The 57,671-nt window shown below is 62.9% G+C and carries 45 protein-coding genes and 2 pseudogenes (2 of these 47 cut by a window edge); 16 read left to right on the forward strand and 31 right to left on the reverse strand.

Translation table 11 applies throughout. The features are described from left to right. From F6X42_RS02575 to F6X42_RS02650, 16 genes are all read right to left on the reverse strand, one after another. A protein-coding gene (locus tag F6X42_RS02575) for an acetamidase/formamidase family protein (protein ID WP_187632710.1) crosses the window boundary here: on the reverse strand, nt 1–1,220 show its 5' portion. Its footprint begins 1,162 nt before the window's first position; only the first 1,220 of its 2,382 coding nucleotides appear in the window; the start codon lies at nt 1,218–1,220; its stop codon lies beyond the left edge, outside the window. 271 nt (nt 1,221–1,491) lie between these two features. Further along, nucleotides 1,492–2,742 (reverse strand): acetamidase/formamidase family protein, encoded by a 1,251-nt coding sequence (locus F6X42_RS02580; protein ID WP_184022577.1) that lies wholly within the window; start codon nt 2,740–2,742, stop codon nt 1,492–1,494. Between the two features lie 64 nt (nt 2,743–2,806). Continuing rightward, entirely contained in the window at nt 2,807–4,417 is a 1,611-nt protein-coding gene (locus tag F6X42_RS02585) for an amino acid ABC transporter permease/ATP-binding protein (protein WP_187632711.1), read from the reverse strand. Continuing rightward, nucleotides 4,417–5,343, reverse strand: coding sequence for an ABC transporter substrate-binding protein (locus tag F6X42_RS02590; RefSeq protein WP_187632712.1), 927 nt, complete (start codon nt 5,341–5,343; stop codon nt 4,417–4,419). Before F6X42_RS02590 ends, F6X42_RS02585 begins: the two co-directional genes overlap by 1 nt. Before the next feature lie 240 nt (nt 5,344–5,583). Continuing rightward, nucleotides 5,584–5,820 carry a hypothetical protein gene (locus tag F6X42_RS02595; protein WP_187632713.1) on the reverse strand — a complete coding sequence of 79 codons (237 nt, stop codon included), beginning with the start codon at nt 5,818–5,820 and terminating at the stop codon, nt 5,584–5,586. Between the two features lie 24 nt (nt 5,821–5,844). After that, nucleotides 5,845–7,341 (reverse strand): efflux transporter outer membrane subunit, encoded by a 1,497-nt coding sequence (locus F6X42_RS02600; protein WP_187632714.1) that lies wholly within the window; start codon nt 7,339–7,341, stop codon nt 5,845–5,847. Between the two features lie 17 nt (nt 7,342–7,358). Continuing rightward, nucleotides 7,359–10,454 (reverse strand): efflux RND transporter permease subunit, encoded by a 3,096-nt coding sequence (locus F6X42_RS02605; protein WP_187632715.1) that lies wholly within the window; start codon nt 10,452–10,454, stop codon nt 7,359–7,361. A gap of 16 nt (nt 10,455–10,470) precedes the next feature. After that, nucleotides 10,471–11,754 carry an efflux RND transporter periplasmic adaptor subunit gene (locus tag F6X42_RS02610; RefSeq protein WP_187632716.1) on the reverse strand — a complete coding sequence of 428 codons (1,284 nt, stop codon included), beginning with the start codon at nt 11,752–11,754 and terminating at the stop codon, nt 10,471–10,473. Between the two features lie 188 nt (nt 11,755–11,942). Further along, on the reverse strand, nt 11,943–13,331 hold the full coding sequence (locus tag F6X42_RS02615; protein ID WP_187632717.1) for a heavy metal sensor histidine kinase: 1,389 nt from the start codon (nt 13,329–13,331) through the stop codon (nt 11,943–11,945). Next, nucleotides 13,328–13,999, reverse strand: a complete 672-nt coding sequence (locus F6X42_RS02620) for a heavy metal response regulator transcription factor (RefSeq protein ID WP_187632718.1) — start codon at nt 13,997–13,999, stop codon at nt 13,328–13,330. The genes F6X42_RS02615 and F6X42_RS02620 overlap by 4 nt, the downstream gene beginning before the upstream one ends. A 65-nt stretch (nt 14,000–14,064) precedes the next feature. Beyond that, complete coding sequence (locus F6X42_RS02625; protein WP_246529922.1) at nt 14,065–15,114, reverse strand: oxidoreductase; 1,050 nt, start codon at nt 15,112–15,114, stop codon at nt 14,065–14,067. A 262-nt stretch (nt 15,115–15,376) separates the two neighbouring features. Continuing rightward, the gene (oxlT, locus tag F6X42_RS02630) at nt 15,377–16,666 is read right to left on the reverse strand and encodes an oxalate/formate MFS antiporter (RefSeq protein ID WP_187632719.1); all 1,290 of its coding nucleotides are present in this window, start codon (nt 16,664–16,666) and stop codon (nt 15,377–15,379) included. Between the two features lie 110 nt (nt 16,667–16,776). After that, nucleotides 16,777–18,345, reverse strand: coding sequence for a gamma-glutamyltransferase family protein (locus F6X42_RS02635; protein WP_281393918.1), 1,569 nt, complete (start codon nt 18,343–18,345; stop codon nt 16,777–16,779). A gap of 167 nt (nt 18,346–18,512) precedes the next feature. Next, entirely contained in the window at nt 18,513–19,259 is a 747-nt protein-coding gene (locus tag F6X42_RS02640) for a GntR family transcriptional regulator (RefSeq protein ID WP_187632721.1), read from the reverse strand. A gap of 98 nt (nt 19,260–19,357) precedes the next feature. Continuing rightward, nucleotides 19,358–20,365: a low-specificity L-threonine aldolase gene (gene ltaE / locus F6X42_RS02645; protein ID WP_187632722.1), complete on the reverse strand. Its 1,008-nt coding sequence runs from the start codon at nt 20,363–20,365 to the stop codon at nt 19,358–19,360. An 87-nt stretch (nt 20,366–20,452) separates the two neighbouring features. Continuing rightward, a complete protein-coding gene (locus F6X42_RS02650) occupies nt 20,453–22,036 on the reverse strand; it encodes a methyl-accepting chemotaxis protein (RefSeq protein ID WP_246529940.1) in 1,584 nt (527 codons plus the stop codon). On the opposite strand from F6X42_RS02650, the gene F6X42_RS43760 reads away from it, so the two are divergent. Then, a complete protein-coding gene (locus tag F6X42_RS43760; protein ID WP_246529952.1) occupies nt 21,923–22,201 on the forward strand; it encodes a hypothetical protein in 279 nt (92 codons plus the stop codon). The genes F6X42_RS02650 and F6X42_RS43760 overlap by 114 nt on opposite strands. Before the next feature lie 311 nt (nt 22,202–22,512). Here F6X42_RS43760 and F6X42_RS02655 read toward each other — a convergent pair whose 3' ends face one another. Beyond that, nucleotides 22,513–23,304: a TetR/AcrR family transcriptional regulator gene (locus tag F6X42_RS02655; RefSeq protein WP_246529923.1), complete on the reverse strand. Its 792-nt coding sequence runs from the start codon at nt 23,302–23,304 to the stop codon at nt 22,513–22,515. A 25-nt stretch (nt 23,305–23,329) separates the two neighbouring features. Next, nucleotides 23,330–23,680 (reverse strand): putative quinol monooxygenase, encoded by a 351-nt coding sequence (locus tag F6X42_RS02660; RefSeq protein ID WP_246529924.1) that lies wholly within the window; start codon nt 23,678–23,680, stop codon nt 23,330–23,332. A gap of 172 nt (nt 23,681–23,852) precedes the next feature. Between F6X42_RS02660 and F6X42_RS02665 the strand changes: the two genes are divergently transcribed. The 4 genes from F6X42_RS02665 (at nt 23,853) to F6X42_RS02680 (ending at nt 30,572) form a co-directional block, all read left to right on the forward strand. Next, nucleotides 23,853–24,173, forward strand: coding sequence for a DUF4148 domain-containing protein (locus F6X42_RS02665; RefSeq protein ID WP_187632724.1), 321 nt, complete (start codon nt 23,853–23,855; stop codon nt 24,171–24,173). A 568-nt stretch (nt 24,174–24,741) separates the two neighbouring features. Beyond that, entirely contained in the window at nt 24,742–27,933 is a 3,192-nt protein-coding gene (locus tag F6X42_RS02670; RefSeq protein WP_187632725.1) for an efflux RND transporter permease subunit, read from the forward strand. After that, complete coding sequence (locus F6X42_RS02675; RefSeq protein ID WP_187632726.1) at nt 27,923–29,110, forward strand: efflux RND transporter periplasmic adaptor subunit; 1,188 nt, start codon at nt 27,923–27,925, stop codon at nt 29,108–29,110. Before F6X42_RS02670 ends, F6X42_RS02675 begins: the two co-directional genes overlap by 11 nt. Further along, nucleotides 29,103–30,572 (forward strand): efflux transporter outer membrane subunit, encoded by a 1,470-nt coding sequence (locus tag F6X42_RS02680; protein ID WP_187632727.1) that lies wholly within the window; start codon nt 29,103–29,105, stop codon nt 30,570–30,572. Before F6X42_RS02675 ends, F6X42_RS02680 begins: the two co-directional genes overlap by 8 nt. A gap of 290 nt (nt 30,573–30,862) precedes the next feature. Here F6X42_RS02680 and F6X42_RS02685 read toward each other — a convergent pair whose 3' ends face one another. From F6X42_RS02685 to F6X42_RS02705, 6 genes and pseudogenes are all read right to left on the reverse strand, one after another. Continuing rightward, the gene (locus F6X42_RS02685; protein WP_312892410.1) at nt 30,863–31,741 is read right to left on the reverse strand and encodes an SDR family NAD(P)-dependent oxidoreductase; all 879 of its coding nucleotides are present in this window, start codon (nt 31,739–31,741) and stop codon (nt 30,863–30,865) included. A gap of 85 nt (nt 31,742–31,826) precedes the next feature. Then, nucleotides 31,827–32,138 (reverse strand): NIPSNAP family protein, encoded by a 312-nt coding sequence (locus tag F6X42_RS02690; protein WP_187632729.1) that lies wholly within the window; start codon nt 32,136–32,138, stop codon nt 31,827–31,829. A 28-nt stretch (nt 32,139–32,166) separates the two neighbouring features. Next, a pseudogene (locus F6X42_RS02695) lies at nt 32,167–32,310 on the reverse strand (SRPBCC domain-containing protein); the annotation flags it as partial. 63 nt (nt 32,311–32,373) lie between these two features. Then, nucleotides 32,374–33,255, reverse strand: coding sequence for an NAD(P)-dependent oxidoreductase (locus F6X42_RS02700; protein WP_187632730.1), 882 nt, complete (start codon nt 33,253–33,255; stop codon nt 32,374–32,376). 14 nt (nt 33,256–33,269) lie between these two features. Further along, nucleotides 33,270–33,392 (reverse strand): hypothetical protein, encoded by a 123-nt coding sequence (locus tag F6X42_RS45235; RefSeq protein ID WP_281393921.1) that lies wholly within the window; start codon nt 33,390–33,392, stop codon nt 33,270–33,272. Continuing rightward, nucleotides 33,392–33,958 (reverse strand): molybdopterin cofactor-binding domain-containing protein, encoded by a 567-nt coding sequence (locus tag F6X42_RS02705; protein ID WP_246529926.1) that lies wholly within the window; start codon nt 33,956–33,958, stop codon nt 33,392–33,394. The genes F6X42_RS45235 and F6X42_RS02705 overlap by 1 nt, the downstream gene beginning before the upstream one ends. 528 nt (nt 33,959–34,486) lie before the next feature. Here F6X42_RS02705 and F6X42_RS02710 point away from each other — a divergent pair. The 4 genes from F6X42_RS02710 (at nt 34,487) to F6X42_RS02725 (ending at nt 40,480) form a co-directional block, all read left to right on the forward strand. Beyond that, a complete protein-coding gene (locus F6X42_RS02710; protein WP_187632731.1) occupies nt 34,487–35,899 on the forward strand; it encodes a DHA2 family efflux MFS transporter permease subunit in 1,413 nt (470 codons plus the stop codon). Between the two features lie 61 nt (nt 35,900–35,960). Next, nucleotides 35,961–37,598 carry an MFS transporter gene (locus F6X42_RS02715; RefSeq protein ID WP_376776305.1) on the forward strand — a complete coding sequence of 546 codons (1,638 nt, stop codon included), beginning with the start codon at nt 35,961–35,963 and terminating at the stop codon, nt 37,596–37,598. Between the two features lie 736 nt (nt 37,599–38,334). Next, a complete protein-coding gene (locus F6X42_RS02720; RefSeq protein ID WP_187632732.1) occupies nt 38,335–39,789 on the forward strand; it encodes a catalase in 1,455 nt (484 codons plus the stop codon). Between the two features lie 76 nt (nt 39,790–39,865). Next, nucleotides 39,866–40,480, forward strand: coding sequence for an ankyrin repeat domain-containing protein (locus tag F6X42_RS02725; protein WP_222945462.1), 615 nt, complete (start codon nt 39,866–39,868; stop codon nt 40,478–40,480). A 20-nt stretch (nt 40,481–40,500) separates the two neighbouring features. On the opposite strand, the gene F6X42_RS02730 is transcribed toward F6X42_RS02725, so the two are convergent. After that, the gene (locus F6X42_RS02730) at nt 40,501–40,680 is read right to left on the reverse strand and encodes a hypothetical protein (protein WP_027196133.1); all 180 of its coding nucleotides are present in this window, start codon (nt 40,678–40,680) and stop codon (nt 40,501–40,503) included. Between the two features lie 242 nt (nt 40,681–40,922). On the opposite strand from F6X42_RS02730, the gene F6X42_RS02735 reads away from it, so the two are divergent. Beyond that, complete coding sequence (locus F6X42_RS02735; RefSeq protein WP_187632734.1) at nt 40,923–42,089, forward strand: EAL domain-containing protein; 1,167 nt, start codon at nt 40,923–40,925, stop codon at nt 42,087–42,089. 165 nt (nt 42,090–42,254) lie between these two features. Here F6X42_RS02735 and F6X42_RS02740 read toward each other — a convergent pair whose 3' ends face one another. The 4 genes from F6X42_RS02740 to F6X42_RS02755 form a co-directional block, all read right to left on the reverse strand. Further along, nucleotides 42,255–44,519 (reverse strand): xanthine dehydrogenase family protein molybdopterin-binding subunit, encoded by a 2,265-nt coding sequence (locus tag F6X42_RS02740; protein WP_187632735.1) that lies wholly within the window; start codon nt 44,517–44,519, stop codon nt 42,255–42,257. Continuing rightward, the gene (locus tag F6X42_RS02745) at nt 44,519–44,971 is read right to left on the reverse strand and encodes a (2Fe-2S)-binding protein (protein WP_026226223.1); all 453 of its coding nucleotides are present in this window, start codon (nt 44,969–44,971) and stop codon (nt 44,519–44,521) included. The genes F6X42_RS02740 and F6X42_RS02745 overlap by 1 nt, the downstream gene beginning before the upstream one ends. Nucleotides 44,972–45,042: 71 nt before the next feature. Continuing rightward, entirely contained in the window at nt 45,043–45,354 is a 312-nt protein-coding gene (locus F6X42_RS02750; protein ID WP_187632736.1) for a high-potential iron-sulfur protein, read from the reverse strand. A gap of 16 nt (nt 45,355–45,370) precedes the next feature. Then, a complete protein-coding gene (locus F6X42_RS02755) occupies nt 45,371–46,369 on the reverse strand; it encodes an aldo/keto reductase (RefSeq protein WP_184022522.1) in 999 nt (332 codons plus the stop codon). 145 nt (nt 46,370–46,514) lie between these two features. On the opposite strand from F6X42_RS02755, the gene F6X42_RS02760 reads away from it, so the two are divergent. From F6X42_RS02760 to F6X42_RS02775, 4 genes are all read left to right on the forward strand, one after another. After that, a complete protein-coding gene (locus F6X42_RS02760; RefSeq protein WP_187632737.1) occupies nt 46,515–46,970 on the forward strand; it encodes a winged helix-turn-helix transcriptional regulator in 456 nt (151 codons plus the stop codon). Nucleotides 46,971–47,247: 277 nt separating this feature from the next. Beyond that, on the forward strand, nt 47,248–50,487 hold the full coding sequence (locus F6X42_RS02765; protein ID WP_187632738.1) for an efflux RND transporter permease subunit: 3,240 nt from the start codon (nt 47,248–47,250) through the stop codon (nt 50,485–50,487). A gap of 19 nt (nt 50,488–50,506) precedes the next feature. After that, nucleotides 50,507–51,793 carry an efflux RND transporter periplasmic adaptor subunit gene (locus tag F6X42_RS02770; protein WP_187632739.1) on the forward strand — a complete coding sequence of 429 codons (1,287 nt, stop codon included), beginning with the start codon at nt 50,507–50,509 and terminating at the stop codon, nt 51,791–51,793. A 27-nt stretch (nt 51,794–51,820) separates the two neighbouring features. After that, a complete protein-coding gene (locus F6X42_RS02775; protein ID WP_187632740.1) occupies nt 51,821–53,275 on the forward strand; it encodes an efflux transporter outer membrane subunit in 1,455 nt (484 codons plus the stop codon). Nucleotides 53,276–53,291: 16 nt separating this feature from the next. Here F6X42_RS02775 and F6X42_RS02780 read toward each other — a convergent pair whose 3' ends face one another. Next, complete coding sequence (locus tag F6X42_RS02780) at nt 53,292–54,752, reverse strand: heavy metal sensor histidine kinase (protein WP_187632741.1); 1,461 nt, start codon at nt 54,750–54,752, stop codon at nt 53,292–53,294. Continuing rightward, entirely contained in the window at nt 54,752–55,429 is a 678-nt protein-coding gene (locus F6X42_RS02785) for a heavy metal response regulator transcription factor (RefSeq protein ID WP_187632742.1), read from the reverse strand. The genes F6X42_RS02780 and F6X42_RS02785 overlap by 1 nt, the downstream gene beginning before the upstream one ends. A gap of 367 nt (nt 55,430–55,796) precedes the next feature. Here F6X42_RS02785 and F6X42_RS02790 point away from each other — a divergent pair, with 367 nt between their 5' ends. Then, nucleotides 55,797–57,038 carry an ATP-grasp domain-containing protein gene (locus F6X42_RS02790; RefSeq protein WP_187632743.1) on the forward strand — a complete coding sequence of 414 codons (1,242 nt, stop codon included), beginning with the start codon at nt 55,797–55,799 and terminating at the stop codon, nt 57,036–57,038. Nucleotides 57,039–57,064: 26 nt separating this feature from the next. Further along, nucleotides 57,065–57,671 (forward strand): annotated as a pseudogene (gene serC, locus F6X42_RS02795) (3-phosphoserine/phosphohydroxythreonine transaminase) (it continues 488 nt past the right edge of the window).

Below are 57,671 nucleotides of genomic sequence, written 5' to 3' on the forward strand. Positions count from 1 at the left end.
TCGCCGCTGTCGACTTCGAGCACCGGCTTCAGGTCGTGTGAGAAATAGCCCCAATGTACCGTGTTGGCCGTTGCACGCAACAGATGGTGGCGCGGCCGGCCGGACCGGCTGCCGATTGCCTGCCTCGAGCCGGTTCGCGAGTCGACGGGGCGACTGGCCACGATCGCACCGGCAGAGTCGAGCGTTGCTTCGCGCGACGACGCTTTCGCGGGAACCAGCAGCGCATCCGTGTTGAGCGGCAATCCGCGCGAAATGCGCTGCACCACTTGCCGGGCCAGATCGAGGCTCGCTTCATGACGGAAGGCGCGCGGCGACGTCTTGTACTGCTCGCGAAACGCACGGCTGAAATGCGCGGGATCGTTGAAGCCCCAACGAAAACAGATATCCGAAATCGACGTCTTTTCGTGGAGCGGATCGACGAGTTCGGCCCTGCAGCGTTCAAGGCGGCTGAGCCGCAAATACGTGGAGAAGCTCTGGCCGGCAGTTTCGAACAGCTTTTGCAGGTAGCGCTGCGAGACGCGCTCCTCTGCGGCGAGACGCGTGAGACTGATGTTGGGGTCGCCCAGTTGCGCATCGATACTGCGGCACACGCGCGAGAAGATGGCCGCCTGTGACGATGTCAGTCCGCTAATCGGCGTTTCGCGCTGTTGCACGGACAGAATCGCCACCAGAAACTCGACCAGTGCGAGCTCAAGCGGACGCAGGTCGTTGGCGGACAACGTCTCCACGCCTTCCGCAAGCGACGCAAGAAAGCCGGAAAACACATGCCCGACACCGGCATCTCCGGCGATCCGGCCGGCGTTCATCGACGATGCAAACAGCCGCCCCCTGATCGCCGAGCGCGGTACACGCGCGACAAATGCGCGGAAATCGGTCGCGAACAGCAGCGAGGCGCCTTCGCCCGACGGCAGAAAGACGAGGTCGTTCACTGCCAGAGGCTGACGTCCGCTGTTGGCCTGCAGCGTCGCCACACCGTCAAGGTGCAGCACAATCAGCACGCCGTCGCCACCGGCAGCATTCGGTTCGAGCGTCTGCGCCACCGACGCCAGCAGGCCCAGATCGAAACCGCCGGGCGACCGCTGCGCGACGATCGTGCCACGCAACGCCCGCACAGAAGCAATCGCACCGCTACGCCACCCCATCGTGTCAAGCGCTTTAACCCACGCGCGAAGCCGTTCGGCCTCCGAATAGGACTCGGTAGTAAAGCGCAGCAACTCCAACGTTGACTCCAGAACAGACGCCCGTCGCACGAGCGCAACGCCCGCTACCCGAGGACAGATTCGACGAGCGGTGCGGGCCGCCCAAAAAAGCAATAACCGCACCAACGCGGGTCGGGTGCATCGCGAGGGCGCGGCGCCCCGAGCGCCGGTGTCCGCCCGACCGCGATGATTGCGCGCGCAGGCACCAGCAACGCCCCTATGCACCGACCTGACGCATACGGGACGTCCGCGCACGCGCGCGGCGAATCGCCTGCGGCCCGAGCGGGACGTCTCAGCGGCCGGCGCCGCCGACAAAGACGTTCTTGCGAATTGATCCATGCACACCCCAATTGCCGTCGACCACTTGTGTGACGCCGAAATCCGCGGCGACCGACATCAGCGCAATGGCCTCATCCTCGCTTAGCCTGTGCACGGTCATCAGGAAACGGCGCAGCTTGCGGAACGCGTCGCGCATTGCCTTGTCGAGGCTCGCGTGCTGTGCCACCTCGGTCTGTCCGGCCGGGCCGAGTTCCGCCAGGTAGTTGGCGAAAGTGAATCCGTACACCGACCATTGGTCGTCGGTTTCCAGCATCGGGTGCGTGAGGCCTTCGAGAATCGTGCCGCCGAGGTCATTCTTCTTGTGCAGCACGAACTCGAAGTCGCCGGTGAGCGAGGTTTCGATCGCCGTACCGCCAAGTTCGCTGTCACCCTGCGCCGCATGAGGATCGCCGACAGAAAAGAATGCGCCTTCGACCGCGACCGGGTAATACATCCGCGCACCTTTTCCGACGCGCCAATCGTCGATATTGCCGCCGGTGTAGCTGGGCGGAATCGAGCTGACATAGTCGAGTTCCGCCGGCGCGAGCCCCATCGTGCCGAAATGCAGCCTGGCCGGCACCTTCACGTTCGGCAGGATGTTCTCGCGTTTGTTCACCAGCGTAGGGTCGACCTTGACGCCCGGGTAATCGATCATCGCGTGGACCACGCCGTCCGGGTCGGTTTGCGGCGTCCACACGTAGTTGTAGACCGCACGCGCAAATGGCTCGCCCGAGGTATCGAGCTCGAAGATCGTCACGACTTCACGGGGCTTCGGCTCCTCGATGAGATCGTGGTAATGAAAGCCCCACGATGCGGCGACATTCGAACCGAAACAACGGCCGCGATAGCACGCATTGCAGCTCGGCCGCGGGCGCACGTCGAGGATTCGCACTTCGAGCACGTCGCCCGGCTCGGCCCCTTCGATCGCGACCGGCCCGGTCAGCAGATGCACGCCGACACCTTCGCCCGAGCCGAGCGTAAACGGTCCATCGGTTGGCCCCGCGCCCCGGCGCGGCATGGCCTTGTGCTCGCGGGTCCACTGAAAGATGCTTTCGGCGCCGGGGTCGCCCGCGACCATCCGTTCGTGGTCGTCGTTCGCATGGTGGGTCAGCGTCTCGATGGTGACCCGGTCGCCGGAACGCAGCGTCAACGCGGGCGCGACCTGCTTGCTGAAGTAACCCCAATGAACCGTTTCAGGCGAAACCGGGAGTGTATGGTGCTTCATGTCTGTTCGAACCTCGTAAGACGCCCGGCACGAACGGCCGGGCGATGCTGAATGGCGCGCGCCGTCAAGACGCGACTTCGAGCCGGTCGTCCGCGCCCATCACGCTCAGGAATCGAGCTGTCAACGGATGGCGCGGCTGGGTGAGCACTTCATGCGTGGGTCCCTGTTCGACCACCGCGCCGCCGCTCATGAACACGACGCGATCGGCGACCTGATCGGCAAAGCGCAACTGGTGCGTGGAGATGATCATGGTCAGGCCGCCTTCGTCCACGAGCCGCTGAATCACGTCGAGTACTTCGCCGACGAGTTCGGGGTCGAGCGCGGAGGTCGGTTCGTCGAGCAGCAGCACGCGAGGATTCGGCGCCAGCGCGCGGGCAATCGCGACGCGCTGCTGCTGGCCGCCCGACAGATGTCGCGGCAACGCATCCGCGCGATGACTGAGGCCGACGCGTTCGAGCAGTTCGCGCGCGCGGCGCTCGGCGTCGGCCGGTGGCATCCCGTGCACCCAGCGCAGCGGCCCGGCGATGTTCTCGCATGCCGTCAGATGGCTGAATAGATTGAAATGCTGGAACACCATGCCGACGCCGGCACTCGCTCGCTCGTTGGCGAGGTCGCCCTGTGTCATTGGCTGACCGTCGACCCGAAAACCGATGCGCTTGCCGCCGATACGGATTTCGCCGGCATCCCACTGCTCCAGGTGATTGATACAGCGCAGCAGCGTGCTTTTGCCCGATCCGCTCGGCCCGAGCAGCGCAATGACCTCGCCGAAGCGGACCGTGAGGTCGAAGCCGTCGAGCACCGTCTGCTTGCCGTAACGCTTGCTCAGCCCTTTCACCTGCACCGCCGCTTTCTGCTTCTGCAATAGCTCGTAGCGGCTTGCGCGCTCCGCATGGGCCTTGCGCGCAACCGGCGCGGGCGCGGCGTCGAGCGGCGCACCGACGGATTGCGTCGCGCTTGCGGCGGAGGGCTCCACGGCGAGCGCGGCCCGGCGCCACGGCAGCAGTCGCGCAAAGCGTCCGGACGGACTGCGATCGAGATCAAGCGCGGTTTCGGCGAATAGCTGGATTGCAGCAATCAAGCCGGTCAGCACGAGATACATCAGCCCGGACGCAAAGAAGATCGAGAAGAAATCAAACGTCGACGACGCGAGTTGCGTGCTGCGCAAGGTCAGTTCGTCGACAGCGATCACGGAGGCCAGAGACGAGTTCTTCAACGCGCTGACCGATTCGTTGCCGAGCGCCGGCACCATGGTGCGGATCGCCTGCGGCGCGATCACACGGCGCAGCAACACGGTCGGCGTCATGCCGAGCGCCTGCGCCGCAAGAACTTGCCCACGCTCGACGCCGAGCACGCCGGAGCGCAGGATTTCCGCGATGAACGGCCCCTCGTTCGCCGCAAGCGCGAGACCCGCGGCGCCCATCGCGCTCAACTTCAAACCGATGTGCGGCAGCGCGTCGTATGCGAACACGAGTTGCAGGATCAGCGGCGTTCCGCGAAAAATCACCGTGTAGCCACGTGCGATGGCGGCAAGCGGCCCCACCTTGCTCAGTTGCATGCTCGCGAGCACCAGTCCTACGATCAGACCGCCTGCCAGCCCGAGGAGCGTGACTGCGATGGTGAAGCCGATGCCGCTTAACAGATACGGCAGGCCGACATAGTGCAGAAACAAATTCATCAGTTCGAGGCAATCAGCTTGGGAGTTTCGAGATTTTCAGCACCAAGCGACCACTTCTTCAGCAGCTCAGTCTGGGTGCCGGACTTCTGGATCGCGACGAGCGCCGCCATTACCGCCGCGCGCATTGCCGGATTCGTTTTAGGTACGCCGATACCGATCGAATACGGCAGTGTCACCGCATTGGCCTTTTCGAGCTGGCCCGGATACGCCTTGACCGCCTGGTCCACCGTATTGACGTCATTGATGTACGTATCGGCGCGGCCCGAGAGAATCGCCTGGATTGCGTTCGCGTTGTTGTCGTACAGCTGCACGGCGGCTTCCGGCTTGTTCGCCGCCTTGCAAGCCGGTGCGAGCTTCTGGATCAGCGGCACTTCGACGTAGCCGGTGTTCTCCGCAGCGGTCGTGCCGCACATCGTCTGATTGATGCCGCTGATTTTCTTCGGATTGCCCTTCGCAACCAGCACGCCGTCGAACACTTTCGAATAGGTGATGAAGTCCGCCGCCTTCGCGCGCTCCTCGGTCGCATAGATATCGGAGATCACGATGTCGGCCTGACCGCTTTGCAGCGTCGCCAGCAGCGCCGAGAACGCAACAGGCTTGTACGCCATCTTGAAGCCGAGGCAATTGCCGATCGCCTCGCCGAGATCGATGTCGAAGCCGATGTATTTCGTCGGATCGTTCGGGTCCAGCGCTTCGTAACCCGGCGTGTGCGGGTTGATCGCGTTGATCAGCGTCTTGCCCTTGAATTGCGGGTATTTCGCCTGCAACGCGGCGCACTCGGCAGGCACCGGCGCGGCGGCTTGAGCGTGACCCGACATCAGCAGCGCCAGCAGACTGGCAGCGCCGAGAAGCAGCTCGCGCCAGCGGCGGCCAAAACCGCCTGCGCGCGGCCTGCCACGTCCATGACCGACAATATTTGTGTTCATCCCCATACTCCTGAACGGCAGATGTCAAAGGCCCACCCTATGTACGCCTCGTTGCATCGCACGAGACCAAGGGTAGGTGAACGAAATTCCGTGGACTTGTTCCAGCGCGCCCAAATGCTTGCACGGGCGCGAAGCAGTTCATCAGCGCCGCGAGCGGGTCGATGCTGTCGCACGGCCAGTCGAGTTGGCAGCGCACCCGGCAAGCTGGACGCTTCGACTGCCGGGCGCAATGCGTCGTACTCAATGCGATGACGCCGTCCCCGCCTGCAGCGTGGCGGCAGGTATTTGCGCTTCGCGCGGGAAGTAGCACGGCGGCGATTTGACGTGCACATACTGATTCCCGCAGGGCAGGCCCGCATAGTCGACGGTCCGGGTTGTCGCAGTCTGCGCAAGCGGCGCACGGTGAGCCTGTTCCGACGAATAGGCGCAGCCGTTCAGCAGAGCGACGAAGATCAGGCCAATGAGAGTTCGTATCATGAGGAATGTGTCGCGTGGTCCAACTCAATGAGCTTCTTTTAGCGCCGCGCTCGAGACCAGCGCGTCCGACCTGTTCCACCAGCCGCCGCCGACGGCCTGAAAGAGCGCCGCCGTGTCCGCGAGCCTCGCAGCTCTCGCCTGGATCGCGGCGACGTGCGCCGTTTCGTAGCTTTGCTGTGCCGTCAGCACGGACAGGTAAGCGATCTCCCCCGTCTGCAGCTTCCGGCGAGCGATATCGAGGCTGCGCGATGCAGCCTCTTCGGCGGCCGCGGACGCTTCCAGCGTCTTTGCATCGGCTTGAACACTCTGCAAGACATCGGCAACGTTCTGAAACGCGTTGATGACCGTCAGACGGTACTGCGCCCCGGCCTGCTCGTAGACCGCCTGGGCGGCGCGCTGGCGGTGCAGCAGCGCCCCGCCCTGAAAGATGGGCTGCGCGACCTTGCCGACCACGTTGAAGAACTGGTTGTACGGTGTGAACGCGTTGGCGAGAGCATTCGGTGAGGTGCCCAGTGCGGCGCTCAGTGAGATCTGCGGCAGCCGGTTGGCGATGGCGACGCCGACTTGCGCGGAGGCCGCGTGCAGAGCAGCGGCAGCGGCGCGAATATCCGGGCGTTGCTCGACGAGCCTGGACGGCAAGCTCACCGGAAGATTGTCAGGCAGGTGCAAGTCCGCCAGATCGAAGTGCACCGCCAGGTCTTCATTCGGAAAGCCTCCCACCAGAGCAGTCAGCGCATCGCGCTGCAGCGCCCGTTGCTTTTCGAGCGGCGGCAACGCCGCTTGCGCCTGAGCGAGCACGGCCTGCTGTTGCAACAGATCGGCCTGTGCGGCCTCGCCGAGCGTGTATTCGCGGCGGACGATGTCCGCGAGTTCGGTATCGGCCTTGATCATCTCTACTTGCGCGGCAATCTGACCGCGCAAGGCCGCTTCGTCGATCGCCGCGAGCACCACGTTGCTGCTCAACGTCAGATAGGCCGCTTCGAGTTCGAAGCGCTGATTCTCCGCTTGCGCGGCCGCCGATTCGACGGTCCGGCGATTCAGGCCAAAAGCGTCGAGCGAATATGAAACGGTCAGCTCGCCCGTGTAGAGCGAATAGATGCGCTGGTTGTTCGCCGCGACCGGTGCGAGGCTCGCAGTCGGGGTCCCGTTCCTGCTGCCCGACGCATCGAGACCGATGCTGGGGAAAAACGCCCCCTCCTGCGCCAGCATGTTTTCGCGCGCGCCGGTGAGCGCGGCGTGTGCGGCGTCGATCGTCGGGCTGCGCCTGAACGCGCGATCGATCAGCTGGTTCAACTGCGGGGACTGGAACAGCGTCCACCATTGCCCGGGTATATCGCCGCCGACGACGAAGTCCTGCGCCGGCCCATCCGCGCCGGCCATCGCCGCGGTCCTCGAAGGCAACGGCGCTTGCGTATAGCCGGCTCCAGCCGGTGCGGCAGGCTGCGTGAAGTTGGGACCGACCGCGCAACCCGCGAGCAGCAACGGTATCAACAGGCTGGTCGAACGTTTGAAGGTGATCATGTGAGTAACGCCCTGTGTCATTCTGCGTATTCCGGTACGGTCTGCTCTTGCGGCACCGTGCGCTTGCGGCGGTCGAACCACGGGTACAGGGACGGCAGCACCAGCAAGGTCAGCAGCGTGGCCGATACCAGTCCACCGATCACCACCGTGGCGAGCGGCCGTTGCACTTCCGCGCCGGAACTCGTGGAAAAGGCCATAGGCAGGAAGCCGAGGCTCGCGACAGTCGCCGTCATCAGCACGGGACGCAGCCGTGTCAAGGCAGCCTGCCGCGCAGCCTCGACAGCGCCAAGGCCGCTCGCCCGCTTCTCGACGATGTAGCTGACCAGCACGACCCCATTCAACACCGCAATGCCGAACAGCGCGATGAAGCCGACGGCGGCCGAAATGCTGAACGGCAGGCCGCGTGCCCAGAGCGCCAGGATCCCGCCGATTGCCGCAAACGGCACGTTGAAGAAGATGAGTGCCGCAAGGCTCACGCTGTCGAACATCAGATAGAGCAGCACGAAGATCACCGCCAGGGCGACGGGCACGACCACGTAGAGCCGCGACATCGCCTCCTGTAGATTCTTGAAGCTGCCGTTCCAGGACAGGCTGTACCCGGGCGGAAGCTTGACCTGCGTGGCCACGGCATGTTGCGCAGCGAGCACGAACCCGGCGAGATCGCGGCCGCGCACGTTGGCCTGCACCATGATCACGCGCTGCCCCTGTTCGCGCTCGATCGTCGAAGGACCGGGCTCCATCCGGATGTCGGCGACTTCGGCGAGCGGCACGGCCTTGCCCGCGCCGTTGCTCACGCGTAGCGCGCCGATTCGCGCCACAGCAGTGCGGTCTTGCGGCGTCAGACGAACGCGTATGTCGAAGCGGCCATCGTTATTCGAAATCGAGCCAACGGTGCGGCCTCCGAGCGCCTGCACCACGTCGAGCACCTGGCTCGCATTGAGGCCATAGCGCGCCACCGCATCCCGGTTCACGATGATGCGCAAGTACGGCTGGCCGACCGTCTGTTGCGCCTGCACGTCGGCGGCTCCCGGCACGCGCGCGATCACGCTCGCGATACGCTGCGCGGTATCGTGCAACGCGTCGAGGTCGTTGCCGTGAATCATCACGGCTACATCCGCCTGCACGCCCGCCAGCATGTCGTCCATGCGCATCTGGATCGGCTGGGCCCAATCGAGCGTGAGGCCGGGAACCGCGCGATTGAGCGCATCCGAATACGCTTCGACCAGTCCCTCCTGAGTCTGCGCGGTCTTCCACTCCGATTTCGGCTTGAGCATGATGAAGGTGTCGCTTTGCTCGACACCCATCGGATCGGTGGGAATCTCGGAACTGCCCCCGAGCGTGACTGCCGACTGAACTTCGGGAAAGCGCATCAGCGTTCGCTCGATCATCGTCTGTGACTCGACCGCCGACGGCACGGAAATGCCGGGCAGCTTCGTGGTCGTGACCGTGAGCGCCCCTTCTTCCAGACGCGGCAGGAATTCCGCACCGAGGCGCGAGCCGAGAACGCCCGCGAGCGCGAGCAGCAGCACGGCAAGCCCGACAGTCAGCACGGGACGATGCGCCGCGCGCGTGAGCACCGGCTCGTAGCGCCGCCGCATCCAATGGATGATGCGGCTCTCGTGTTCGGCCACCTTGCCGCGCAGCAGAAAGCTCGCGAGAACGGGCATCACGGTCAACGTGATCACGAGCGACGCAAGGAGCGCGAACACGACCGTCAACGCCATCGGGCGGAACATCTTTCCCTCGACGCCCTCGAGGCTGAGAATCGGCAGATAGACGGCGGTAATGATCAGGACCGCAAACGTGACGGGCCGCGCCACTTCCCGGGATGCCTCGAGCACGACCGCCTGCATGGGCCGCGCCGGTGCTTCCGCGCGCCGCCGTACGATGTTCTCGATCATGACCACCGCGCCGTCGACGAGCAGGCCGAAATCGATGGCGCCCAGGCTCATGAGGTTGCCGGACATGCCCGCGCTGTACATGGCGATCGCCGCGGCCAGCATCGACAAAGGAATCGCCAGCGCGACGATCAGGCCGGCGCGCACATTGCCGAGCAACAGCAGCAGCACGGCAATCACGAGCACGGCGCCTTCGATCATGTTGTGAGCAACCGTATGCAGCACGCGGTTCATCAGGTCGGCGCGGTTGTAGTACGGTGCGATTTCGACGCCGGGCGGCAGCGTCTTGTTGATTTCCTTGACGGCGTCCTGAACCCGCTGCGCGACGACACGCGTGTTCTGCCCGAGTCCCATCAGAACGACGCCGACAACGGCTTCGCCTTGGCCGTCGCGCGTGACCGCGCCAAGCCGGGGCATCGGCGCCTCGACGACGCGCGCAACATTGCGAACATAAAGCGGCGTGCCATCCGGCTCGGTGCGCAACACGATGTTGCCGATGTCCGTCGCGTTGCGAAGCAGCCCCTCGCCGCGAATGATGGCCTCCCCGCCGTTGTGCTCGATCGTCGCGCCGCCGGCCGCGCCGTTGTTCATCTGCACGGCATTGAAGATGTCGGCGGTCGAAAGGCCGTAGCGCGTCAGCGCGTCGTCCGCCACCTGCACTTCGTAGGTCTTCAGTTCGCCGCCGTTGACGTTGACGTCGACCACGCCAGCCACTTCGCGGAATTTCGGCGCGATCTGCCAGTCGAGCAGCGTTCGCAGTGTCATCAGCGATTGCCCGTGGCCACGCACCTGAAATTGATAGATCTCGCTCAGGCCATCCGACAGCGGTCCCATCTGAGGCGGATTTGTACCGGGCGGAAGCTGCACCGTCTGCAGGCGCTCGCCGATCAGATTGCGATCCTGATAGATGTTCGAGCCGTCGGCAAAGCGCACGTAGATGACCGACAGGCCATAACGGGAAATGGAGCGCAGCGCCTGCATGCCGGGCAATCCTTGCAGGGCGAGTTCCACGGGCGCGGTAATCGAGCGTTCGATATCGACCGGAGCGAGCCCCGGCGCTTGCGTCGTCACGAGCACCTGGACTGGCGAGATATCGGGCTGCGCATCGAATGGCAGTCGCTGCATGCTGACGAGCCCAAAGGCGATCAGTACGGCGACCAGGATCAGTACCATGGCGCGATTCTTCAGCGCCGCATCGACAATCTTCGTAATCATGACCTGCGCTCGCGGTTCAGCCTTCGTCGGGAATGGTGGTTTGCATCAGCGCAGCCTTCAGCCAGTAGCTGCCGTCGGCAACCACCGGCGTTCCGGCCTTGACCCCGCTCACGATCTCGGTCATGCCGCTCTCGGCCACGCCGGTATGGACCGTGCGCGGGAGGAAGTGCCCCTGCCCCGCAGGCACGAACACGACCGTCTGCCCGTTCACGTCCTGTAACGCGGAATCGGGCACCAGCACGGAATCGTGGCCGAGCGGCGCCGCGATATTTGCCGTGGCGAACAGGTTGGCGCGCAGCAGCCCGCCGGGGTTGGGCACTTGGCAACGCACCGTGACCGTGCCCGTATTCGGATCGGCCTGATCGGCGACGTCGATGACGCGTCCGTTGAACGGCTGGTTCGGATAGGCATCGACGTTCACCGCGACTGTCTGACCCGCGTGCACGGCAGCGGCGTCGTGTTCCGGCACGCTGACTTGCAGCCACACGGTCGACAGATCCGTCACCGTGACGAGCGACTGCGACGTATCGACGATGTTACCGGCGGCCGTACTCACCGCCGTGACGACACCGTCGAACGGCGCGACCACGGCGCCGAGCGAGTCGCGCGGACTCAATGCGGCAAGAGTGCGCAGGTCGCCGTTTGCCTTCGCGGCGGCATCGATCGGCATCAATCGTTGTGTCATGCCGCGCCATTTCTGCAGATCCGCTTGCCGTGAGCGCAGCGTGGCATCGGCATTGGCCGTCATCGCGCGACGGCGCTCGAGTTCGCTTTGCGCAATGCCGCCGGCGTCGACCAACTCAGTGCCGCGCGCGAGCGCGGCGTGTGCCGCGTCGGCTGCGGCCGTCGCATCGGCGAGCGCGGCTTGCGCGCTGGCGAGCTGGCTGCGCACATCGGAGAGGTCGAACTCGTCGAGCACGGCAAGTCGCTGCCCCGCACGCACGTGGTCGCCAACCGCGACGTCGACGGCCTCGATCCGACCTCTGGATGGGGAACTCAGTTGTGCCAGCTGTTTGCCGTTGAAGGCGATCACGCCCGGCGCGGTGATGATCCGCACGCCTGGGCGAAGCGCCGCGTCGGCGATCTGCAGATGCAGGTTCGAAAGCGCCTCGGGCGCCAGGTCGACGGCGCTGGAAACCGTAGGCGTACTGCTCGCTGCCGCTGACGTGGCAGATTCAGCCGCTACGGGTTCGGCCGTTGCCCGCGTGGTCCGCGAATGAATCGCGAAGGCGCCGCACAGAACGATCAAGCCGGCCCCGGCGACGGACGCATACAGGCGTCTCTGGTACTTGGTTTTCAATGAGTCCCTCGCAGAATCGAATTGATCTGACACGCTCGAAGAGCGAGGACTTCATGTCCTCGATCGCCTGGTGTCGATTATCGAAATCTGCGGCTGATACACACATGGCGGCCAAATGTCATTTTTGACATTGAGGCTGGGGACGTGCGCGAGGTAGAAGAGGAGAACGGGCTGCGGCGCGCCGCGCTTTAGACGAGAGCCGGAAAATACAGCGTAAACACCGTGCTGCCTGCGCGGCTCAGCACTTCGACCTTGCCTCGGTGCGATTCCATGATCGCTTTGACGATCGCAAGACCGAGGCCGGTACTCTTCGCCGATCCCTCACGGGCAGCATTGACGCGATAAAAGCGTTCGAAGATTTTATCGATATGTTCGGGCGGAATGCTGTCGCCGTTATTCATGACCTGCACGGCCACATACTCTCCCGAGCGGAACGCTCGTAGCGCGACTTCGGACGCGGCCCCGGCATGCTCCAGCGCATTGGATAGCAGATTGCTGACGGCACGCCTGAACAGCGTCGGATCGGCTCGCACTTGCACGGGCCCATCGATCAAGAACCGAACGCTCTTATTCTCCGCGACGGCATCGAAAAATGCGGTGAGTTTGGCGAATTCGCTTTGACAGTCGAGCGACCCTAGCTTGAGCTGCTGTCTGGCATGATCCGCCCTCGCGAGAAACAGCATGGTTTCGATCATGCGCTGCAGTCGCTCGCACTCCTCGATATTCGAATCGATGAGCGTCTCGTACTCTTCGATCGTGCGCGGCCTGGACAGCGTGATCTGCGAGGAACTGATGATATTCGCGAGCGGCGTGCGCATGTCGTGCGCCAAATCCGACGAGAACTGCGAAAGGCGCGTGAAGGCGCGCTCGAGCCGGTCGAGCATGCGATTGACCGGGACAGCTATGTCGTGAAGCTCGACGGGACCGCCGCCGATCTGCAGACGATTGTCCAGATTGTGTGCCTCGATGCTGGAAATGCGAGCACCGATCGTTTTCACAGGCGCGAGACCCCGTTTCGCGATCGCATAACCGAGTGAGCCCATCAGCAGTGAGCCGCCGACGAGCACGAGCAATAGGTTCTCCTGAAAAGCGCGCAACACCGAGCGGCGTTCTTGAGCCGCGTGCGCGAGAACGATCTGGATGGTGTCTCCGGACGACAGCTTTTCTCGCCCCACAACGCAGCGGGCAGGCCCGACGATCGGCGGATTGCAGGTGAACGGACCAGACCCCGCGTCTTTGCCGAGCCCGGATGCCAGACGCTGCCCGCGCCCCCCCGTGTACACCAACAGTTCACCACCCCCGCCGGATATCGCGAAAGACACCGCGGGATGTGAAAGCAGCGCCTCCTGAAATACCGCACCGTTTTGCGCGACCGATACCGCGCTGCCCAATGTGCGAGCCTGCTCCATGAACTCCTGAAGCTTCTCGGCAATTTCGCTGTCGTCGCGGCGTCGCAGTTCCAGCGAGAGCGTATGGTAGAGAAGGCCGCCGGCGAGCGAAAGGACCAGGATGGCAAGAATCGAAAACGCGAGCGCGAGCCGCTTCAGCAGTGAATACGGCGCGCCGGCCCCAATCATGCCCTGTCCTCCAGCACGTAGCCCATGCCGCGAACCGTATGCAGCAGCTTGTTTTCGAACGGGCTGTCGATCTTCGTGCGCAGACGCTTGACCGCGACGTCCACGATATTGGTGTCGCTGTCGAAGTTGATATCCCACACGTGAGAAGTCACGAAAGCCCGGGTCAGCACTTCGCCCTGGCGCTCGGTGAGCAACTTCAATAGTGCAAACTCCTGAGCCGTCAATTCGATGCGCACATTGCCGCGCCGCACGCGCCGCCTGACCAGATCGATCTCCATGTCGGAGACACACAGAACAGTGACCGACGACTGCGCCGGCCTTCGCAGCAGCGCACGGACCCGGGCCAGCAATTCGGCGTAGGCGAACGGTTTGGACAGGTAGTCGTCCGCACCGGACTCGAGCCCGACGACTTTGTCCTGGACCGTGTCGCGAGCCGTCAACAACAGTACCGGCGTATGTTTTTTCTCCCGTAGGCGCTTGAGGACTTCGAGCCCGTCGAGTTCGGGCAGCATCACGTCAAGCAGAATCAGATCGTAGTCTTCACTAAGCGCAAGGAAGAGGCCCTCTTTGCCATCAAGGGCGGTATCCGCCTGGAAGCTCGCTTCCATGAGCCCCTTGCGGAGATAGGAGGCCATTTTCGGCTCGTCCTCGATAATGAGTATTCGCATGGTGCTGCAACCTGTCGTTCAATTAGCGCGATTCGAAAAAGATCCGGCGGCATCCTGCGTCCAACTCACGCGGTCCGCTCGGACTGCAGATGAAAGCGAATCTGCGTGAGCGATTCGCATACCTGCCACAAACGCTGGGCGGTCAATTCATCCATGGCCTGCTTCGCGACACTCGCTTCGCCGATTCTGCGCCCGCGTGCCTCGAGGAAACCTTGCGGACCGTAATAGCCGCCGTCATCGACGTCGGGCGATGTCGCCGCGTAGAGCGTCGGCAGCGCGCCGGCGGATTCGCTGTTCAGCGCGACGCCGATAACCCGGCCAGCGAGGCTGCGAGCAGCACGTGACAGCGCGGAACGATCGCCGGAACGAAACAGATTGGTGTTCGCGACCCCGGGGTGGGCGGCTACAGACATGACTCGGGAATTCGCCGCGCGCAGTCGACGGTCGAGCTCAAAGGCGAACATCAAATTCGCCAGCTTCGACTGGCGATATGACTGCATCGGCGAATAATGCTTCTCCGACTGCAGATCGTCGAAATCAATTCTCCCCTGCTTGTGCGCGATGGAAGCAATCGTCACGATGCGCGGCCGGTCAGGCGATTCAGCCGCGGCAAGTTCAAGAGCGGGCATGAGCAGCGCCGTGAGTGCGTAATGGCCAAGCATATTGGTGCCGAACTGCAGCTCGAAGCCGTCGTTGGTCTCAAGACGTTTCGGCGGCGCCATGACGCCGGCATTGTTCACCAGAATATCAAGGCGACGTTGCTCCGCGAGTTCTTTCTGCGCGAACGAGCGGACGGACGCGAGGGAAGCGAGGTCGAGAATCGCCAGTTCCGCGTTTGCTCCGGGAACTTCGGCTTTCAGGCGGGCGAGAGCTTTTTCTGCGCGTCGTTTATCGCGGCATGCCAGGATGACCCGTGCCCCTTTGCGCATCAGCGTCAGCGCGGCGTGATAGCCGATACCGCTATTCGCTCCCGTGATGAGCACTCGCTTGCCGGTCTGCGGCGCAATGTCGTCGGTGGTCCACCGTGTGTGCATGTTGGTCCGGGGTGGCGTGAAGATTGAATACGTGAGGTCGAGACTATCACGGCGGCGATCCGGGAGCGTATCCGGCGACAATCATGCCGCGAGCCGCCCAGCAGAGAGACTCGAGCCAACATCAATTGCTCTTCGCGTACTGCATCGATTGCTTTTGCTCGCCCAGTCAGTCTCGAGTGGACTGGAATGATCCCGGTTGTCATTATCGGAATTCGGTCGTTAACACGACATGGCTGCTGGATGACGTTTCAGTCATTTCGGAGCGGCCAATCGCGCGGCGCGCCCATGAAAGAGGCGCGCCACCTGGCAATTAGCCGTACAACGAACGAGCGGCCAGTTGCCGTCAAACGCCGCGTGGTGCGGCAAGAAAACGGCGGCGCATCGGCTTGAGCACTGCAATCGCGAGCAATGCGGTAACGATGTCAAGCGTGATCGCCGCGCCGAACACCGGCAGCCAGCTACCCGCGTGCTGGTGCATCAACGCCGCCAGCGGGCCGCCGAGGATCGAGCCGATGCCCTGCGAAATGTAGAGCCAGCCATAGTTTTCCGTGGCATGCCGCGTGCCGAATGTGTCGGTCAGCGTCGCCGGGAACAGCGAGAAGATTTCGCCCCAGCCGAAGAACACCACGCCCGAGAGCAACACGAACAGCACCGCGTTATCGCGCGTGAACAGCCACAGCGCCATCGCGACGCCTTCCAGGGCGAACGCGAAGAACATCGTGTTTTCGCGGCCGACTCTGTCGGACACCCAGCCGAACAGCGGCCGCGTGAGTCCGTTCGTGAAGCGGTCGATCGTCAACGCAAGCGGAAGCGCCGCCATGCCGAACACGAGCACTTTGGTCACGCCGAAATCGGCGGCGAAGGTGGCCATTTGCGACGTGACCATTAGACCGGAGGTCGACATCATCGTCATCATGGCGAACATCAGCCAGAAGATCGGCGTCCTGAGCGTCTGTGACGGGCGCAGATTCGCCACCGGCGAACCGGCCTCATTCACATTCGCGCCGGCGGCATCATGCGCGGGCGGCACACGCAAGCCCTGCGATGCGAGCAGCCCTACCACCGCGAACGCGATGCCGAACATCCACAGCGTCGCGTCGACACCGCGCGCCTGCAACGACGCCGCGATCGGAAACGTCGTGACGATCGCGCCCATGCCATAGCCGGCGGCGACGGCGCCCGCCGCGAAGCCGCGCTGCGCGGGGAACCAGCGCACCATCAGCCCGACAACGCCGACATACACGATGCCCGTGCCAAGGCCGCCGATCACGCCATAGGTCAGATAGAGCATCGGCGCACTCTGGACCTGCGATGCGAACACCCAGCTCAGGCCGGACATCGCCGTGCCGACCGAAATCAGCGCGCGCGGACCGAAGCGGTCGATCAGCTTGCCTTGAAACGGCGAAAAGAACGTCTGCAAAATGATCAGCAGCGAGAATGTCACCTGCAGTTCAGGCAATGCGATGCCCAGTTTCGCGGCGAGCGGTTTGGTCATCAACGTCCAGACGTATTGCGGACTCGAGATCGCCATCATGCAGACGAGACCCAGCCCAAGTTGAATCCAGCGGGTATGCGTGGCGAGCGTCGAGACATTCTCGATGTGCGGCGACATCGGTTGCAAGCGTGTACTCATGGTGTTCTCCGATTCCTGAGCGCATGCCAGCCGGCATGCGCGAGACGTGCGCAGTCCTCCGGGCCTGAACGGCCGGAACTGCAAGTCGTTTGGGTAAAAGCGCGCGGTGTCTACCAGCCCGCAGCGACTCCGTCACTGCGCGGATCGTAGCCCGCTTCGATTAATCCATCAGGATGCCGGACGATTGCGCCGGCATGCCCCATCGCTTCGTCGTAAGGCGCCATCATCTCGACCTCGTGCCCGAACGCGCTGAGCGCGGCCGCCGTGTGCGCGGCGAAGCGTGGTTCGAGCTTGAGCGTGTCGGTCGATTGGCCCCATGTACGGCCGAGCAGCCAGCGAGGCGCGTCGATCGCCGCCTGCGGATTCCAGCCGAAATTCGCGATGCGTGAAAACACGGCGCTTTGCGATTGGGGTTGTCCGTCTCCGCCCATGTTGCCGTACACCATCGTGCGGCCGTCGGCAAAGCGCGCCAGCGCCGGATTGAGTGTATGAAATGGTCTGCGCCGCGGCATCAGCGGATTGAGCGCGTGCTCGTCGAGCGAAAAACTGCAGCCGCGGTTCTGCCAGTTGATGCCGGAGCCCGGCAGGACGATGCCGCTGCCGAACTCGTGATAAATGCTCTGGATGAAGCTGACCGCCACCCCCTCGCTATCCGTCACGCCTAGCCATACGGTGTCGCCCGGTCCGCGACCGGCCGGCCAGGGCGCGGCTCGCGTCGGCGCGACGCGCGCGGCCATCGCGTCGAGCGCGGCCGGTTCGAGCAGCGTGGCGGGATCGACCGTCATGTGATCGGGATCGGTGACGTGCGCGTCGCGAATCGCGAAAGCCAGCTTGGTTGCCTCGACGCACGCGTGGACGAACTCGGGCCCGAGCGGGTCCATGTCTTTCGTCAGCACGCGGTCGAGAATGCCGAGAATGAGCAGCGACACGAGACCCTGTGTCGGCGGCGGCATGTTGTAGATCGTGCCGAGCGAGTGCTGCAGTGCGAGCGGCTTGCGTAAGCGCGCCTCGTGCCGTTCGAGATCGGCAAGCGCAAGCAGCGAGCCGGCGGACTGAAGATCGCTCGCGATGCTGCGCGCGAGATCGCCGCGATAGAAGTCGTCGAGACCTGCTTCGGCGAGGCGCTCCAAGGTTGCGGCGAGACGTGGCGCGACGAAGCGCTCGCCCGCTGCCGGCGCGCGGCCGTCATGCAGAAAGGTGTCCGCGAAACCGGCGATCGCGCTCAGTTCGGCGCGCCGGCTGTCGACACATTGAGCCTGGCTGCGCGTGACCGGCACGCCGGACTTCGCATAGTGAATGGCGTCTTCGAGAAGACGCTTGACGGGCAGCTTGCCGCCGAGCGCGTCCCTCGACCAGCGGTGTGCGAGCTGCCACCCGGACACGGTGCCCGCGACAGTGTTCGCGGCCAGCGGGCCGCGCGTCGGAATCGTCGTATATCCGCGGGAGCGGTATGCGTCGATCGTCGCAGCGAGCGCGGCCGCGCCGCAGGCCTCGATGCCCACCGGCTCCGCGCCGGGGCGCGAGATGAGCCAGAAGCCGTCGCCGCCAATGCTGTTCATATGCGGATAGACGACTGCGATTGTCGCGGCAGCGGCAATCATGGCTTCGACGGCGTTGCCGCCGTCCCGCAGGATGGCCAACGCGCTCTGCGCCGCGAGTGCGTTAGGCGCGACGGCCATACCGCGCGCGCCGCGCGTGGGATTCAAAAAACTAGATGACATATTTGACGGGGCTTTTGCTTGTATACATACCCGTCACTTATGCGAGAAGCATGCCAGCACGCGAGCCGACGGTTCATGCGCGCCAGAGCAGGGTTTTGCGCGACTCGGTGCTCACGGCGATGCCGCTACTTGGTGCCGCGCAACCTGGGTGGTGCATAAGGGATCGCATTCGGCCCCATTGCAGTGCGTGCGCGTTGCAGGCGCTCCTCCGTCAAGGTGCGCACTTCAGCGCGGCTACCCTCGATATGGCGTGCGATCAACGCAACGCTACGATCCGTTTCGCGACCACGGATCGCATCGAGGATCGCCACATGTTCGTCGTAGGTTTCGTCGATGCAGTCGCCATACACGAGATCGAGCCGCCGCACGACCCGGATGCGATCGGTGACGCGCTGCATCGCATTGGCCAGCTCGGCGTTATCGGCCGCCTGCACGAGGGCGTGATGAAATGCTTCGTCGAGCGCGACCATCTCGCGGCCGTCACGCCGACGCTGAGCAGGTGGAATCTTCCAGATTTGTTCGAGCTGACCGAGCGTTCGTGCGACGCGTTCGCAGAGCTCTCCTTCGGCACCCGCAAGCTTCGCGACCGCAAAGGTTTCGATCAGCTTGCGCATTTCGTAGAGGTCTTCGAAGCGCTTGAAATCGACCGGCACGACTTCCCAGCCGCCGCGCACATAACCGCGCATCAGGCCGTCGCTCTGCAGGCGCTGCAAGGCCTCGCGCGCGGGCGTGCGGGACACGCCGAAGCGCTCGGCGATGCTGCCTTCGGTCACGCGGTCGCCGGGCAGCAGGCGCATATCGAAGATATCCTCGCGTACGCTGACATAGACATGATCAGCCCGCGAAGGGGAAATGCCGGTGATGTCGTTCACGCTTGGAACCTGAGTTGGCTAGTGTCGGGGCTGAGATTATTGTCCGACCCCAACGCGCCGTGTCAACACGCAATGAAAAAACCGGCATCGCGCGGACATCAGCCTCGAGCGAAATACGCCTTTACAGCCGACAGAAATGTATCGATGTCCGCGCGCGAGACGTCCTTATGTGTCGCAAAACGCGACGCGTACAGCATCTGCGTGAGAATGCCCCGTTCCTTGAGCCACGCTTCGAGCGGAGCGCAATGTTCCTGCGGAAACTGCGCGAACACCATGTTGGTCGCGTGTGACTGCACCGTCACCTGATCGATCTGCGCGAGACCGTCGGCAAGAAGCTGGGCGTTGGCGTGATCGTCCGCGAGCCGCTCGACGTTGTGATCCAGCGCGTACAGACACGCCGCCGCCAGCACGCCCGATTGCCGCATGCCGCCGCCGAGCACTTTGCGCCAGCGATGCGCGGCGCCGATCAGCGCCTGGCTGCCGAGCAGCACCGAGCCGACCGGCGCGCCCAGTCCTTTGGAGAAGCAGATCGACACCGAATCGAAGGGCGCGCACAGCGCCGCCAGCGATTGGCCCGAAGCCACCGCGGCGTTGAACACGCGTGCCCCGTCGAGGTGCGTCGCAAGCCCGCGCTGACGAACCAATTCAACCGCACGCGCCACATAGTCCGCGGGCAGCACTTTGCCTCCAATCGTGTTCTCTAGCGCGAACAGACGCGTGCGTGCGAAATGATCATCGATCGGCTTGATGGCGGCCGCAACCTTATCGAGCGGCAAGGTGCCGTCCACGGCATTTTCCAGCGGCTGCGGCTGAATGCTGCCGAGCACCGCCGCGCCGCCGCCTTCGTATTTATAGGTGTGCGCCAGTTGGCCGACGATGTATTCGTCGCCACGCGCGCAATGCGCCATCAAGGCCGCAAGATTGCATTGCGTTCCAGTCGGAAAGAACAGGCCGGCTTCCTTGCCGGCGCGTTCGGCGAGCACGGCCTGCAGACGCAGGACAGTCGGATCGTCGCCCCACACATCGTCGCCCAGCTCGGCGGTTGACATCGCGGCGAGCATCGGCTGGTCCGGACGGGTCACGGTATCGCTGCGCAAATCGATCATGTGCTGCTCCTCAGAGTGGCGGGCGCATCGCGCCTGCAGCGCGGACGACCTGGATTGAATTGAAAATCGTGCTATGCAGCCCTGCGCTCACGAGTAGCTGCTGGTGAGCGAAAGCGCCGGGTTGCGCGCAGTTGCATCGCGCTGCTGTGGGCCCGCCGATTTCAGCTCCGGATCGCGTTCGACGTCGACGGAAAAGAGATTGACCGCGCCAAGCAGAGTCTGCGCTTGCCTGTTCAAAGCGTCCGCGGCAGCACCCGATTGCTGGACCAGCGCAACATTCTGTTGCGTGCCATGCTCCAGGCTCGCGATCATCTCCCGGACTTCGCCGATATGAAGCGTCTGTTGCTGACACGCGTCGTGGATTTCGCTCATGATGCCCGTGACGCGCGCCGACGAATCAACGACCGCGGAGATGGTCGAGCCCGCGTCATCGACCTGGGTGGCGCCGTCTTTCACGCGAGCGTCGCTCGCCACGATCAGTTGCCGGACCTCCTTCGCCGCTTCTGCGCTACGTTGCGCGAGCAGCCTGACCTCGCCGGCCACCACGGCAAAACCGCGTCCCTGGCTACCGGCACGCGCGGCCTCGACCGCCGCATTCAGCGCGAGGATGTTGGTCTGGAACGCGATCCCGTCGATGACCGAGATGATCTCCGCGATGCGCGCCGACGACGCTCTTATCCCATGCATCGTCTCCACCACCCGGCCGACCGCCATGCCGCCTTGCCCAGCCGTTTCCGAGGCGTGCCTGGCAAGCTCGTCCGCGTGTCCCGCGTTCGCCGTGTTGGTGGCCACGCTAGCATCGAACTCCTTGAGCGCGCCGGTGGCCTGCTCGAGCGCGCTGGCCTGGAGCTCGGTGCGCGCGCCAAGATCGGCATTGCCGGCGGCAATCGCGTGGCTCATGCCGGCGACTGCATCGGCGCCAACGCGCACCTGTCCCACGATGTCCGCGAGCGCTTCTCTCATCCGCACCACAGTCGCCATCACGCTACCCGTATCGCCGGTGCGCAACCCGGCGCGCTGGGAAAGATCGCCGCGCCGGATCGCATCGGCGAACGCGATCAGCTCACGCGGCTCCGCGCCGAGCGAGCGGCCGATGTTGCGCACGACAAGCACCGCAACGCCAACACCGATCACGCACGCAAGTCCGGTTAGCGCAAGCATCATCCAGCGGAAATCGACGCTTATCTGACGTGCTTCGGCACCGCCCTGCCGGTTCAGCACTTCCTGAAAGTCGATCAACTGGTTGATTGCCGCGAGCCACTCGACCAGCGCGGGGCGCGCTTGCTGGAGCAGCAGGGTGCGCGCCCCTTCGGTGTCGCCGGAGGTTTGCCGTGCAATCACCTCGTCGATAAACGGCGTGGCCTTGTTGCCCGCATCGATCACGCGCGAATAGATAACGCGCTCGGCTGGGCTGATGTCGGTGCGCTGCGCGTAGACGGCGGCAAGCGGCTTTGCCGCCTCGTCATAATCCGCCGCGAGTTGCCGGATATGCGCGACGACGGCCGGCAGCTCATCATGCGATACGAGAGTGACATCGCGCACGGCGATTGACCGGTCATGGACGCTACCGCGAAAGTTGATGGCGTACCGTTCTTTGACGCCGTTCACGTCGATGATCTGATCGAGTCGTTGCCGCACCGACTCGACGCGCGTGATGGCGATGACCGTCAGCGCAACGAGAGCGACGAGGACAATGCCGAAGCCGGCAACCAACTGGGTGTGGACACGCAAACCCGCCGTAGTCCTCATGGATTCACCTTTTTCGTCAGAGATGCATTATTTGTTGCGCGTGTCTCGGCTGTTTCAAAGACGGCGGCCGCGGACAGCGCGCAATGACTCGCGGCCTGACATATCGACCGAAACGCCACCAGGATGCGCGATGGCATTGTGCCGAGGCGCAGGCCGTTCGGGAAATTGGTTTGCCTCATGGCGACGATTGCGAACAGTTATGACGCAGCCGCCATGCGCAAGCCAAACACAGCTCGAACGGGAGACGGCGCGGACACAATGAGCAACCCTAGAGCGCCTGCGCGGCAATACGCCCAATTTCTCAGGATTATATCGTCGCTTGACGATTTGCGCTGAAGACGACGCAGACGGTCGCAGCGATAACACCGGCGAACCGCCCTGCGCCGACTCGCAATGCGTTATAGCGCAGGCAGCAGGCTCGGCAGGCTCGTCAGGAAGGCGCGCACGTGCATGGCAATCACCGCTTCGGCGGGCGTGCTGTTTTCGTTCGAATAGATGCGGCGGCGAATCGCCAGATGAGACACGGCGCCATGCAACAGCCAACCCACTTCGCCCAGTTGGGCCGGGTCGACAGGCATGCGTAGACCCAGTTCATGCGCGGTCTCAGTGACGATGATTTCGAGCGCATGGCTGACGATCGCGTTCGTATAGGCCGGCGCCGTGTGCAGGCCCTCGAGCGACGAGTAAAGGAAAAGCCTCAGCCAGCGGCGCGTCAGGAGTGTGTCATAGTATTCTCGATAAAAGCGGTTGAGTCGGCTTTCAATCGGCACACTTCGGTCTTGCAACTGAACAAACCAGATTGCGTCGAAGATTCCGACGACTTCCCGCTTGTAGACTTCGTCAATCAAAGCGGCCTTGCTCGGGAACAGGCTATATAACAAGCGTTGCGACACGCCGCAGGCTTCCGCGATGGCGCGGGTCTGCGCGCCCAGACCATGCTCCGCGAAATACTCCGCGGCCTTCTCCAGCACGCGCGCCTGACGCTCCGCGCGCGGCAAACGCTGCGGCGCTTTTTTCATCGGCCGCTTGAGCGCGACGCGCTCGGCGCCGGTTCCACGGTTCGGCTTCTCGATAGTCCCTTTGTTCTTCATAACTCCCTGCGCTGTCGGATTATCGCTGATGTCATCAAATGACGATTTACGTTTTGATAAAAGTATACACCCGGGCGTGGGCGGCAGTCCCGCTGCCAATGGCGGGCCGCCAGGAACGCTCTCTTTAGCAAGCCTGAAGCACGTTGATGACGCGGCTCACGAGCAACGGGCGCGTATTGCGTCCATATTCGGCCATATGCGTCGAGGCCCCATGCGCCCTCAACGCTTCAGCGCTCTGCCAGCGCTCGATGACAGCGAACGTATCTTTGCCGAGCGGTGTCTGAGGCGTCCCGAACTCCGGTACGTCGATGACGGCCTCGTAGCTGATGCACCCCTCTTCGGCCAACACCGCTGGACGGTTCTGGTTGAAAAGTGCCAACACGGCTTCGCGTTGACCGGGCTGGGCGGTGATTGTGGCAATGACATGGATCATCTGGGTATTTCTCCTTTCCTGTTTTGGCGCCGATCGCCGCATGCGCTCCTGCCTATCTGAACATGACAGCGGCGTAATGCAGAGGTCAGCCTCGCGTCACGCCATCTGCGGACAATACAGGTTTACTCCCCCTTGCAGCGGTGGCGCGGCGACACCCGAGGCTCCGTTCATCGCGTGTGAAGCTGACTATATTTAACTTTACAGGTAATTCACCATGAAGACTCTGATCTATGCAGCGTTGGTTGCCAACGCACTCGTCGTCCCCGCGGTCTCTTTTGCACAGGACTCCACTGCCCCGCTGACGCGTGCCGAAGTGCGCGCCGACCTGGTGCAAATGGAACAGGCGGGGTATCGCCCGGGCCTCAAGGATTTGCACTATCCCACCGATGTTCAGGCTGCGGAGGCACGTATTCATGCGCAGGATGCCACGACGCCGAGCAGCACGGCGGTCGGCGGAGTGTCGATGAACGGCTCCTCGCAGTCGGGTGCGCCCTCGACGACCACAGGGACTCACTCGATCTACTTTGGTCACTGATGGTGTCGATCTGCACTGAATCCGGCCCCGGGTCCGGGGCCGCATCGCGTGACTTGCGCAACGGCTGCCGCCGGTCGTTGGACGCACCGCGCTCGTCTGTTTTGTCACGGCCCTGGCGAAGCCCGATTTGAACCCCGCGTTGCCGCGGCTCAACGCTTTGAAGGCACGCTGTCAGCATTCATCTTCACACCTTCGCATGTCATTCGTGACGAGGACCCTTGATGGCCTCTCAAACAATTGGTAATAAAAATCTCTAACGCTTTAGTCTTCGCTGGAAATTACGCTAGTTCGCCTCCGTCTGAATCTTGCCGAGCACCATTCCATCCAGCATCGACAAGGTTTTCCCGATATGCGCAGGCAGAAAGAAATTGACTCGCCTGGCATTCAAACGTTGCCGGGATGCTATTTCTCCGTCTGCAGGAATCCAGAGCGTTGTGTACATTCGCACTTTGGTTGCGTTTGGGAACACCCGACATAGGTCACAAAGCAATCATCCTCGTTGCGAACATCTTCTTGCGCCAGATCTTTGCAAGATGCTCTTGCGTTTCCCCCAAGCCCTGGAATTTTCATGCTCGGTCTAGTTCGTATCGCGCTCCGACGACCCTACACTTTCGTCGTTCTGGCAATCTTCATTCTCATCATCGGGCCACTGTCGGCGATGAAGACGCCCACCGACATTTTCCCCGATATCAGAATCCCGGTAATCAGCGTGGTGTGGCAATACACGGGGCTGCCGCCCGACCAGATGGTCGGCCGGATCACGTCGCCGTTCGAACGCACGCTGACTACCACCGTGAACGATGTCGAACACATCGAGGCAGAATCGGTCGCTGGTTTCGGGATCGTCAAGATCTTCTTCCAGCCGGGCGTGAATATCAGCACGGCGAACGCGCAAGTGACCGCGGTCGCGCAAACTCAGTTGCGGCAGTTGCCCGCGGGCACTACGCCGCCGCTGATCCTCAATTACAACGCGTCGACCGTGCCAATCATCCAGTTGGCGCTATCGGGCAAGGGACTGTCCGAGCAGAGGCTGGGCGACCTCGGTCTGAATGCGGTGCGTCCCATGCTCACGACTGTCGCCGGTGCGTCGGTTCCCTACCCGTTCGGCGGCAAGACGCGCCAGGTGCAGATCGACATTGATCCTGCGGCACTGCAGGCGCGCGGTTTATCTGCGCAGGACGTCGCCAATGCGCTGGCGGGTCAGAACCTGATCACGCCGGTCGGCACGGAAAAGATCGGCGACTACGAATACACGCTGCAACTGAACAATGCGCCCTCGGAGATCAAGGCCCTGGGCGATCTACCGGTCAAGGCCGCCAATGGCACGACGGTCACTATTCGTGACATTGCGAATGTTCGCGACGGCAGTCCGCCGCAAACCAATATCGTCCATGTGAACGGCCGGCGCTCGGTGCTGATGTCGGTACTCAAGAACGGCTCGGTTTCGACGCTCGGGATCATCTCCGGCATCAAACAGCAAATCGCCAACGGGAAGGCGTCGTGGCCCGATAACCTGAATGTCGAACCGATCGGCGACCAGTCGATCTTCGTGCGCGCAGCCATCACCGGTGTGGCACGTGAAGGCGTGATCGCGGCCGTGCTCACCAGCCTGATGATTCTGCTGTTCCTCGGCAGCTGGCGTTCGACGATCATCATCGCAACCTCGATCCCACTGGCCATCCTCGGCTCGATCGCCACGCTCTCCGCATTAGGCGAAACCTTGAACATCATGACGCTCGGCGGTCTCGCGTTAGCGGTGGGGATTCTTGTCGACGATGCGACCGTGACGATCGAGAACATCAACTGGCACCTCGAGCACGGCAAGGAGGTGGAGACCGCTATCCTCGATGGCGCCGCGCAGATCGTCACGCCCGCGTTCGTTTCCCTGCTGTGCATCTGCATCGTGTTCGTGCCGATGTTCTTCCTGAACGGCGTGGCGCGCTTCCTGTTCGTGCCGATGGCGGAGGCCGTCATTTTCGCGATGATCTCGTCGTTCATCCTGTCGAGAACCCTCGTGCCGACAATGGCCAAATACCTGCTGAAACCGCATGCGCGGGGTGGCCATGCCGATGAGGCGCGGCGTCCGGGTCCGTTCGGACGCTTCCAGCGCGGCTTCGAAGCGCGCTTTGAAAAGGTGCGTGGCGTGTATCGCGGGTTACTCGAACTCGCGCTGAACCATCGGCGTCCGTTCGTCAGTTGCTTCCTCGGCTTCGTCGCGCTCTCGTTCGCCCTCGCGCCCTTGCTCGGCCGCGACTTCTTCCCGGCGGTCGATGCCGGGCAGATCCTGATGCATGTGCGCGCACCAGTCGGGGTGCGCGTCGAAAAGACCGCGCAGATATTCGCGAATGTCGAAGGCGCGATCCGCCGGATCATCCCGCCGTCCGACCTCGGCACGGTGGTCGACAATATGGGTCTGCCGGTCAGCGGCATCAATACCGCGTACAACAACACCGGGACGGTCGGTTCGCAGGACGGCGACATCCAGATTGCGCTGAACGAAGGGCATCGTCCGACCGACGGGTATGTCCGCATGATGCGTGAAAGATTGCCGCGGGAATTCCCGGGGGTCACGTTCTCTTTCCCACCGGCGGATATCATCGGCCAGATCCTTAACTTCGGCTCGCCGGCGCCGATCGACCTGCAGATCCGCGGCAACAACCTGAACGCCAACTACGCGTATGCAGACCGTCTGCTGCGCGCGGTCCGCGACGTGCCCGGCGTGGTCGATGCACGAATCGCGCAGTCGCACGGCAATCCCACCTTCAACGTCGATGTCGACCGCACGCGTGCACAGTTGCTCGGCATCACCGAGCGCGACGTGACCAACAGCATGGTGGTGAACCTCGCGGGTTCGAGCCAGGTGGCGCCCACGTACTGGCTGAACAATGCGAACGGCGTGTCGTATCCGATCGTGATGCAAACGCCGCAATACAGTCTCGATTCACTGGCAGCATTGCAAAATCTGCCGATCACCGCCAGCGGCGGAGGCACCGCCCAGATCCTCGGCGGTCTGGCAACGGTCGAGCGCTCCACCAGCAACGAAGTCGTCAGCCAATACAACATCCAGCCCATGGTCGAGATCTTCGCGACCACCCAGGACCGCGATCTCGGCGCGGTGTCGGCCGATATCCAGCGCATCATGCACCAGAACGCCAGCACCTTGCCGAAGGGCTCGAGCGTCGCGCTGCTGGGTCAGGTGCAGACGATGAACAGCGCCTTTGCCGGCATGTTGTTCGGCCTGCTTGGCGCAGTGGTGCTGATCTATCTGCTGATCGTCGTCAATTTCCAGTCGTGGGCCGATCCGTTCGTGATTGTGAGCGCATTGCCGGCGGCGTTGGCGGGCATCGTCTGGATGCTGTTCGCGACGCACACGACGCTCTCCGTACCCGCACTCACTGGCGCGATCATGTGCATGGGGGTGGCGACCGCCAATTCGATTCTGGTCGTCAGCTTCTGCCGCGAACGTCTTGCCGTCCATGGCGATCCGTTCAAGGCGGCACTCGAAGCGGGCTTTACGCGCTTTCGCCCGGTGCTCATGACCGCGCTATCCATGATCATCGGCATGGCGCCGATGGCGCTCGCCCTCGGCGAAGGCGGTGAGCAAAACGCGCCGCTCGGCCGCGCCGTGATCGGCGGTTTGATGTTTGCCACCACGGCTTCGCTGTTCCTGGTCCCCGTCATCTTCTGTATCGTTCACGCGCGCCCCGGGCGCGCGGCGACCCCAGCATCCGCCCCGGAAGGTCCTGCCTATGTCGTCTGAATCCACTTTTCCCACTCACACGCCGCCGCGCCGTCCGCTCCGGATCGCGGGCGTGATCGGCCTGCTGATCGCCTTAGGCATCGTCGTTGGCGGTGTCGCGCTACGAGCCGTCGACGCCCGCAAGCTGAAAACCTGGACGGAGGCTCAGGCCGTACCGACAGTCAATCTGATCCAGCCCATGCGCGATCCCAACGGCCCTTCACTGCAACTGCCCGGCCGGCTCGAAGCGTTTACACGGGCGCCGATTTTCGCGCAGGTCAGCGGCTACCTGAAATCATGGAACGTCGATATTGGCGCGCCGGTCAAGGCGGGTCAGGTGCTCGCCGAAATCGAAACACCCGAGCTTGATCAGCAGCTCCTTCAGGCACGCGCCGATCTGCAGAGTGCGCAGGCGAATGCCGTCGTAGCGGGTACGACGGCGAAGCGCTGGGAGGCGCTAAGAGGCACCGATTCCGTCGCCCAGCAGGACGTCGACCAACGCACGGCTGATTACACCGCGAAGGAGGCGATCGTGGCAGCCGCGAAGGCCAACGTCGATCGCCTCGTCGCGACGAAGGCCTTCGCGCGGATCGTCGCGCCGTTCGACGGCGTGGTGACCGCGCGCGACACCGACGTTGGCGCGCTGGTGAACGCCGGTAGCGGCGGCGTCGGCCAGGAGCTGTTCGCGGTCTCCGAGGTCAAGCAGTTGCGTGTTTATGTTCAGGTACCGCAAAACTACGCTCCGGCGATCCACGATGGCACGACCGCGATCCTGACCGTTCCCGAGTACGCCGACCAGCAGTTCACCGCGCGCGTGATTGCAGCGGCAGACTCCGTCAATTCGAGTTCGGGAACGACGCTCGTGCAATTGCTGGTCGACAATGCCAACGGCAAGCTGCTGCCTGGCGGTTTCGCCAGCCTGAAATTCACGTTGCCCGCGTCGGCCGATTCACTTCGGGTGCCGGCTAGCGCGCTCGTGTTCGATAGCCGCGGCGTCGTGGTCGCCACGCTCGGTGCGAACGGTCACGTGCTGTTCAAGCAGGTGAAGATCGACCGCGATCTGGGCGACTCGGTGGAGATCGGCTCGGGACTCGCCGCCAGCGATCGCGTGATCGATACGCCGCCCGACGGACTCGCCGACGGCGACAGCGTGCAGGTTGCGCCGGCCACCGACAGGAAGGCGGCCGCACATGGTTAAGCCTGGACGGGTCGCGCTTTTAACGGGCGTCCTGGCGCTCTCCGCCTGCTCGCTCGCGCCGCAATATCAGGTGCCTTCGGTGCCGATAGCGGCGCAATACAAAACCGTTGGTCCCTGGACCGCCGCTCAGCCTGCCGACCGGATAGACCGTAATGGCTGGTGGAAAATATATGGCGACGCGCAACTCGATGATCTCGAAGCGCGTCTGCTGGCCAACAACACCGATCTGCACGCCGCCTACGCGCACTATGCGCAAGCGCAGGCTTTCGTCGCGCAGGTCGCGTCGGGACTGTATCCGACCATCAGCGCAAGCGCGGTGCCGCAGCGCGTTCGCCAGTCCGACAACCGGCCGTTGCGCGTGGGCGGCCCGAACGACTACAACTCCGTCACGCTCGGCGCCGAAGTCAATTACGACCTCGACCTGTGGGGCCGCGTGCGTGACTCCCTGGTGGCCGGCAAGGATGAGGCTCAGGCGACCAAAGCCGATCTGGCTTCCGTGAAACTCAGCCTGCAAGTGGCACTCGCGGACAATTACATCGGTTTGCGGGGCCTCGACCAGCAGACCGAGCTGCTGAACGAGACGGTCATGGCGTATGCGAAAGCGCTGCAACTCACGCAGACGCTGCATGACAGCGGCATCGTGGCGGGCCTCGACGTTTCGCGGGCTCAAACGCAATTGTCGTCGGCGAAGTCCCAGTTGTCGCAGAATCTCGCGCAACGAGCGCTCATCGAACACGCGATTGCCGTGTTGGTGGGCACGTCCGCGTCCGAATTCAGCCTGCCGCAGCAGACTGCCGCCATCGCGTTACCGGAGATTCCGACCGGCCTGCCCTCGACGCTGCTGCAACGTCGCCCCGACGTCGCAGCAGCGGAACGCCGGGTTGCCGAGGCCAACGCAAAGATTGGTGTCGCGCGCGCGGCCTATTTCCCGGACATCACGCTGAGCTTACAGGGTGGTGTGCAAAGCGCCGCCTATGCTGGACTGGTTAGCGCGCCCAATCTGTTCTGGGCGATTGGCCCGCAGCTCGTGCAATACGTATTCGACGGCGGTTACCGTCGTGCGCAGCTCGACGCCGCGAAGGCGGCAACCGAGGAAGCCGGAGACCGCTACCGCAGCGTGGTTCTGTCGGCATTCCAGCAGGTCGAGGACAACCTTTCGCTGCTGTCGTATCTCGGCACCGCGCTTGGCGAGCAAAAGGATGCCGCGAATGCCGCGCAATACTCGGTAGATCTGGCGCTGCGCCAATATCGCCAAGGCACTGTAGGTTATCTCGATGTCGTGCAGGCGCAGACCGTCGCACTCGAAGCACGGCGCAGCGTGCTCGATATCCAGACACGCCAGCTAAGTGCCAACGTGCAACTGCTGCATGCACTGGGCGGCGGATGGTCGAGCGATGAACTCGCCCAAGTGGCTGCCACGCCGGCACTGGTCGCGACAACGATGGCACACGGCGCAAATTGAAGGCCTGCACAAGGCGCAACCGGGAGGGTGACCCCGTTGCGCACGCTGTTCCCGTAAATTTCTCGTCCCGCGTGACGACGCACGGCAGAAAGCGACGCTGGTGCTTCAGCGGCGTTTCCCGCCGGCCCAGAGAGCGCGTACCGGCCGCCTTTTCGTCGTCGTACACCCGGATGCGGGTTGGCGCGGATCCGGACTCGACAAGATAGAGGCGGCTTTCATCCGGCGAGAAACAAAGGCCGTTCGGATTGGCGATGTCGCCGGCGACGATCTCTCTTTCGCCGGGGCGGCCGTCAGTCGTTCTTCCGGATATACGCTGCGAACGCCTGCGCGTAATCCGGATGCCAGCGCGACAGCGCCGGGCGATTCTCCACAATGTCTCCCGCAGCCCAAAGGATGCGTCGCTCGTCGAGGGAGCGAGGCACATCGTTGTCGGGGCACAGAATGTAGAAATCGCCCGCATCCAGTCGCTCAAGCATGAAATCGACAGTCTGCTCGGGCGTCCAGGCGGCGGCCGGCTTCTCGGTACGACTTCGAGCGGCAAGCTCCGTGAACACAAAGCCTGGGATCAGCAAATGCGCGCTGATCCGGCAGCCTGGCGTATTGCGCAACTCGTGCTGCAGTGCTTCGGTAAACGCCTTCAGGCCGGCCTTGGAGACGTTATAAGCCGGGTCGCCGGGCGGCGTCGTGATGCCCTGCTTCGAACCGGTGTTAATGACGAGGCCCGGGCGTGCGCGCGCGATCATCGCGGGCACGAAGGTCTGAGTGCCACGGATGACACCCCACAGATTGACGTCGAGCACCCGCTCCCAGCTAGCGGCCCCCCCGAACATGGCGCTACCTGGTTGAATCCCCGCATTGTTCATGAGGATATCCGTGCCGCCGAAGCGATCCCGAACCGCTGCTTCGAGGCGGACCAGGTCTTCAAGGCGGCTGACGTCCGTCTCGACGGCCAGTACATCGTTCGCGCCTTCAGCAGCCACACTGGCAATCGCCTGCTTCGCGTGCGCAAGGCGGTCCTCACCCAGATCCGCAATGCACACGCGAAGCCCAAGCTGCGCGAACCGCTTCGCAGCAGCGAGTCCAATGCCGGCAGCGCCGCCTGTCACGACAGCGACGGCTCCGGGAGTGAAAGTAAAGTGTGTCATCGATAGTCCTTTCTGATTCGTCATAAAAAGTCAGCCCGCCACCTCACAAGCGGACCGCCAAACCGCACGTGCTCGACAGGTCGCGCGGCCGGGAAATTCGTCACTCACCTCAGTCCATTGGGCAAAACGGCACTGGCGACAGAAACACCGATTCCTGATGGACGAGATACGGCAGGACGTGCGGCGTGAAAGCTTGCCAGCGTGGATCGGCTGCGAGTTTCGCGCGCTGCGCGGCCCGATGTGCGTAGTCCTCGTAGCCCCAGCAGAACACGATCGAGTTCAACGTGCCTGAGTCCTTCGTCCAGCAACCCTTGAGGCGGGCGTACTGACTGATGATGCCGAGCCCTTCGCGCTCGTAGATGTCCAGGAACTCGCCTGCCTTTCCTGCCGTTATCTGATACGTACGCATTTCTACCAGCATGATTCCCTCTGTTTCGATCGGTACTCTGTCACAGCACGGCGCCGTCAGAACGCGTCGCCGACATCGGGCCGACGCGAATCTGCACGGTCGATTCGAAATGCAGGTCGTCGAGCCTCTTCAGCGCTTTGCAGCCGGGCAGACATGCTTCGAGTACGACGGGGTCGTTCAATGCACGCCATGCGGCTTAAGGGGGCACGGGCAGGATGGTTCGATCTGTCAGTTTCATCGCCGCCGCTCAGCGCTCGTAGAGTTTGAACAGCGCCTGCGTACCGTTGCGCGCGTAGCCCCGCTCGGCCATCTCGTGATACATCACGCGCACCAGTTCCAGACCCGGCAATTCACGTCCCATGCTTCCTGCTTCCTCGTGCGCAATCCGCATGTCCTTGATGAAATGCTCGATGAAGAAACCGGGTGCAAAATCGCCGTTGGCAATGCGCGGCCCCAGGTTGTTCAGCTGGAATCCACCCGCCGCGCCCCCGCCAATCGCGCTCAATACGGTATCGGCATCCAGCCCGGCGCTGTGCGCATAGGCGAGCCCTTCGCACACGCCCATCATCGTCGACGCAATGACGATCTGATTGCACAGCTTCGTGTGCTGACCCGCACCCGGGCCGCCTTGCAGGACGATGTTGGTGCCGAGGCAGCGCAACATCGGTTCCACGCGTGCGAGCACAGCGCTTGCGCCGCCGACCATGATCGACAGGCGCCCTTCGCGCGCACCGATGTCGCCGCCCGATACCGGCGCATCCAGCATGTGCACCCCGCGCTGAGCGGCGTGCGCGGCCAACTCTTCGGCCAGTTTTGGACTCGACGTCGTCATGTCGACCAGCACCGCATCGCGCCGCGCATGCGCGATCAGACCGTCGTCGTCGAGATAGAGTGCGCGGACGTCCTCGGGTGTGCCGACAATCGTGAACACGACGTCCGATACTTCGGCGAGCGCCCGCGGGGTCGCTTGCCAGTTCGCGCCGGCTTCGATGAGCGGCTCAGCCTTCGCACGCGTACGGTTATAGACATGCAGCGGATAGCCGGCGGCGGCGAGCCGCGAGGCCATCGAGAAACCCATGATGCCAAGGCCGATAAAGCCAATCGCGGGTTTGCCTGTAGATTGATTCATGATGGTTGGTCCGTTCAGAGTTTGTCGCGCAGCAAGTCGCGCAATAGCATGGGAGTCAGTGGATGACGGCCGGCAACGACGCCAAATGGCGCAAGCGCGTCGTTGACCGCGTTGGTCAATGCGCCGATCGCTCCCATCACCCCGCCTTCGGCCATCCCCTTGATGCCGGCCGCCGTCGACTTGTCAGGCGTACGCAGCGGGATGATCTCGAGTTGGGCAATTCAGTCGAAGTGGCGATCAGATAGTCGGCGAGTGATCCGGTCACGTTCTGTCCTGAGTCGTCGTAACGCATATGCTCGAACAGCGCGCCCGACAGTCCCATCGCCACGGCGCCATGCTGCTGCCCTTCCACCACGGTGGGATTGAGCAGCGTGCCGCAGTCTTCGGCGATGACGTAACGCGCGATGCGGATTGCGCCGGTCAAGACGTCCACCTCGATCTCGCATCCATGAGCCGCATTCGAATAAGTCATGGCCGGCGGATCGTAAGTCAGGTGAAATTCGAGGCCCGGCGTCAAACCTTGCGGCAACGCGGTGGGATCCAGATACGCACGGCGGGCCGGTTGCGCGAAGCGCATATTCATCATCGGCGCGAGGCTTTGTCCTCCGGCGATCAGCTTGGCGTCAAAACCGTGAAGAGCAAGAAGCGACAGCGCGTCGTCAAGCGTGCTCGGCCGGTGATACGAAAATGCGGTGGGTTTCATGCGCGTTGCGCGTGCGCACTCGGGCTGCGATTCCGGGCGATGACAGGCAACCCGCGACAGCCCCCGCCCGCCGATAACCGAGGCACTCGACGACGGCCATTGCCGATTCGCTTGACGCTGCTCATGATTCGCTCCAGCCGCGTGCGCGGCGCTGTTCACCCGGCGGGATAGCTACCGCTTCAGCCATGGCCTCGGAAACGAGGATATCGCCGACAAATTAACTCGTCAATTGACGACTACATTTCCAATTAAGAGGATCATGGTCGGTCTAATGCGCAGGCCGTGTATACGAAGGAGCCACTATGATGTTTTGTTGTTTTTTCAAATATGTCTTCACATGACGACTTACGGTTTGATAGAGTACATCGTCCGCCGGCATGAACCGGTGTCGCCATGCTCCCGGTTTTAGCCGTGCACTATCTCAGTGCCATCGCGAAGCGAGCGCCTCATCTATGACTGCCGGCATTGGCACTCCCCGCGCCAGGGCGTTTGCGGGTCTTTCACTCAACCCGTTTCGGTTCTCCGCTCATGTCCTTGTCAAGCCGTCAATCGGTCATCATCGCGTTGATCGTCGCCAGTGCCTATTTCATGGAGAACCTGGACGCTACGGTGATTGCGACAGCGCTGCCCCACATTGCCGCCACGTTCGGCGTCACGTCAGTGAGGCTGAGTATCGGCATGACCGCCTATCTGCTCGCGCTCGCGGTTTTCATCCCGATCAGCGGCTGGGTGGCGGATCGCTTTGGGCAACGCTCCGTGTTCGGTAGCGCCATCGTCGTGTTCACCGGCGCGTCGATACTTTGCGGGCTCAGCAACGGTCTCGTCGAATTCACGGTCGCGCGGATCCTGCAGGGACTCGGCGGTGCAATGATGGTGCCGGTCGGCCGGCTCGCCGTGCTGCGCAGCACGGACAAGCGTCACCTGATGCGCTCGATCGCCTACATTACCTGGCCCGGGTTGGCCGCACCGGTGCTGGGTCCAGCGTTGGGCGGCTTTATCTCGACCTATTTCAGCTGGCGCTGGATCTTTCTGCTGAACGTACCGATCGGCCTGCTGGGCCTGGCGCTGACCGCCACGTTCATTCCGAACCACCGCGAATCCAGCCGTCGTCCGTTCGATGTGCCCGGATTCGTGCTTAGCGGAGTCGCGCTAACCTGCCTCATGTACGGCATGGAACTCGTCGGGCAACTGCATGGCGACTGGCACATCGCGGCCGCGGCGCTGACCGGTGGCGTGCTCGCCGCAGCCTTCGCGGTACGGCATTTCCGGCGTGCCGAACATCCGCTGATCGATCTCGCGCCGTGGCGAATCCCGACCTTTCGCGCAACCCTCGATGGCGGTTCGTTGTATGTCGTCTCGGTCAGCGTTTCGCCCTTCCTGTTGCCGCTGTTATTCCAACTCGGTTTCGGGCTGAACGCGTTCGCCGCCGGTTTGCTGGTGCTCGCTTACGCGGCCGGCAATCTGGCCATGAAGACCGTCACCACGCCCATCCTCAAGCGCTTTGGTTTTCGCAAGGTAATGATCGTCAATGGCCTGCTCACTGCCGCCACCATCGCGCTGTGCGCCCTGCTCTCGCCGGACACGCCGCGCGCGCTGATCATGCTGGTGCTGCTGGTCGGCGGGCTATGCCGATCGATGCAGTTCACCAGCATCAACACGCTCGCATTCGCGGACGTGCCGCCGGCGCGGATGAGTTCGGCGAGCACGTTTTTCAGCATGGTCCAGCAGATGACCATCGGTCTCGGCATCGCATTCGGTGCGATCGCGCTGCATGCTGCAGTCCTGATACATGGCGGCCACGCACAGTTGTCGCTTGCTGATTTCCGGGTCGCGTTTCTGCTTGTCGCGGTGCTGGTACTGATCTCCGTGCTGTACTTTATCGGCCTCGAACCGGACGCCGGCTGCGAGGTGAGCGGCCATACGGGAGCCGCATCGCGGTAGTGCGGAAATTGTATCGAGCGCGTTAATGGCGACTGGCCCAAATTAAACAGAGAGAGAGTCCGTGCAGAATAACCCGGGTACGCCAGTTACGAGTTCACAAGCCGCCTCGCCCCACGCGGCGCCAGTAGCGGACAGCTCAGTCGCTCGCAGCGCCTCGCAACAGGCGCTGATCCTTGCGGGCGTTTGTATCGCGGTACTAGTGCTGCCGCTGAATTTCGGCGGTGCGGCGGTGTCGGCGCCGACTATCGGCACCGCGTTGGGAGGCAGTCCAGTGGCAATCAACTGGATCCTGAACGCGTTCATGCTGAGCTTCGGCAGCAGTCTGATGGTCGCCGGAGCGCTCGCGGATCTGCTCGGACGAAAACGTGTATTCGCCGTCGGGGTAGCGCTCTTTGCAGCGACATCACTCGGGATCTCGGCCGCGCCGAGCCTCGTGTGGGTCGACTTTCTGCGCGCGCTGCAGGGCATTGCGGCCGCGTTGGTGCTGGCCGGATCATCGGCAGCGCTTGCCCAGGAGTTCGACGGGCATGGCCGCGCTCGCGCGTTCAGCATGCTCGGCACGACTTTCGGCGTGGGCCTGGCGCTGGGTCCGCTTCTCGCCGGGTTTCTTACGCAAACATTCGGCTGGCGCTCGTTCTTCCTGGCGGATGCGGCAATCGGCTTGACGGGCTTTGCGCTCGGCGTTCCAAAACTGAGGGAATCCTATGATCCGCACGCCAATGGTCTCGATTGGCCTGGCGCCATCAGCTTTACCGCGGCACTGACCCTGTTCACCTTCGGCCTGCTGCAAGGGCCGGAGAGCGGCTGGAGCAGTCCCCTCATCGTTTCACTGTTCTTGGGTGCCGCGGTCATGGCGATCGCCTTCGTCTGGATCGAAGGTCGTGTTACCCGGCCCATGCTCGATCTGTCGTTGTTTCGCTATCCGCGCTTCGTCGGTGTGCAGGTACTCCCGCTTGCGACCGCATTCTGCTATGTCACGTTGCTGCTTGTCTTGCCGACGCGATTCATCGGCATCGAAGGACATACCGCGATCGGCGCGGGCTTGATGATGGTTTCGCTTTCGGCGCCGATGCTGATCGTGCCGCTCACCGCTGCGCATCTCACGCGTTGGATGTCGGCCGGTGTCATCTCGGCGATCGGCCTCGTCATTGCGGCCATCGGCATGCTCTGGTTCAGTGGTATCGGACTTGATGCGTCAGCCACTGTCCTTGGGATTCCGCTGTTCGTGATCGGTGTCGGTGCGGGGCTGCCGTGGGGACTGATGGACGGCTTGTCCGTCAGCGTTGTTCCAAAGGAACGTGCCGGCATGGCGACGGGTATCTTCAGCACGACTCGCGTGGCGGGCGAAGGCATGACCCTCGCGGTGGCTAGCGCGATATTGGCGGTGCTCACACGCTTGCGACTAGCCGACGCACTCGCGCGATCTCCCGGCGCGTCGGCTCATGCCGTCACAGAAGCCGCCCAGCGCGTGGCCACCGGCGATCTGGCACATGCTGCGGTGCTTCTGCCCGCACTCGGGCAGCCTGTACTCGTGCATGCGTACGACGGCGCGTTCCGGGTACTGCTCCATATGCTGGCGGCAATCACGCTCGCCTCCGCGATCATGGTGCTTGGGTTCCTTGGCCGCACACCATCCGCGGCGAGCCCAGACGATGCCAGCCCGGCGCTTTCCGGAGGCAAAGGGATCGCCGACCGGTGAGACGCGCGCGGCTGCATTGGAGAAGACGCGGGTTTCCGCAGCGAAGGCTTCCACGGAGGAAGCCACAGGTAAGGATTCAACCACGACTGATGACTGAATCCTGACCGACGCATTACCGATCCGGCTCTTTGACATTGAATCTTTATTCATGTCAATTCAGTCAACGGATTCTTCCACAGCAATAAAAATTCACAAAATCACAAGAGAATTTCTACCGATCAAGCGCATTAGAACAATTGGCTCTACCGTCAATTTTAGCAAGACAGATTTCCAATTTTTGGACGTTCACGACACATTCTTTGCGGGCGAACGTGACGACCCAGTCCCGCCTTTCGCAATCTATCGCCGAACTCTAGCCCGCTATTTACGGACTGTTTTCGAAGAAGAGCGGTGTCGATAACTTGCTCAGGCTCCCCTCCTGGAGATCCTGCAACCCGCTCTTTGTCATGCCTTTTTGCAGTACTTCTTGTTAAGCCAATTCAGCCATACCACATAATTTAATCTTGGCTCCTTTCATTTTTATCATCCTCTTTTAGCCTTGGAAGGAACCGACCTCCTATTGCAAGCATAGAGAAAATAGATTGGCGCTCTGAAAAGCCCAATCATAGGATGTGCCTGGTTTCCTCCTGTCCTGAACTGGGATCACAACGTGAAATTACGCACGACACAAATCGCAGCAAGCATTCTTTCCATCGCCTCCGCAATCGTCACTGCGCAACCCGTGTACGCTGAAGATATGACGCGCGATAGTGGCTCGCCGGTCGGCGACAACCAGAACTCACAGACCGCCGGTCCTGAAGGTCCGGTACTGCTGCAGGACTCGCATCTGATCGAGAAGCTGCAGCGCTTCGACCGGGAGCGCATCCCGGAGCGCGTCGTTCATGCGCGCGGCACGGGTATTTTTGGCGAGTTCGCGCCGAGCGCCGATATCAGCGCATTGACCACCGCCAAAGTGTTCACGCCTGGCACGAAGACCCCGGTCTTCGTGCGCTTCTCGACCGTGATGGGCTATCGCGGATCGCCTGAGCAGGCGCGCGACCCGCGCGGCTTTGCCGTGAAGTTCTATACGCAGCAAGGCAACTGGGACGTCGTCGGCATCAACTGGCCGATCTTCTTCATCCGGGACGCTATCAAGTTCCCGGACTTCGTGCACGCAAACAAGCCGTCCGCCGTGACGGGCGTGCAGGATCCGAATCTGGCCTTCGATTTCTTCGCTCATACGCCGGAAGCGACCAGCATGCTGACGCACCTCTACACCGACGAGGGAATGCCTGACTCATACCGTCACATGGATGGCTTCGGCGTCCATGCGTTCAAGTTCGTCAATGCCAAAGGCGAAGTTCACTACGTGAAGTTTCACTGGAAGAGCCGTCAGGGCATCGAGGGCATCCGCCCGCAGGATATTCCTCATTCGATCGGCGCCGACTGGAATCTGATGACCGACGACCTGTACAACTCGGTCAAGGCCCATTCATATCCGCAATGGGATCTGTACATCCAGATCCTTTCGCCGAAGGATCTGAACAAGTTCGACTTCGATCCGCTTGACGACACGAAGGTGTGGCCTTCGTCGATCCCTGAGCAGAAGGTCGGGACGATGACGCTCAACCGGGTTCCGGATAACTACTTCCAGTCCACTGAAGAGTCGGCATTCGCGCCGTCCCGCCTCGTGCCGGGCATCGAGCCCTCCGAGGACCGGATGCTGCAGGGTCGTCTGTTCGCATACGCCGACACGCAGATGTATCGCCTGGGACCGAACTACAACGATTTGCCGATCAACCGTCCTGTTGTGCCTGTGTACAACAATAATCAGGATGGCTCGATGAATTCCGGCGATCGCAAGGCTGAGGTGAACTACGAGCCCTCCAGCATCGCGGAGATCTCGCAGCAGGCCAGGTACAAGTCCGTGCAGACGCCGCTCAGCGGAACGACGCAGCAAATGGCGATCCACAAGACGCTCGACTTCCGTCAGGCTGGCGAGTTCTACCGGACGCTGTCTGAAGCCAACAAGGCGGATCTGGTCACGGCATTGTCGGGCGATCTGGGCCGTGTAACAAACGACACGAATAAGTACACGATGCTGTCGTACTTTTACAAGGCTGATTCCGATTACGGTACTCGCCTCGCACGCGCCACGCACGCGGATCTCTCACGTGTGCAGGATATGGCGTCGCACCTCGGCGATAACTGAAGCCAGTAGGCAACGCAGACGGAGCCTGCGCAAGCAGGCCCCGTCTGCCTGAATACGATTTCCGACGGAGAACGTCATGCGAGGTTTCTCTACTGCGCGGCGTGTAGTTCGAAACGCAGCCGTGGCAGCGATAGCCGCACTTCTGAGCGCGAGTTGTGCGGAGCACGTTTATCGGCCAGCAACGTATTCCGGCACGGTTGACACGCGAGCATACACCGATGACTGGTTCGCGGCGGCGCGCGAAGGGCGAACCGATATCGTTCAATTGCTGATCGACGCGCACTATCCAATCGAAACCGCAACGCCTCAGGGATATACCGCGCTCATTCTTAGCGCCTACGATAATCACCCGGACACGCTAAGGGCGCTTCTTGCCGCACACGCCAACGCATGCGCCGCCGACAAGCACGGCAATACCGCGTTGATGGGTGCACTGTTCAAGGGCGAAACGAACATTGCGCAAATATTGCTCGAGACGCGCTGCCCTATCGATCAAACCAACAACGCAGGGGAAACGGCGCTATCGTTTGCTGCGCTGTTCGGCCGGCTCGATATGCTCTCGGTGCTGGTGGCGCACGGAGCGAACGTCAATCATGTCGACGCACGCGGCGGCACCGCGCTGCAAATGGCCATCTCGCAACACAATACCGCCGCAGCCGATGCGCTGCGCCAGGTCGGCGCTACGCAGTAAGGCGCTACGCAGCTCTGCGTTCACGCGAAAGTATTGATGATGCTTCCAACCATGCCGTTTGCACTGACAGGCGGCGCGCTCGCAGCTTCCGCTTCGACGAGAGCCAGGGCGCCGCTTTGCGGCGTATGCGCGGCAACGCCCTGCGAGGACTGCTGCATCACTTGCATGGCCACGCTTGCGGCGGTTTGCGTAACGTTCATGATCTTTCCTTTGTTGAAGACGCAGACGTTAGCACGTCTTCCGATTTTTGGCAGATCTCACCAATTGAATTCGCAGCCGCTGGTAAGTGCGGAAAATCGTGCTGCGGGTCTGGATGACACGAATGTCATCTTGCGGACCGATTTGCGACATGCAGGAGCCGGTATGTTGACACGTCGCTCAGAGGCCTATGTGGATTATTCGAAGCGCGTAAGCAAGAAGGAATACAACGGGGTTGTCTTCAATGACGGAAATCACGGCCGTAGTCAGCATCAGGATTGCAGATATCACGCGTCTGACCCACATATTCGGCGAGGAATCGACTCAACAGGCTCTCACTCAGTTCGGCGAGGAAGCAACGGCTTTGCTAAATCGGCTGCTGGCTCAGCATCAGGTAATTGACCGATATCGTTCTGATGTCGACGGAAATTGCTCTGCGTGTTTCCGCGTGCTGTCGGGAGGCTTGCCGCGTGATGCCAGCGAAGCGGCGCAGGCCATAGAAAAGGCAGGGCGTCATCTGATTCGCGAGCGGCTACTTGCTATTTTTGGCGGCGGGACAGGCGCCCGGATCAACTGCGATCTGTCGGTGTTCGTTTTGCCTTCCGAAGCAGTCGCAGGAGATGCCAAAACGGGTTGGTTTCAATGGACGAAAGATCAATCGAGGTCCCAACCGAAACAACAACATAAAGACCGGGACAACTCATCGACCAGAGTGAGAGCAATTCTGCGCGAACGCTCCATACAGACCGTGTTGCAGCCGATAGTGCGCATTAAAGACGGTGCAGTGACGGGTTTTGAAGCCCTTTCCAGAGGTCCGCAACGGACGCCATTTGAACGCCCGGACGTGCTGTTCGACGCGGCTCATGCGGCCGGCTGTGCCGTAGAGATGGAATTATTGTGTGCCGAATTGGCTCTCGAGCGCACCAAAGGCAAGCTGCCGCCCGGGAAGTTTTTGACCATCAATCTGGGCCCGGATGCCTTGACCCTTGCCGCGGAAAAACTGCCGTTGGCAGGCCGGCAGGAAGTCATGTTCGAACTCACCGAGCACTTACCGCTCAACGAAGCCGAGGGTTTGCGAGAGGCGGTCGAACGCCTGCGTACCATCGGCATTGGCTTGGCCCTGGACGACACGGGCTGCGGGTTCGCAGACCTCGATACCGTCCGTCTGTTGAAGCCAGAAATCGTCAAACTGTGCATTACCGTGATCCGCAATGCCGATAAGGGTGCGCCCTTCGCAGCCGCTATTCGCGCGTCGGCTGAACAGCTCTGTAAGCTCGGCTGCAAGGTGCTTGCTGAAGGTGTCGAAACGGCAGCCCAGCACGACGCATTGCAGAACTGCGGCATCGAACTTGCGCAAGGGTGGCTTTACGGCAAGCCGGCGGCCGTTGCGTCATTGCCAGGCGGCAGATGACCCAACGGCGGGTTCGCAAAACGATTTCGAAAGAACTGGCGCGCACCGAAGCGCACTGAACACCGCCGCCCGCGCACAGCGTTCCGTTGACGCGACAGCTCTATCGTTTAACGCTGATTTCATTCTCACGGTAGGCAGCCGCTCGAACCCCGTTGCATTTTTCCGCTACGTCCGTTTCAGCAGCGACGTATCCACCGGTAACGCACGAATCCGGTGACCGGTCGCATTGAAGATCGCGTTGCAGATGGCCGCTGAAGTCGGCGGCACGCCCGGCTCGCCAACACCGCCAGGCGGCGCATCGCTCGGCACGATATACACGTGTGTCTCGGGAACGGAATCGATACGGGCGACCTGGTAGTCCGTGAAGTTCGATTGCTCCGACGCACCGTTCCGGAAAGTGAGTTCACTGTATAACGTGTTGCCGAGCGCCATCACCACCGCGCCCTCGAACTGCGCAACAACCCGATCGGGATTGACGATGCGCCCGCAGTCGACGGCCAGATCGACGCGTGTCACACGCACCGAACCGTCGTCGGCCACCTGCACATGCGCTACCGCGGCCACATAACTCAGGAAGCTGCGATGTACCGCAATCCCGCGCCCATGCCGCGCCGGCAATGCGGTCGACCACCCGGAGCGGACAGCGACCGCGCGAACCACGGCCGCATAGCGGGCGGTGTCGATCGGGTACTCGTCGATCGACGCGCCGTAGTTCGGGTAATCGACCCCCAGTGCATGCAGATCGACATGCCGCGGCGTGCCGAGCAGCGTGAGCAGGTGCTGCACCGGATCCTGCCGCGCGGCCGCCGCAAGCTCATCGACGAACGACCCTAACGCGAAGCCGTGGGGAATGTTGTACACCGATCGATACCAGCCGATGCGCGTGTGTGCGGAGGCGGCGCCGTTCTCACACCGCACGTTGGCGATGTCGTAGGGCATATCGGTCACGCCCTGCCCCAATTCCCCCGCCGCCCCATAGCGGACATCGGCCTTGAATGTCGAACTGATGGACGGAAACACCGTGCGGTGCAACCACGCGACCGACTTGCCTTGCGCATCGAGCCCGCCTTCCATGTGCTGGGCGCACACCGCATGGAAATAGTCGTTGTGCACATCGTCTTCGCGAGTCCACGTGAGCTTCACGGGCGCGCCGACCTCGCGTGACAGGAATGCCGCCTCGGCCACGTAGTCAGGCTTGGACTTGCGGCCGAAGCCGCCGCCCAATAACGTGACATTGATCGTCACGGCCGGCTCCTGCACGCCGAGCACCTGTGCCACGGTCGTGCGAGCCTGCTGCGGATTCTGCGTCGCGGTCCAGACTTCAACCGCACCGTTCGCATAGGACGCGGTCGCGGCGAGCGGCTCCATCGCCGCATGTGCCAGGTGCGGCACGTAGTAGTCCGCCGAGACATGGTGGGCGGCGCTCTTTAGCGCAGCCGCTGTGTCGCCGTTGTTGCGAACGATTTTGCCCGGCTGCCGCGCGGTGTCCTCGAGCGCCTTGCGATAAGCCTGACTGTCATACGAGGCATTCGGCCCAAGGTCCCAGTCGAGCCTCAATTTCCGCCGCCCTTGCATCGCGGCCCAAGTGCTGGTTGCCACCACCGCGATGCCGCCCAGCGGCTGGAATCCGGCGGGCAACGGCGCAGCGGGAATGCGCACCACATGCAGCACGCCGGGCACTTTCATCGTTTCCGTCGAATCGACGCTCTTGAGCGTCGCGCCATAGACCGCCGAACGTTCGATCGACGCGTACGTCATTCGGGGCAATACGACATCGATACCGTATGTCGCCCGGCCGTGGACGATGTCGTCGAGATCGACGATCGGCAGCGACTTGCCGATATAGCGCCAGGTACCCTCGTCTTTCAGATGCAGCGTGTCACGGCCCGGCACCGGCTGACGCGCCGCCGCCGTTGCGAGCGCGCCGTAGGCCACGCGCCGCCCGCTCGCCGCATGCACGACATGACCCGGCTCGGTGTGGCAGGTCGCCGGCGCCACGCGCCATTGCACTGCGGCCGCCGCCACGAGCATCTGCCGGGCCGTGCCACCTGCTTCGCGCAATGGCTGGAAGAACTGGCGGATGCTGCGCGAGCCATCGGTATTCTGGTCGCCATACTTCGCATCGCCTTGTGCCTGCACGACCTTGACGGCGTTCCAGTCGGCATCGAGTTCGTCGGCAAGAATCATCGCGAGGCTGGTGCGGATACCGGTCCCCATCTCCGAACGATGCACGACCAGAATGATCTCGCCGGACGGCGCGACCGAGACGTACACGTTCGGTGCGAAAGCCGCTTTAGCGCCATTCGCGGATGACAGCACGCTCGCCGCGAGCGCGGTGCCCGCGCCGCCGATCTGCAAGCCCAGCACAACCCCACCCGCCAAGGTCCCTTTCAACACCCCGCGCCGACTCAGATTGACGATTTCGCCCATCACGCCTCCGACGCTGCCGCCTTGATGGCGGCCTTGATGCGTTGATAGGTGCCACAGCGGCAAACATTGCCGGACATCGCTTCGACGATCTGCTCGTCACTCGGCTTCGGCGTCTGCTTGAGCAACGACGCGGCCTGCATGATCTGTCCAGGCTGGCAGTAACCGCACTGCGGCACATTGGCGGCTTTCCACGCGCGCTGCACCGGGTGATCGCCGCCTTTGCCGAGTCCCTCGATGGTCGTTACGGGCTTGCCCTGAACATCCGCCAGTGCGGTCACACACGAACGCACAGCGACACCGTCCAGATGGACCGTGCATGCGCCGCACGCACCGACCCCGCAACCGAACTTGGTACCGTGCAGCCCGAGCAGATCACGGACTGCCCACAGCAGCGGCATATTCGCATCCGCATCGACGTTGTGATGCACGCCGTTCACAATGAGTTCCATCATCTGATTCCTCGTAGTCGACGCGAACGGCCCGAAGTCGTCATGCGCCGTATCGCTTTATCCGCACAAACCGGTCAGGCTCTCGCCTGATAGGCGTTGCACCATCCCGCGCCGCTCACCTGCTTCGCACCGAACAGCGCGCAAAGCGCGCTCGTGTCGGCTGGCTTGCCCTGATAGAACTGGCAATTCGAGCAGCGCTGGGTGGCGCTGAAGCGCGGATATTTCGCGTGATCGACGCGCGATGCGTCGGTCCGGTAGCCGAGCGCCTGCGCGGCCGGATCGCTTTCCTGAAGCTGCGTGGGCGCGGCCCACGCCGTGCCGCCGGTCATTGCCAGCGCCGCGGCGCCAACGGTATGCACAATGAAATTTCGTCGATTGGTTCGCATGTTCAATACACTCCTTTCACGACACCAGAACACGTTGCGGCGGCGCCATAAACTCCGGGCCTACCGGGTCCTTGACGAATTGCGAGACGATCGCGTCGATTTGCGCGAAGGCCTTGTCGTCGAGTCGCCAGCCGAACGCGGCTTCGAGTCCGTCCAGTTGCGACGGACGGCGCGCACCCCACAGCGCGATCGTCGGGCCGCGGTCCAGCACCCAGCGCACGGCAAGCGCAAGCACCGACTTGTCGAAGTTATCGCGCGCGAAGACGTTCAGTGCTTTCACAGCGTCGACATACTGCTGACGACGCGGCGCACGGAACTTCGGGTCATGTTGACGCAGATCGTCGCCCTCGAAACGCGTGTCGGCGCCGATGCGCCCCGCCAGCAATCCGCGGCACAGTGCGCCATAGGCGAGTGCAACCAGCCCATGCTGTTTCACATAAGGCAGCACGTCGCGGTCGATGTCGCGTTCAAACAGGTTATAAGGCGGCTGGGTGGTGGACAGCGGCGCCACGCGACGGAACGCGTCCATTTGCGCCGCAGAGAAATTGCTGACGCCGAGCGCGCGAACCTTGCCTTCCTTGCGCAGGTCGTCCAGCACCGCGGCCGTCTCTTCGATTGGCACGAGCGGATCGGGCCAGTGAACCTGGTACAGATCGATGTAATCTGTCCGCAAGCGCCGAAGTGTATCCTCTACTTCATGACGAATACGCTCCGGCGAAGCATTGCGAAATACCTTGCCGTCCTGCCATTCGAGAGCGACTTTAGTCGCGATGACTGCCTTATGGCGATATCCATCGGCCAGCGCTTTGCCGACGATTTCCTCCGACGCGCCGAAGCCGTACGCCGGCGCCGTGTCGATAAGGTTCACGCCGCTGTCGAGCGCCCGGCGGATCACCGCAATCGAGTCCTTCTCATCCGTGCCGCCCCACATCCATCCGCCGATCGCCCACGTGCCCAGGCCGATACGCGATACAGGCGTCGATAAACCCTCAACTTCAATTGTTTCAATAGTCATGCGATGCTCTCTGGTTAAAGCGCCGCATCCATGTCGAATGCGGTCCGAGAAAATGCGACGTGCCCAAAGGACGGGCAGGCGAGTCGATTATTTCAGCCGCATCCGGCGATCACAAGAAGGCACCTGAAGGTTCCATACTTTCCCCATGGAAACAAATTGCTACGACGGCCCTCACGCCGCCGAGAACCCACAGAAGAAAACCGATGACCTCGCGCGCAACGTCATCGAGCAGATCGCCGACAAGTGGACGATCCTCGTGATCGACGCGCTGGGCACCCATGGCGAGATGCGTTTCTCGCGGCTACGCGACGAGGTGGGGGGCGTCAGTCAGAAGATGCTCACGAAGACCTTGCGGCAACTCGAGCGCGACGGTCTCGTCACGCGCTATGTGCATCCCGTGATACCGCCTCGTGTCGACTATCAGTTGACGCCGCTAGGACGCAGTCTGCTCGACAAGATCTGTGGGATCTGGGACTGGGTGGAAGCGCATATGACGGAAATGGAATCGGCGCGACGGCAATTCGATCTCGGCGAAAAGCGTACCGATCGCGCGCCTTCGAACCGGGACGCGGGGTCCGGCTCGGAAACCCGCCTGGAATAGCCGAACGCGTTGGCAGCGCGCTTGCCATGGGTGGTCGAGTCGCCGGTGTCTTCCTGAACCGTCTCGAGAGACGCGAGGCCGGCCACGATCGATAGATCGCGCGTGAGTCCTCACGTCACCGCAAGCTCGAATCGACGCCCACATAACGGAACGGTAATCCAGCCGACCGCGCCCCGTAAGGGCTCCACCATCAGACTCCTGAGTCGAGAAGCCCGCGTCACGCGCTCTGACAGCGCGGGAACGCCGTGCCTTCATGGCCTCATTTCAGGAACCCGTCATGTGGATTGTCCGGCTCGCGCTGCGCCGCCCTTATACCTTCGTGGTCCTTGCGGTGCTGATCCTTATCGTCGGCCCGCTTGCGATACTGCGCACGCCGACCGATATCTTCCCGAACATCGATATCCCGGTGGTCAGCATCGTCTGGACGTACAACGGCTTTTCCGCCCAGGACATGGCCAATCGCATCACGTCGAATTACGAGCGCGCGCTGAGCTCGGACGTCGACGACATCGAGCATATCGAGTCGCAATCGCTGAACGGCGTCTCGGTGGTGAAGATCTTTTTCCATCCGGGCGCGGACATCAATCGCGCGATCGCCGAGGCAGCGTCGAACTCCGCATCGATCCTGCGCGTGCTGCCGCCCGGCACGCTGCCGCCCAACATCATTACCTATAACGCGTCGACGGTGCCGATCCTGCAACTCGGCCTCTCCAGCGACACGCTCTCCGAACAGCAGCTCTACGACCTCGGCAACAGCCAGATCCGCACGCAACTGGCGACGGTACAAGGCGCGTCGGTGCCGCTGCCGTTCGGCGGCAAGGTCCGGCAGATCATGGTCGATATCGACCCGCGCGCATTGCAAGCCAAAGGCCTCGCGCCGATCGACGTGGTCAATGCCGTCAACGCGCAGAACCTGATCCTGCCGGGCGGCACCGCGAAGATCGGCACGAAGGAATACAACGTGCAGATGAACGGCAGCACGGACACCGTAGCCGCGCTCAACGATCTGCCCATCAAGACGGTGGCGGGCGGCGTGGTGTATGTGCGCGACGTCGCCCAGGTGCGCGATGGCTACGCGCCGCAAACCAACATCGTGCGCAGCGACGGCAAACGCGCCGCGCTTCTGACCATCGAAAAGTCCGGCAGCGCGTCGACGCTCACCATCATCCAGCAGGTCAAGGCGATGCTGCCGCATATCGTGGCCGTCTTGCCGAGCGCGCTGCACGTCACCGCACTGTCGGATCAATCGGTGTTCGTGAAGTCGGCCGTCGTGGGCGTGGCGCGCGAAGCGCTGATCGCCGCCGCCCTCACCGCGTTGATGATCCTGCTTTTTCTCGGCAGTTGGCGCGCCACGCTGATCATCGCGGTGTCGATTCCGCTCGCGGTGCTGACCTCGCTGATCGCGCTGTCCGCGCTTGGCCAGACCATCAACATCATGACGCTTGGCGGCCTCGCGCTCGCCGTTGGGATTCTCGTCGACGACGCCACGGTCGCCATCGAAAACATCACGCATCATCTGGAGAACGGCGAGCCGCTGCACGACGCGATCCTGAACGGTTCCGGCGAAATCGCGGTGCCGACGTTCGTATCGACGCTGTCGATCTGCATCGTGTTCGTGCCGATGTTTCTGCTCTCAGGCGTGGCGCGCTATCTGTTCGTGCCGCTCGCCGAGGCGGTGGTGTTCGCCATGATCGCGTCGTACTTTTTCTCGCGCACCCTGGTGCCGACGCTCGCGATGTACCTGATGCGCGCACGCAGCAACGCGCTGGTGGCGGGCAATGGACCGATTGCGCGCCTGATCCGCTTTCAGGCCGCCTTCGAACATCGCTTCGAGCGGCTGCGCGAACGCTATCGCGGCGTGCTCGGCGCGGCGATAGCGAGTCCGCGGCGGTTCATCGCGATCTTCCTGCTGTTATGCATCGGCTCGCTCACGCTGGTGCCGTTTGCGGGCCGCGATTTTTTCCCCGCCGTCGATACTGGCGAGATCCGCCTGCATCTGCGTGCGCCGACCGGCACGCGGATCGAAGACACCGCGCGCCTCACCGATGAAGTCGAAGCGCGTGTGCGCAGCATGATTCCGAAGCAGGAACTCTCGGCGATGCTCGACAATATCGGCGTGCCGGTGAGCGGGATCAATCTGACCTACGACTCATCGGACCCGATCGGCCCGGAAGACGCCGACGTGATGATCACACTCGCGGCGAAGCACAAACCGACCGCTCAATATGTGGCAAGACTGCGCACGACGCTCGCCAAGGACTTCCCTGGTGTCACGTTCGCCTTTCTGCCCGCCGACATCGTCAGCCAGATACTCAACTTCGGGCTGCCCGCGCCGATCGATATCCAGATCGTCGGCAACCGGCTCGACGCCAACCGCGTCGTGGCGAACCGCCTGCTCGCGCAACTGCGCGGCGTGCGCGGTCTCGTCGATGCGCGTATCCAGCAGCCCGGCGATGCCCCCGCGATCAACGTCAACGTCGATCGTACCCGCGCGATTCAGGCCGGCCTGCTGCAACGCGACGTGTCGCAGAACCTGCTGATCGCGCTGTCCGGCAGTTCGCAGACCACGCCGAATTTCTGGCTCGATCCGCACAACGGCGTGAGCTATCCGCTGATGGCGATGATGCCGCAGTACGACATCAACTCGTTGCAGGCGCTCGCCAACATTCCGGTCGCGCAAACCGGAGGCACCGGGTCCGGCGTGATGACCACGGCCGCAAACACGGGCGGTCCGGCGCCGCAAAACCTGCTCGGCGCATTGAGCACACTGACACGCGTCACCCAGCAAGCCGTCGTCTCGCACTACAACGTGCAGCCGGTGCTCGACATTTTCGCGTCGACGCAAGGACGCGACCTCGGCGGCGTGGCAGCGGACGTCACCCGGCTCGTCGATCAGATCCGACCGCAATTGCCGCCTGGCGCGTCGATCGTCATGCGCGGCCAGGTGCAGGCGATGCACGACTCGTTCAGCGGTCTTGCGAGTGGCCTCGTGTTTGCGATCGCCCTGGTCTACCTGCTGATGGTCGTCAATTTCCAGTCGTGGCTCGACCCGTTCATCATCATCAGCGGCTTGCCGGGCTCGCTCGCGGGCATCGCATGGATGCTGTTCAGCACCGGCACTCGCCTGAGCGTGCCGGCACTCACCGGGACGATTCTGTGCATCGGCATCGCCACGGCCAACAGCATTCTCGTGATCAACACCGCGCGCGAATTTCACCACGGCGGTAAGCCGCCGCTGCGGGCCGCGCTCGAAGCCGGTTTCAGCCGCTTCCGTCCAGTGCTGATGACCGCGCTCGCCATGCTGATCGGGATGCTGCCGATGGCGCTCGGCCTCGGCGATGGTGGCGAACAGAACGCGCCGCTCGGACGCGCCGTGATCGGCGGCCTCGCGCTCGGCACGGTGTCGACCTTGCTGTTCGTCCCGGTCGTCTACGGGATGGTGCATGCATGGCTCGACAAACGCCGCGCGGCGCGCATCGACAGGCAAGAATCCGGCGTTCCCGCCCGCACTCATTGATTCCGACGAGACCTCGCCCATGAACGATTCATCCCTTCCGCCCGACCTTGGCGCGCGCTCCGAAGCGTCCGCCGAGACGGCGGAGACCGCCGACACCGCGCGTTTGCATAGCGCCAAGGAAACCCGGCATGCCGGCGCCACGCCGGCAGCGGCCGCCAGGATGAACGCGCGCCGCCGCCTCTGGCCGCTTGCGTTGACCGGACTTGCCGCGGCGTTGCTGATCGTCGGCATCGTGCCGCGTCTCGATGCACGCGCCTCGCTCACGCAACAGACGCAGGCGCAAAGCATGCTCAATGTCTCGGTCGTCACACCGCGCGCCGCGCCGGCCGTCCACGAACTGCTGCTGCCCGGCGCGGTTACGCCGTTCGCGGAAGCATCGATCTACGCGCGCACGAGCGGCTACCTCGCGCACTGGAACACCGACATCGGTGCACAGGTGAAAAGCGGTCAGACGCTCGCGACCATCGAAGCCCCCGAACTGGATGCGCAATTGCGCCAGGCCCGTGCCGACGAAGCCACCGCGCAGGCCAACTTCGACTTCGCGAAGACTACCGCGCAGCGCTGGCAGGCCATGCTGAAGACACAATCGGTCGCGCAGCAGGACGCCGACACCAAGGTCAGCGACATGGAAGCGCGCCGCGCGATGCTCGCGTCGACGCAGGCCAACGTCGCGCATCTGGCCGAGCTTGTCTCATACGAGAAGATCACCGCGCCGTTCGACGGCGTGATCACGGCGCGCAACGTCGACGTCGGCGCGCTGGTTACGGCGGGCGGCACGCCGGGCACCGCGGGCATGTCGGGCGAGCTGTTCCACATCCAGCAGACCGGCGTGCTGCGGGTCTTCGTCGATGTGCCGCAGAACGACGCGCCGTATGTCACGCCGGCGACCGGCGTGTATCTCACCGCCCAGCAGTATCCGGGCCGCCGCATCGCCGCGAAGGTGGCGCGCAGCACCGATTCGATCGATCCGTCGAGCCGCACGCTGCGCGTCGAGATCGACGTCGACAACAAGGATGGCGCGCTGATGCCCGGCGCTTACACGCAGGTGCATCTGCAATTGCGATCGACCATGCCGGCGCTCGACCTGCCGGTCAGCGCCTTGCTGTTCCGGCCGGACGGCGTGACGGTCGCCGTGGTCGATAGCAACGGCCGTGCGCTGCTCAAGACCGTGCATATCGGCCGCGATTTCGGCACGCACGTGGAAATCACCGCAGGCCTCGCCGCCACCGACCGCGTGATCGACAACCCCGGCGATTCGCTGAACACCGGCCAGATCGTGCAGATCGCGCCGGCCATGCCTGGCTAAGTGCATCGTCACAGAAAGGATTCACTGATGGTTTCCCTGTCTCTTTCACGGCCGGTGCAGCGCCGCACGTTGGTGGCCGGGATGATCGGCGCGCTGCTCAGCGCGTGCTCGACCTTGCCCTCCTATCAGCGCCCGAGCGCCGAGATTCCCGCGCAATATGCGGGCGCCGCACCCGGCTGGGCGCAGGCCGCACCGGCTGACGCCACGCCGCGCGGCCCATGGTGGACGATCTTCAACGATCCGGTGCTGAATCAACTCGAAGCGCGTATCGACGTGTCGAACCAGACCGTGCGCAAGGCGGTCGCGCAGCTCCAGCAGGCGCGGTCGATGGTGGACTATCAGCGCGCCGGCTTTTTCCCGACGATTACCGCTGGGGTCGCGCAGGATCGCTCGCGGACCTCGCAGAATGTCGAAGGCAAATCGCTCGCGGGCAAGACCGTGCCGGACTATTCGGCGGGCGTGTCGGCGAGCTGGGAGCCGGATCTGTTCGGACGCGTGCGCGATAGCGTGAACGGCGCGCAGGCCGACGCCCAGGCGAGCGAAGCCGACCTCGAAGGCGTGCGCCTGTCGATGAGCGCGGATCTCGCCGCCGACTATTTCTCCCTGCGCTCGCTCGACACGCAGAAGAAGCTGCTCGACGACAGCGTGAGCGCCTACGCGGCCGCGTTGAAACTGCTGCAGCAGCAACTGCAAAACGGTGCGATCGATGCGTCCGCGGTCGCCCAGGCCACGACGCAACTCGAAGCGACGCGCACGCAGGACACCGACATCGACGTGACCCGCGCACAACTGCAGCATGCGATTGCCACGCTGACCGGCGAGCCGGCTTCGAGCTTCGCGCTGCCGCCGAACGGCTCGGCTGTCACACCGCCCGCGATTCCGGTCGGCTTGCCGTCTCAATTGCTGGAGCGTCGCCCCGACATCGCCGCCGCCGAACGGCGCGTGGCGTCGGCCAATGCGCAGATTGGCGCCGCGCAGGCGGCGTTCTTCCCGGATCTGGTGCTGTCGGCGAGCGCGGGACTGGAAAGTACCTTTTTCGCACCCTGGCTGAGTGCGCCGAGTCTGTTCTGGTCGCTCGGCCCGCAACTGGCCGGCACGCTGTTCGACGGCGGCAAGCGCCGCGCCACCCTGCACGGCGCGACGGCGCAATACGACGGCGCGGTCGCGGACTATCGCCAGTCGGTGCTGGTGGCGTTCCAGCAGGTCGAGGACAATCTGTCCGCCTTGCATTCCCTTGCCGACGAAGCCGCCAGCCAGCAGCGCGCTACCACGGCCGCTGAACTGTCGTTGCGGCTCACGACGAACCGTTTCAACGCGGGCGCGGTCAGCTATCTCGACGTGGTCACGGCGCAGACGATTGCGTTGACGAATCAGCGTGTCGCCGATCAGATCGCCGCACGGCGGTTGGAGTCGAGTGTGTTGCTGTTGAAGGCGTTGGGTGGGACGTGGGGTGAGGGCAAGCGTGCGGCCGGGTCTGTGTAAGCCCCCTGGATACCCTTCACCCGCCCCGCCGAAATACCAGCACAAAGCGCGTACTCCGTGCATCGCTCTGCGCATGCACCGAGCCGCCGTGCAACTCCATGATCGTGCGCACGATGGCAAGCCCGAGTCCCGTCGATCCCGTCGAGCCTCGCGACGAGCCCGATGACGGCAGCGAGCTGCGTGATGGATCGATGCGATAGAAGCGGTCGAAGATCCGATCGAGATGTTCGGCGGCAATAGGCTGCCCTTCATTCGACACGGTCACCCGCACCGCGTCGGCCGATGCGCTCGCGTCCAGCACGATCTCGCCGCCTTGCGGCGTATAACGAATGGCATTGGCCAGCAGATTGCTCACCGCGCGGCGAAACAGTTCGAGATCCGCCGTCAAGCTGGCCGTGCCGCTGACCCGCACACGCACTAGCGCCTCTTCGGCAATCCCTTCGAAGTACTCGGCGATATGGCGCAACTCTCGCGCCGCATCGAACTCACGCATGTGCTTGACGAACTGCGGATGTTCAGCGCGCGCCAGAAACAGCACGTTCTCGATCATTCTCGACAGCCGGTCGCACTCTTCCAGATTCGAGGCGAGCAGCGACTGGTATTCATCGACGGAACGCGGCCGGGCGAGCGCCACTTCGGCGGCGCCGCGCATGTTGCTGAGCGGCGTGCGCATGTCGTGCGCGAGGTCGGCGGTGAAACGCGACAAACGCTGAAACCCGTGGTCGACGCGCTCGAGCATGGCGTTCAGCGACGCCACCAGCGTCTCGAGTTCGCTCGGCACACGCGCCACCGCGATCCGCGTATTGAGGCGATTCACCGTGACCAGGCTCGCGCTAGCCGCGATGTCGCGCAACGGCCGCAGCGCGGCGCGGATTAGCAGATAACCGAGCAGCATCGCCAGCATCACGCCGGCTACGCCCGCCAGGTGAAGCCTGTCGCGGTAACCGTCCAGCAGCAGCCAGCGGTCGCTCATGTTGCGCGCCACCAGCACGCTCGCCGTTTCGCCGTCACGCAGCCGCGCGTCGGTGAGAATGCCGCGAATCGGCGCGCCGTTGCGGCCGGTCCACTCGCCGATATCAGCCTCGGTGATACGCGCCGAAGCCGCAACGCGCGCGAGCGCCGGCAACGCGGCGAGCGTCGCCGCGCCGCTCGCCACATTGGGCACGGCAAAAGTCCCGCCGATGTTGTGTTCGACTGCCCGGTTGCCATCGGGATCGAACACTTCCATCGACATGGCCTGGTTGCCGAGCACGATGCTGATCAAACGGTCGCTATGCTCGCGAATGCCCTTCGACGTCTCCAACTCTTCCGCAAGCCGCCGTGCGTGGCGCGCGGCAAGCACGATGTCGAGATTGTCCTGCGCCTTGATCTGCTTTTCGAGCGCGAGATACAGAAAGCTGCCGACCAGCACGAAAACCGCCAGCGTCGTGGCGCCGAAGGCAAGCGCGAGCGTCGCGGCAAGCGAGTTGACGCGCATCAGGCCGTGTCCTTCAGTTCGAGCACATAGCCGACGCCGCGCACCGTGTGAATCAGCTTGATGGGAAAGTTGTCGTCGATCTTGGTGCGCAGCCGGCGAATCGCCACCTCGACCACATTGGTGTCGCTATCGAAATTCATGTCCCACACATACGACGCGATCTGCGTGCGGCTCAGCACTTCACCCTGACGCCGCGCGAGCAGTTGCAGCAACGAGAATTCACGTGGCGTGAGATCGATGCGCGTGCCGCCCCGCTTGACGCGGCGGCGGTACACATCCATCTCCAGGTCGCCCACCTTGACCAGTTCGCTTTCGCGCGGCGGCCCACGGCGCGCCAGCGTACGCACGCGCGCCAGCAGTTCGACGAACGCAAAAGGTTTGACGAGGTAATCGTCCGCACCGAGCTCCAGGCCGCGCACGCGGTCGTCGATGTCGTCGCGCGCGGTGAGAAACAGCACCGGCGTGGCGCGCGTGCTGCGCAACGTCTTGACGACAGTCCAGCCGTCCATGCCGGGCAGCATCACGTCGAGCACGATCACGTCGTATTCTTCTTCCTGCGCGAGGATCAGCCCTTGCGGGCCATCGTTCGCGACGTCGACCGCGTAGCCGGATTCCTCCAGACCTTTCTTCAGATAGGCCGCTGTTTTTGGCTCGTCCTCGATCACCAGGATTCGCATCGGTTGCTCCGCTTGCGTTGACCATCAAATGATACCGTCAAGCACCCGGGCGGGTGATTACGATCCGGTAATGTTGCTGGAGGTCGTGAACGATGCCAGCGAAGGACACAGAGGCGCTAAAAAATGCGCATCGCGGCGAACAGTCAAAATGACAAAACGGTAATTTCCCCGCCACCTTTTCGACAGGGTCGTCACGGCAAGATCTCATGCAAGCATCACTCAGACGATAGACATGCCCTAGTCCCCAATGACCCTTCGTATCCGCGCGGGCATGCATGGGCAACGGTGCGACCGAGCGTCACGAAAAAACAATGCCGGCAAACGCGGCCGATGAGCGCGGGCATCATTCCATCGAAGTGTTCCATCCATGAATACTGTTCAGACGGAACTAACCAGTGATGCCACGCATCCATCAACGCATCAGCCGTTGGGACTGGCCGTATTGCTCAGGGCGGCAACGGCTGGAAACGATCTGACACCGTTCGGGCAAAGCCTGCTTGAGCACGTCACACACCATGACGACCCGTACGCGCTTCTCGATCTGTCGCTCGTACTGCAATTGAAGTATGAGAAGGAAGCCGCGATCGCCGTCCAGGCGCAGGCGATCCAGATGCGCAGGCACTATCGATTGAAGGACGCCCAAACACCTGGGCGTTCAGTCAAGGTGCTAATGCTCAAGGCTCCTGGCGATCTGATGGCGAACACGCCTTTCGAATGCCTGCTTGAGAACGCCGACCTGCAGATAGACGTCGTGTATGTCGACGCCCATCCACAGCCGGACATCAGTCTGCCCGAACATGACGTTATCTTCGTGGCCGCGTGCGCATCCGATGAAAACGCCGGCGTTCTTGCACAAATTGCGTCGCTAATCAGCGGCACACGTTGCCAGGTGCTGAACCAGCCGGAACGTATCGCGCACACGACGCGCGATGCAGCCTATACGTTGCTGGGAACGGTGCCCGGCATCTGCATGGCTCACACGGTACGCCTGCCACGCGAGCGGGTCCTCGAAGCGGCGTCGGGTGCATTCGAGCTGTCTGATCTGCTGAACGGACATTACCCGTTCATCATCCGGCCGACAGGATCGCACGCGGGACAGGGACTGGCAAAGGTGACTGACAGCCGGGAGCTCGCCCTATCCGTGAATGATTCCGCGGCCACGGAATTCTATGTGGCGCCTTTTATCGATTACTCCAGTACCGACGGCCTGTTTCGCAAATACCGGATCGTGATGATCGAGGGGAAGCCATTCGTGTGCCATATGGGCATTTCGAAAGAATGGATGGTTCACTATCCGTATGCAGAAATGCTCGCGCACCCCGAGCGTCGGGACGAAGAAGCGCACCTGATGGCGAGTTTCGACTCCGGTTTTGCAGTACGTCACAAAGAGGCGCTCCGGATGATCGCGGAATTAACCGGCCTCGACTACGTTGGATTTGATTGTGCCGAAACGGGGGATGACCGGCTGCTCATCTTTGAAATCGCCACTGCAATGGTCGTGCACGACATGGACGATCCGAACACCTTTCGTTACAAGCTGCCGCAAATGCGGCGGATATTCGACGCATTTGATCAGATGCTGCGCCGCACGTCCCCAAAGTCGTGCTGATCCAACCTGACGGCTTTCGAAGAACAATGAAATCCAATGCATTGAATTTCTCTGGTGGTCCCGGAGCGCTTCCGGAAACTGTACTGGAGCAGACTCGCCAGGCCGTGCTGGCCCTGCCGGAAACGGGCATCTCGGTGCTCGGCATGAGCCATCGCTCGGACTGGTTCCGCTCAATACTGAACGAAGCCCAACTGAATCTGCGCCACCTGCTCGGTATTTCCGACGACTACGCCGTTACGTTTCTGCAGGGGGGTAGCAGTCTGCAGTTCGCAATGATTCCAATGAACATTGCTGTCCATGACCTCTCACCGCCAGAATATGTGACATCGGGCTACTGGAGCGGCCGGGCGACGTCCGAGGCGGCCAAGGTGACGGCGAGAAAAGTTGCTTGGGATGGCAAGGCTTCCGGCTATCGGCAACTGCCTGAACTTCATGCATTGAATATATCCAGGTCGGCCGCCTAACTGCACTATGTGTCGAACGAGACTGTGGAGGGCTTGCAGTTTCCGGTTTGCGACGAACCGATACCAGTACCACTCATCGCGGACATGTCCTCTGACTTTTTGTCAAAGCCCTTCCGGCCCGACGTGTTCTCGATGATGTATGCCCACGCGCAGAAGAACCTCGGTCCCG

The sequence above is a fragment of the Paraburkholderia podalyriae genome (assembly GCF_014397785.1).
Classification (GTDB): domain Bacteria; phylum Pseudomonadota; class Gammaproteobacteria; order Burkholderiales; family Burkholderiaceae; genus Paraburkholderia; species Paraburkholderia podalyriae.

What these genes read in the sequence shown, in the direction of transcription:
- F6X42_RS02580 (WP_184022577.1), bottom strand. Translation starts at nt 2,742, where the DNA reads ATGAAGCACCATACACTCCCGGTTTCGCCTGAAACGGTTCATTGGGGT.
- F6X42_RS02585 (WP_187632711.1), bottom strand. Translation starts at nt 4,417, where the DNA reads ATGAATTTGTTTCTGCACTATGTCGGCCTGCCGTATCTGTTAAGCGGC.
- F6X42_RS02590 (WP_187632712.1), bottom strand. Translation starts at nt 5,343, where the DNA reads ATGAACACAAATATTGTCGGTCATGGACGTGGCAGGCCGCGCGCAGGC.
- F6X42_RS02595 (WP_187632713.1), bottom strand. Translation starts at nt 5,820, where the DNA reads ATGATACGAACTCTCATTGGCCTGATCTTCGTCGCTCTGCTGAACGGC.
- F6X42_RS02600 (WP_187632714.1), bottom strand. Translation starts at nt 7,341, where the DNA reads ATGATCACCTTCAAACGTTCGACCAGCCTGTTGATACCGTTGCTGCTC.
- F6X42_RS02605 (WP_187632715.1), bottom strand. Translation starts at nt 10,454, where the DNA reads ATGATTACGAAGATTGTCGATGCGGCGCTGAAGAATCGCGCCATGGTA.
- F6X42_RS02615 (WP_187632717.1), bottom strand. Translation starts at nt 13,331, where the DNA reads ATGATTGGGGCCGGCGCGCCGTATTCACTGCTGAAGCGGCTCGCGCTC.
- F6X42_RS02620 (WP_187632718.1), bottom strand. Translation starts at nt 13,999, where the DNA reads ATGCGAATACTCATTATCGAGGACGAGCCGAAAATGGCCTCCTATCTC.
- oxlT (WP_187632719.1), bottom strand. Translation starts at nt 16,666, where the DNA reads ATGAGTACACGCTTGCAACCGATGTCGCCGCACATCGAGAATGTCTCG.
- F6X42_RS02635 (WP_281393918.1), bottom strand. Translation starts at nt 18,345, where the DNA reads ATGGCCGTCGCGCCTAACGCACTCGCGGCGCAGAGCGCGTTGGCCATC.
- ltaE (WP_187632722.1), bottom strand. Translation starts at nt 20,365, where the DNA reads ATGATCGATTTGCGCAGCGATACCGTGACCCGTCCGGACCAGCCGATG.
- F6X42_RS43760 (WP_246529952.1), top strand. Translation starts at nt 21,923, where the DNA reads ATGGACGCTACCGCGAAAGTTGATGGCGTACCGTTCTTTGACGCCGTT.
- F6X42_RS02660 (WP_246529924.1), bottom strand. Translation starts at nt 23,680, where the DNA reads ATGCGGCGATCGGCGCCAAAACAGGAAAGGAGAAATACCCAGATGATC.
- F6X42_RS02665 (WP_187632724.1), top strand. Translation starts at nt 23,853, where the DNA reads ATGAAGACTCTGATCTATGCAGCGTTGGTTGCCAACGCACTCGTCGTC.
- F6X42_RS02670 (WP_187632725.1), top strand. Translation starts at nt 24,742, where the DNA reads ATGCTCGGTCTAGTTCGTATCGCGCTCCGACGACCCTACACTTTCGTC.
- F6X42_RS02675 (WP_187632726.1), top strand. Translation starts at nt 27,923, where the DNA reads ATGTCGTCTGAATCCACTTTTCCCACTCACACGCCGCCGCGCCGTCCG.
- F6X42_RS02680 (WP_187632727.1), top strand. Translation starts at nt 29,103, where the DNA reads ATGGTTAAGCCTGGACGGGTCGCGCTTTTAACGGGCGTCCTGGCGCTC.
- F6X42_RS02685 (WP_312892410.1), bottom strand. Translation starts at nt 31,741, where the DNA reads ATGACGAATCAGAAAGGACTATCGATGACACACTTTACTTTCACTCCC.
- F6X42_RS02690 (WP_187632729.1), bottom strand. Translation starts at nt 32,138, where the DNA reads ATGCTGGTAGAAATGCGTACGTATCAGATAACGGCAGGAAAGGCAGGC.
- F6X42_RS02700 (WP_187632730.1), bottom strand. Translation starts at nt 33,255, where the DNA reads ATGAATCAATCTACAGGCAAACCCGCGATTGGCTTTATCGGCCTTGGC.
- F6X42_RS45235 (WP_281393921.1), bottom strand. Translation starts at nt 33,392, where the DNA reads ATGGGAGCGATCGGCGCATTGACCAACGCGGTCAACGACGCGCTTGCG.
- F6X42_RS02705 (WP_246529926.1), bottom strand. Translation starts at nt 33,958, where the DNA reads ATGAAACCCACCGCATTTTCGTATCACCGGCCGAGCACGCTTGACGAC.
- F6X42_RS02710 (WP_187632731.1), top strand. Translation starts at nt 34,487, where the DNA reads ATGTCCTTGTCAAGCCGTCAATCGGTCATCATCGCGTTGATCGTCGCC.
- F6X42_RS02720 (WP_187632732.1), top strand. Translation starts at nt 38,335, where the DNA reads ATGACGCGCGATAGTGGCTCGCCGGTCGGCGACAACCAGAACTCACAG.
- F6X42_RS02725 (WP_222945462.1), top strand. Translation starts at nt 39,866, where the DNA reads ATGCGAGGTTTCTCTACTGCGCGGCGTGTAGTTCGAAACGCAGCCGTG.
- F6X42_RS02730 (WP_027196133.1), bottom strand. Translation starts at nt 40,680, where the DNA reads ATGAACGTTACGCAAACCGCCGCAAGCGTGGCCATGCAAGTGATGCAG.
- F6X42_RS02735 (WP_187632734.1), top strand. Translation starts at nt 40,923, where the DNA reads ATGACGGAAATCACGGCCGTAGTCAGCATCAGGATTGCAGATATCACG.
- F6X42_RS02740 (WP_187632735.1), bottom strand. Translation starts at nt 44,519, where the DNA reads ATGGGCGAAATCGTCAATCTGAGTCGGCGCGGGGTGTTGAAAGGGACC.
- F6X42_RS02745 (WP_026226223.1), bottom strand. Translation starts at nt 44,971, where the DNA reads ATGATGGAACTCATTGTGAACGGCGTGCATCACAACGTCGATGCGGAT.
- F6X42_RS02750 (WP_187632736.1), bottom strand. Translation starts at nt 45,354, where the DNA reads ATGCGAACCAATCGACGAAATTTCATTGTGCATACCGTTGGCGCCGCG.
- F6X42_RS02755 (WP_184022522.1), bottom strand. Translation starts at nt 46,369, where the DNA reads ATGACTATTGAAACAATTGAAGTTGAGGGTTTATCGACGCCTGTATCG.
- F6X42_RS02760 (WP_187632737.1), top strand. Translation starts at nt 46,515, where the DNA reads ATGGAAACAAATTGCTACGACGGCCCTCACGCCGCCGAGAACCCACAG.
- F6X42_RS02765 (WP_187632738.1), top strand. Translation starts at nt 47,248, where the DNA reads ATGTGGATTGTCCGGCTCGCGCTGCGCCGCCCTTATACCTTCGTGGTC.
- F6X42_RS02770 (WP_187632739.1), top strand. Translation starts at nt 50,507, where the DNA reads ATGAACGATTCATCCCTTCCGCCCGACCTTGGCGCGCGCTCCGAAGCG.
- F6X42_RS02775 (WP_187632740.1), top strand. Translation starts at nt 51,821, where the DNA reads ATGGTTTCCCTGTCTCTTTCACGGCCGGTGCAGCGCCGCACGTTGGTG.
- F6X42_RS02780 (WP_187632741.1), bottom strand. Translation starts at nt 54,752, where the DNA reads ATGCGCGTCAACTCGCTTGCCGCGACGCTCGCGCTTGCCTTCGGCGCC.
- F6X42_RS02785 (WP_187632742.1), bottom strand. Translation starts at nt 55,429, where the DNA reads ATGCGAATCCTGGTGATCGAGGACGAGCCAAAAACAGCGGCCTATCTG.
- F6X42_RS02790 (WP_187632743.1), top strand. Translation starts at nt 55,797, where the DNA reads ATGAATACTGTTCAGACGGAACTAACCAGTGATGCCACGCATCCATCA.